The 57,671-nt window shown below is 58.8% G+C and carries 45 protein-coding genes and 1 pseudogene (1 of these 46 running past the window's edge); 21 read left to right on the top strand and 25 right to left on the bottom strand.

Annotated elements, in window-relative coordinates; genetic code table 11:
* From CKW17_RS05380 to CKW17_RS05370, 3 genes are all read left to right on the top strand, one after another.
* Nucleotides 1-248, top strand: the final stretch of a protein-coding gene (locus CKW17_RS05380; protein ID WP_095119073.1) for a beta-ketoacyl-ACP synthase III. Its footprint begins 874 nt before the window's first position; only the last 248 of its 1,122 coding nucleotides appear in the window; its start codon lies off the left edge, out of view; it ends in the stop codon at nucleotides 246-248.
* Between the two features lie 137 nt (nucleotides 249-385).
* Entirely contained in the window at nucleotides 386-997 is a 612-nt protein-coding gene (locus tag CKW17_RS05375) for an RNA polymerase sigma factor (protein WP_077571570.1), read from the top strand.
* Nucleotides 991-1,230 carry an anti-sigma factor gene (locus CKW17_RS05370; protein ID WP_095119072.1) on the top strand — a complete coding sequence of 80 codons (240 nt, stop codon included), beginning with the start codon at nucleotides 991-993 and terminating at the stop codon, nucleotides 1,228-1,230. The genes CKW17_RS05375 and CKW17_RS05370 overlap by 7 nt, the downstream gene beginning before the upstream one ends.
* A gap of 255 nt (nucleotides 1,231-1,485) precedes the next feature.
* Here the strand turns inward: CKW17_RS05370 and CKW17_RS05365 are convergent, their stop codons facing one another.
* Nucleotides 1,486-2,808 (bottom strand): putative porin, encoded by a 1,323-nt coding sequence (locus CKW17_RS05365; RefSeq protein ID WP_095119071.1) that lies wholly within the window; start codon nucleotides 2,806-2,808, stop codon nucleotides 1,486-1,488.
* Between the two features lie 283 nt (nucleotides 2,809-3,091).
* Between CKW17_RS05365 and CKW17_RS05360 the strand changes: the two genes are divergently transcribed.
* A complete protein-coding gene (locus CKW17_RS05360; protein ID WP_095119070.1) occupies nucleotides 3,092-4,216 on the top strand; it encodes a GNAT family N-acetyltransferase in 1,125 nt (374 codons plus the stop codon).
* A gap of 114 nt (nucleotides 4,217-4,330) precedes the next feature.
* Here the strand turns inward: CKW17_RS05360 and aqpZ are convergent, their stop codons facing one another.
* The 5 genes from aqpZ to CKW17_RS05335 all read right to left on the bottom strand — a co-directional run bounded on the left by aqpZ (nucleotide 4,331) and on the right by CKW17_RS05335 (nucleotide 9,530).
* Nucleotides 4,331-5,026, bottom strand: coding sequence for an aquaporin Z (gene aqpZ, locus CKW17_RS05355; RefSeq protein ID WP_064586473.1), 696 nt, complete (start codon nucleotides 5,024-5,026; stop codon nucleotides 4,331-4,333).
* Nucleotides 5,027-5,306: 280 nt separating this feature from the next.
* Nucleotides 5,307-7,139 carry an ABC transporter ATP-binding protein gene (locus CKW17_RS05350; RefSeq protein WP_095119069.1) on the bottom strand — a complete coding sequence of 611 codons (1,833 nt, stop codon included), beginning with the start codon at nucleotides 7,137-7,139 and terminating at the stop codon, nucleotides 5,307-5,309.
* A gap of 88 nt (nucleotides 7,140-7,227) precedes the next feature.
* The gene (locus CKW17_RS05345) at nucleotides 7,228-7,785 is read right to left on the bottom strand and encodes a peptidylprolyl isomerase (protein WP_095119068.1); all 558 of its coding nucleotides are present in this window, start codon (nucleotides 7,783-7,785) and stop codon (nucleotides 7,228-7,230) included.
* 3 nt (nucleotides 7,786-7,788) lie between these two features.
* On the bottom strand, nucleotides 7,789-8,592 hold the full coding sequence (locus tag CKW17_RS05340) for an alpha/beta fold hydrolase (protein WP_095119067.1): 804 nt from the start codon (nucleotides 8,590-8,592) through the stop codon (nucleotides 7,789-7,791).
* Between the two features lie 14 nt (nucleotides 8,593-8,606).
* Nucleotides 8,607-9,530: a LysR family transcriptional regulator gene (locus tag CKW17_RS05335; RefSeq protein ID WP_007914443.1), complete on the bottom strand. Its 924-nt coding sequence runs from the start codon at nucleotides 9,528-9,530 to the stop codon at nucleotides 8,607-8,609.
* 49 nt (nucleotides 9,531-9,579) lie between these two features.
* Between CKW17_RS05335 and CKW17_RS05330 the strand changes: the two genes are divergently transcribed.
* The 4 genes from CKW17_RS05330 to CKW17_RS05315 all read left to right on the top strand — a co-directional run bounded on the left by CKW17_RS05330 (nucleotide 9,580) and on the right by CKW17_RS05315 (nucleotide 12,390).
* Nucleotides 9,580-9,894: a 3-phosphoglycerate kinase gene (locus CKW17_RS05330; RefSeq protein ID WP_095119066.1), complete on the top strand. Its 315-nt coding sequence runs from the start codon at nucleotides 9,580-9,582 to the stop codon at nucleotides 9,892-9,894.
* A 229-nt stretch (nucleotides 9,895-10,123) separates the two neighbouring features.
* Nucleotides 10,124-10,723, top strand: coding sequence for an FMN-dependent NADH-azoreductase (locus CKW17_RS05325; protein WP_095119065.1), 600 nt, complete (start codon nucleotides 10,124-10,126; stop codon nucleotides 10,721-10,723).
* A gap of 270 nt (nucleotides 10,724-10,993) precedes the next feature.
* Nucleotides 10,994-11,416, top strand: coding sequence for a hypothetical protein (locus CKW17_RS05320; RefSeq protein ID WP_095119064.1), 423 nt, complete (start codon nucleotides 10,994-10,996; stop codon nucleotides 11,414-11,416).
* A 116-nt stretch (nucleotides 11,417-11,532) separates the two neighbouring features.
* Nucleotides 11,533-12,390, top strand: coding sequence for a carboxylate/amino acid/amine transporter (locus CKW17_RS05315; protein WP_095119063.1), 858 nt, complete (start codon nucleotides 11,533-11,535; stop codon nucleotides 12,388-12,390).
* Nucleotides 12,391-12,489: 99 nt separating this feature from the next.
* Here CKW17_RS05315 and CKW17_RS05310 read toward each other — a convergent pair whose 3' ends face one another.
* On the bottom strand, nucleotides 12,490-13,788 hold the full coding sequence (locus CKW17_RS05310) for a mechanosensitive ion channel family protein (RefSeq protein ID WP_038358493.1): 1,299 nt from the start codon (nucleotides 13,786-13,788) through the stop codon (nucleotides 12,490-12,492).
* Nucleotides 13,789-13,979: 191 nt separating this feature from the next.
* Here CKW17_RS05310 and CKW17_RS05305 point away from each other — a divergent pair, with 191 nt between their 5' ends.
* Entirely contained in the window at nucleotides 13,980-15,320 is a 1,341-nt protein-coding gene (locus tag CKW17_RS05305) for a DEAD/DEAH box helicase (protein ID WP_007914470.1), read from the top strand.
* A gap of 52 nt (nucleotides 15,321-15,372) precedes the next feature.
* Here CKW17_RS05305 and CKW17_RS05300 read toward each other — a convergent pair whose 3' ends face one another.
* The 4 genes and pseudogenes from CKW17_RS05300 to CKW17_RS05285 all read right to left on the bottom strand — a co-directional run bounded on the left by CKW17_RS05300 (nucleotide 15,373) and on the right by CKW17_RS05285 (nucleotide 17,915).
* The gene (locus tag CKW17_RS05300) at nucleotides 15,373-15,972 is read right to left on the bottom strand and encodes a hypothetical protein (protein ID WP_095119062.1); all 600 of its coding nucleotides are present in this window, start codon (nucleotides 15,970-15,972) and stop codon (nucleotides 15,373-15,375) included.
* A 12-nt stretch (nucleotides 15,973-15,984) separates the two neighbouring features.
* Complete coding sequence (locus CKW17_RS05295; protein ID WP_095119061.1) at nucleotides 15,985-16,569, bottom strand: papain-like cysteine protease family protein; 585 nt, start codon at nucleotides 16,567-16,569, stop codon at nucleotides 15,985-15,987.
* Between the two features lie 262 nt (nucleotides 16,570-16,831).
* Nucleotides 16,832-17,107 (bottom strand): hypothetical protein, encoded by a 276-nt coding sequence (locus CKW17_RS05290; RefSeq protein ID WP_016985949.1) that lies wholly within the window; start codon nucleotides 17,105-17,107, stop codon nucleotides 16,832-16,834.
* A gap of 73 nt (nucleotides 17,108-17,180) precedes the next feature.
* Nucleotides 17,181-17,915, bottom strand: a pseudogene (locus CKW17_RS05285) (DUF899 domain-containing protein).
* A gap of 176 nt (nucleotides 17,916-18,091) precedes the next feature.
* Between CKW17_RS05285 and CKW17_RS05280 the strand changes: the two are divergent.
* Nucleotides 18,092-18,484 (top strand): transcriptional regulator, encoded by a 393-nt coding sequence (locus CKW17_RS05280; protein ID WP_095119060.1) that lies wholly within the window; start codon nucleotides 18,092-18,094, stop codon nucleotides 18,482-18,484.
* Between the two features lie 122 nt (nucleotides 18,485-18,606).
* On the opposite strand, the gene CKW17_RS05275 is transcribed toward CKW17_RS05280, so the two are convergent.
* The 3 genes from CKW17_RS05275 to CKW17_RS05265 all read right to left on the bottom strand — a co-directional run bounded on the left by CKW17_RS05275 (nucleotide 18,607) and on the right by CKW17_RS05265 (nucleotide 20,668).
* Nucleotides 18,607-19,476: a DUF6279 family lipoprotein gene (locus CKW17_RS05275; RefSeq protein ID WP_095119059.1), complete on the bottom strand. Its 870-nt coding sequence runs from the start codon at nucleotides 19,474-19,476 to the stop codon at nucleotides 18,607-18,609.
* Nucleotides 19,477-19,554: 78 nt separating this feature from the next.
* Nucleotides 19,555-20,271: a TorF family putative porin gene (locus CKW17_RS05270; RefSeq protein WP_095119058.1), complete on the bottom strand. Its 717-nt coding sequence runs from the start codon at nucleotides 20,269-20,271 to the stop codon at nucleotides 19,555-19,557.
* 208 nt (nucleotides 20,272-20,479) lie between these two features.
* Nucleotides 20,480-20,668 carry a hypothetical protein gene (locus tag CKW17_RS05265; protein ID WP_016985943.1) on the bottom strand — a complete coding sequence of 63 codons (189 nt, stop codon included), beginning with the start codon at nucleotides 20,666-20,668 and terminating at the stop codon, nucleotides 20,480-20,482.
* Between the two features lie 340 nt (nucleotides 20,669-21,008).
* Between CKW17_RS05265 and CKW17_RS05260 the strand changes: the two genes are divergently transcribed.
* The 3 genes from CKW17_RS05260 (at nucleotide 21,009) to CKW17_RS05250 (ending at nucleotide 23,470) form a co-directional block, all read left to right on the top strand.
* The gene (locus CKW17_RS05260) at nucleotides 21,009-21,845 is read left to right on the top strand and encodes a S1 RNA-binding domain-containing protein (protein WP_095119057.1); all 837 of its coding nucleotides are present in this window, start codon (nucleotides 21,009-21,011) and stop codon (nucleotides 21,843-21,845) included.
* Nucleotides 21,846-21,891: 46 nt separating this feature from the next.
* Nucleotides 21,892-22,296, top strand: a complete 405-nt coding sequence (locus CKW17_RS05255; protein WP_095119056.1) for a DUF2177 family protein — start codon at nucleotides 21,892-21,894, stop codon at nucleotides 22,294-22,296.
* A gap of 241 nt (nucleotides 22,297-22,537) precedes the next feature.
* On the top strand, nucleotides 22,538-23,470 hold the full coding sequence (locus tag CKW17_RS05250; RefSeq protein ID WP_095119055.1) for a DMT family transporter: 933 nt from the start codon (nucleotides 22,538-22,540) through the stop codon (nucleotides 23,468-23,470).
* On the opposite strand, the gene CKW17_RS05245 is transcribed toward CKW17_RS05250, so the two are convergent.
* A complete protein-coding gene (locus CKW17_RS05245; RefSeq protein WP_095119054.1) occupies nucleotides 23,415-24,596 on the bottom strand; it encodes an MFS transporter in 1,182 nt (393 codons plus the stop codon). The genes CKW17_RS05250 and CKW17_RS05245 overlap by 56 nt on opposite strands.
* A gap of 104 nt (nucleotides 24,597-24,700) precedes the next feature.
* On the opposite strand from CKW17_RS05245, the gene CKW17_RS05240 reads away from it, so the two are divergent.
* The gene (locus CKW17_RS05240; protein WP_095119053.1) at nucleotides 24,701-25,594 is read left to right on the top strand and encodes a LysR family transcriptional regulator; all 894 of its coding nucleotides are present in this window, start codon (nucleotides 24,701-24,703) and stop codon (nucleotides 25,592-25,594) included.
* A gap of 142 nt (nucleotides 25,595-25,736) precedes the next feature.
* Entirely contained in the window at nucleotides 25,737-25,865 is a 129-nt protein-coding gene (locus tag CKW17_RS30530) for a PA1414 family protein (RefSeq protein WP_007914492.1), read from the top strand.
* Nucleotides 25,866-25,970: 105 nt separating this feature from the next.
* Here CKW17_RS30530 and CKW17_RS05235 read toward each other — a convergent pair whose 3' ends face one another.
* The 6 genes from CKW17_RS05235 to speB form a co-directional block, all read right to left on the bottom strand.
* Nucleotides 25,971-26,219: a phosphopantetheine-containing protein gene (locus CKW17_RS05235; RefSeq protein WP_034153223.1), complete on the bottom strand. Its 249-nt coding sequence runs from the start codon at nucleotides 26,217-26,219 to the stop codon at nucleotides 25,971-25,973.
* Between the two features lie 43 nt (nucleotides 26,220-26,262).
* The gene (locus CKW17_RS05230) at nucleotides 26,263-26,988 is read right to left on the bottom strand and encodes an MBL fold metallo-hydrolase (RefSeq protein ID WP_095119052.1); all 726 of its coding nucleotides are present in this window, start codon (nucleotides 26,986-26,988) and stop codon (nucleotides 26,263-26,265) included.
* A gap of 86 nt (nucleotides 26,989-27,074) precedes the next feature.
* Nucleotides 27,075-28,454: a sodium:solute symporter gene (locus CKW17_RS05225; RefSeq protein WP_095119051.1), complete on the bottom strand. Its 1,380-nt coding sequence runs from the start codon at nucleotides 28,452-28,454 to the stop codon at nucleotides 27,075-27,077.
* Nucleotides 28,455-28,607: 153 nt separating this feature from the next.
* Nucleotides 28,608-30,110, bottom strand: a complete 1,503-nt coding sequence (locus tag CKW17_RS05220) for a cytosine permease (RefSeq protein WP_095119050.1) — start codon at nucleotides 30,108-30,110, stop codon at nucleotides 28,608-28,610.
* A gap of 57 nt (nucleotides 30,111-30,167) precedes the next feature.
* Nucleotides 30,168-30,590, bottom strand: coding sequence for a nuclear transport factor 2 family protein (locus CKW17_RS05215; protein WP_095119049.1), 423 nt, complete (start codon nucleotides 30,588-30,590; stop codon nucleotides 30,168-30,170).
* 10 nt (nucleotides 30,591-30,600) lie between these two features.
* Nucleotides 30,601-31,551, bottom strand: coding sequence for an agmatinase (gene speB / locus CKW17_RS05210; RefSeq protein ID WP_003222717.1), 951 nt, complete (start codon nucleotides 31,549-31,551; stop codon nucleotides 30,601-30,603).
* Nucleotides 31,552-31,947: 396 nt separating this feature from the next.
* Between speB and CKW17_RS05205 the strand changes: the two genes are divergently transcribed.
* The gene (locus CKW17_RS05205) at nucleotides 31,948-32,841 is read left to right on the top strand and encodes a LysR family transcriptional regulator (RefSeq protein WP_007914510.1); all 894 of its coding nucleotides are present in this window, start codon (nucleotides 31,948-31,950) and stop codon (nucleotides 32,839-32,841) included.
* 18 nt (nucleotides 32,842-32,859) lie between these two features.
* Nucleotides 32,860-33,456, top strand: a complete 597-nt coding sequence (locus tag CKW17_RS05200; RefSeq protein ID WP_095119048.1) for a tRNA-uridine aminocarboxypropyltransferase — start codon at nucleotides 32,860-32,862, stop codon at nucleotides 33,454-33,456.
* Nucleotides 33,457-33,490: 34 nt separating this feature from the next.
* Here the strand turns inward: CKW17_RS05200 and CKW17_RS05195 are convergent, their stop codons facing one another.
* From CKW17_RS05195 to CKW17_RS05185, 3 genes are all read right to left on the bottom strand, one after another.
* Nucleotides 33,491-34,852, bottom strand: coding sequence for an HlyD family type I secretion periplasmic adaptor subunit (locus CKW17_RS05195; RefSeq protein WP_095119047.1), 1,362 nt, complete (start codon nucleotides 34,850-34,852; stop codon nucleotides 33,491-33,493).
* Nucleotides 34,853-34,862: 10 nt separating this feature from the next.
* The gene (locus CKW17_RS05190) at nucleotides 34,863-37,022 is read right to left on the bottom strand and encodes a type I secretion system permease/ATPase (RefSeq protein ID WP_095119046.1); all 2,160 of its coding nucleotides are present in this window, start codon (nucleotides 37,020-37,022) and stop codon (nucleotides 34,863-34,865) included.
* Between the two features lie 177 nt (nucleotides 37,023-37,199).
* Complete coding sequence (locus CKW17_RS05185; protein WP_095119045.1) at nucleotides 37,200-38,558, bottom strand: TolC family outer membrane protein; 1,359 nt, start codon at nucleotides 38,556-38,558, stop codon at nucleotides 37,200-37,202.
* A 532-nt stretch (nucleotides 38,559-39,090) separates the two neighbouring features.
* Between CKW17_RS05185 and CKW17_RS05180 the strand changes: the two genes are divergently transcribed.
* The 4 genes from CKW17_RS05180 (at nucleotide 39,091) to CKW17_RS05165 (ending at nucleotide 54,769) form a co-directional block, all read left to right on the top strand.
* Nucleotides 39,091-47,688 carry a retention module-containing protein gene (locus CKW17_RS05180; RefSeq protein ID WP_095119044.1) on the top strand — a complete coding sequence of 2,866 codons (8,598 nt, stop codon included), beginning with the start codon at nucleotides 39,091-39,093 and terminating at the stop codon, nucleotides 47,686-47,688.
* 465 nt (nucleotides 47,689-48,153) lie between these two features.
* The gene (locus CKW17_RS05175; RefSeq protein ID WP_256586194.1) at nucleotides 48,154-50,190 is read left to right on the top strand and encodes a hypothetical protein; all 2,037 of its coding nucleotides are present in this window, start codon (nucleotides 48,154-48,156) and stop codon (nucleotides 50,188-50,190) included.
* 130 nt (nucleotides 50,191-50,320) lie between these two features.
* Nucleotides 50,321-52,255 (top strand): hypothetical protein, encoded by a 1,935-nt coding sequence (locus tag CKW17_RS05170; protein ID WP_176470043.1) that lies wholly within the window; start codon nucleotides 50,321-50,323, stop codon nucleotides 52,253-52,255.
* A 225-nt stretch (nucleotides 52,256-52,480) separates the two neighbouring features.
* Nucleotides 52,481-54,769, top strand: coding sequence for an autotransporter outer membrane beta-barrel domain-containing protein (locus tag CKW17_RS05165; protein ID WP_095119043.1), 2,289 nt, complete (start codon nucleotides 52,481-52,483; stop codon nucleotides 54,767-54,769).
* A 65-nt stretch (nucleotides 54,770-54,834) separates the two neighbouring features.
* Here the strand turns inward: CKW17_RS05165 and CKW17_RS05160 are convergent.
* The coding region (locus tag CKW17_RS05160; protein ID WP_256586192.1) for an Ig-like domain-containing protein at nucleotides 54,835-57,671 on the bottom strand (2,837 nt) is incomplete at its 5' end.

The following is a 57,671-nucleotide window of genomic DNA, read 5'->3' as shown; positions in this document are numbered from 1 at the left end:
TGAAGCGCTTCTGGCTGCATCAGGCCAACCTGAGCATGAACCACCTGATCGTGCGCAAACTGCTCGGCCGTGAGGCCACCGAAGAAGAAGCGCCGGTGATTCTCGACACCTACGCCAACACCAGCTCCGCAGGTTCGGTGATTGCTTTCCACAAATATCAGGACGATCTGGCTGCCGGTTCGCTGGCGGTGTTGAGTTCGTTCGGTGCTGGCTATTCGATCGGCAGCGTGATTCTGCGCAAGCGTTGAAAAGAGGTTTAATTTCCTCTTAATCGCGCCGACTTTTCCTACATCCGAATCGGCTCAAACGCTGTAATTTTTCGGAAATGGCGGCAGGTGAAGACCTGCCGCCGTCATTTTCGGAATCGGCACAAGGAAATTTTTGGATGGCGGCTGACGACACCCAACTGCTTGCGCGCCTGCTGGCCGGTGAGCAACAGGCTTTCAAGGAACTGGTGACAACGTATCAGAGCGCCATGCGCGCGGTGGCGTATGCGATTGTCGGGCAGCGCCATGTCGAAGAAGTGGTGCAGGACGCCTGGCTTTCCGTGGTGCGCCACATTGCCAGCTTCGAGGGGCGTTCCAGTCTCAAGACCTGGCTGTTGACCATCACGGCCAACTCGGCGAAAAGTCGCTATAAACAGAATCGCCGCGAGGTGTTGATGGATGATTTGCCATCGCCCCATGGCACCATCGATGACGACCGCTTTTCTCCCGGTGACGGCCATTGGCTGGTCGCCCCGTTCGCCTGGCACCAGGACACCCCTGAAGCCCTGCTCACTGAAGACGAATTGCGCGAGTGCCTGGAGCATACGCTGCTGAGCCTGTCAGAACTGCAAAGCAGCGTTTTGCTGTTGCGCGAACGGCAGGGACTGGAGCTGGAGGAGATCTGTAATCTTCTGGAGATCTCGCTCTCCAATGTCCGTGTGCTGCTGCATCGTGCGCGGCTGAAAGTCTTCGCGACCGTGGAGCATTTTGAGGAGACCGGAGAATGCTGACCTGTAAGGAACAAGTGGCGCGCTCCAGCGACTATCTCGATGACCAATTGAGCTTTGGTGAAAAGTGGATGGTGCGTCATCACCTGATGTTTTGCCCGAACTGCCGGCGCTTCATTCGTCAGATGCGTTTGATGCAAGCCACCTTGAAGGCAATGCCGGAGAAACCGGAAGAAGGCGTCGATGCCTTGGCTGAACGCCTGGCCGAGCAACGACGAAAAGATAATCCCCTGTAGGAGCTGTCGAGTGAAACGAGGCTGCGATCTTTTGATCTTTTTCAAGATCAAGATCAAAAGATCGCAGCCTTCGGCAGCTCCTACAGGGGATTTTCGCATCCTGCAGAAATAGCCCGGCGCGAGCGAAACGAACGGATGATGGGGATCGTCCCGCCCGCACCGGGCTATAAGAGAGTCAGTTGCAAGCGCCAAGTCTCAAGCTGCAAGTAATGCTTTGACTTGCAGCTTGAGGCTCGAAGCTTGCAACTGCTGTTTTTAGAACTTGGCTTCCGCGTCCAGCTGCAGGGTGTTGGCGTCAGCGTCACGCTGGGTACGGCTGGCGAAGTCGGCCTTGGTCAAGAAGTACGTAGCGCCAATGGCGAAGTTCTTGTCGATGTCGTAACCGACCTTGAACTTGTGCCCACGGGAACCGGTGGTGCCGTTGGCGAAGTCGGAGTCGGTGAAGGCGCCAACCACGGCATTACGCTGCACGTCACGATAGTTGTAATCGAGGTTCAGACCGAAGACTTTCGACTTGGCACCGAGCAGCCACGCGGTGTCCTGATCGGTCACGGCATCGTTGTTCTTCACGTACTGACCGTAGAACGACAGTGGCATCGGCAGACCGCCGATGTCGACCTGGCTGAACCCTTCATACAGACGGAATTCGTTGTTGGCCGAGTTGCCATTGACTGCCAAGGCGCACGGTGTGGAAGTGCCGGTGCAGCGGCTGTCTTCGTCGTTCTGGTAGGCGTAGACGCTGCCGCCCAGGGTGACTTTCAGGTTGTCGCTGATGTTGAAGCGGCTACCCAACTGGCCAGCGGTCAGACGCAGGTCGTGACGGAATTGCACGCCATCACCGTCGACGTTGTCCTTGAGGTTGTAGTTACCCAGGCTGCCGAACAGTTCGGCGCTGCTGCCCAACGGGTATTTGTAGGTAACGGCCAGGCCTTCCGGGTTGATGTCGCTGTCCCAGATCACGTCACCCATGCTGACCCACGGCTGAAGCATCTTGCCGCCGATGATGTGCAGGTTCTTGATCTGATCCGGGTGGTAGTCGATGTAGCCCAGGTCGAGCCAGATTTGCTTTTTGTCGAAGTAGTTGTCCTGATCCTGGTTGGTCGAACGGGCATCGTCGCCGCCGCCGGTGGCGATACGGATGCCGGTGTCGACCTGTGGGTTGATCTCGGTGTAGGCGCCCAGACGGGCACGGATGCGCTGACGATCCTTGTCGCGGCCGCCGTTGTTCGGCTCGCCGTCGATCTTGATGGTTTCCTGGCGGATACGCACATCGCCCTTGAACTGGGTCTTGGCCGCCCAGGCCAGTTTCTGGTCGAAGACGCTTTGTTCGTTGGTTTTCTTCGCAACAGCAGCGACTTGTTCGTTGGTCTCTTGCTGCGCCTGCTGGGCGATTTGCTGAGCCTTCTGATCCTTGGCCAGTTCAGTTTGCAGTTCGATGTACTGCGCCTGGGAAATGGAACCGTTAGCCTTGAGCATGTCGAGCAGTTTGGCGTCGACTGCAGCACTGGCCGGAACACTCATGGCCAGCAACAAGCCACCGCACAGGGCCGCCGCAGTTTTCGTGGAAGCAAGACGCATAGCAATCTCCGAAGATGAGAGGGGATGGCACAGCCATCCGGGGCACAACCGACGATTCGAGCGTCGGAAAACAGTGTCCGGGTAGAACCCGGCGCTCTAAAAACAGGCGCCAGTATCGCGATGGTTTATGACAGAGCAGTGGCACAGTGATGGCAGGTTGATGACGATATCGATTCGCCCTGAACTATTGATCTAGAGCGCTGTCGGCCGATTGCGGGTGTGCAATGCCGCGCAATCGGCGATACTCGCCGGGCGCTGAAGTCCTGTTGTGGAGAGCTAGTTGATGCCGTTGCAACGCCTGCAAAACCTGTCGGAAATCGCCTCTGCAAGCTGGGATGCACTGGTGCCTGAAAGCCAGCCGTTTCTGCGCCACGCTTTTCTCAGTGCGCTGGAAGACAGCGGTAGCGTTGGCCCCCACACCGGCTGGCAACCGGAGCATTTGCTGCACGTCGAGGGCGATCGTCTGATCGCCGCGTTACCCAGTTATCGCAAGTGGCATTCCTACGGCGAGTACGTGTTCGATCACGGCTGGGCCGACGCCTGCGCCCGCGCCGGCATCGATTACTACCCGAAGCTTTTGACGGCTGTGCCATTCAGTCCGGTGAGCGGCCCGCGCTTGTTGGCGGCCAATGTCGAAGACGGTTTCGAACTGCTCAAGAGCCTGCCGGGCTATCTGGAGATCGAAGGGCTTTCCAGCGCACACATCAATTTCACCGACCCCTTCACCGACGCGGCGATGGCCGAACAACCGGGCTGGCTGCAGCGCATCGGCTGTCAGTATCACTGGCAGAATCGCGGGTATCGTGACTTCCAGGATTTCCTCGACGTGCTCAGTTCGCGCAAGCGCAAACAGATGCGCAAGGAGCGCGAGCAGGTGGCGGGGCAGGGCTTTGAGTTTGAATGGCTGGAGGGGCGCGAGCTGGACGAGGCGCAGTGGGATTTTGTCTACGCCTGTTACGCCAATACCTACGCGGTGCGGCGCCAGACGCCGTATCTGACGCGGGAGTTTTTCAGTCTGCTGGCCGAGCGCATGCCCGAGGCAATCCGCGTGGTGCTGGCCAAACAGGGCTCACGGCCGGTGGCGATGGCGTTCAGTCTGGTCGGTGGCAACAGTTTCTACGGGCGCTACTGGGGGTGTCTGGCCGAGTTTGATCGGCTGCACTTTGAAACCTGTTTTTATCAGGGGATGGATTATGCGATCGCGCAGGGTTATCAGCGTTTCGATGCTGGTGCTCAGGGCGAGCACAAGCTGATTCGCGGGTTTGAACCGGTGATTACCCACTCGTGGCACTACTTGCTGCATCCGGGGCTGAAAGCGGCGGTGAAGGATTTCCTGCAACAGGAGCGTGCCGGCATCCTCGCCTACGCCGAAGAAGCAAAAACCGCCTTGCCTTATCGCCAGACATAGATCCTTTGTAGGAGTGAGCCTGCTCGCGATAGCGATCTGTCAGAGCCATTGATGTTGACTGACACACCGCTATCGCGAGCAGGCTCACTCCTACAAGGGGATCTCAGGCACCCCTCAGGTTTCTTCCTTGCCCAACCAGCGATAGATCCCGCCACCGACCACCGCGCCAATCAGCGGCGCGACCCAGAACATCCACAACTGCGCGATCGCCCAGCCGCCGACCATCAGCGCCGGCCCCGTGCTGCGCGCCGGATTGACCGAAGTATTGGTGACCGGAATCGAGATCAGGTGAATCAGCGTCAGGCCCAGGCCGATGGCGATCGGTGCCAGTCCCGGCGGTGCGCGTCTATCGGTGGCGCCGAGGATAATGATCACAAACATTGCGGTCATCACGAGCTCAGTGACAAACCCTGCCGCCATCGAATACTTGCCCGGCGAGTGTTCGCCATAACCGTTGGACGCCAGGCCTGCGGCGATGTCGAAACCCTCCTTGCCGCTGGCGATGTGGGCGATCAGCGCCGCCGCGAGAATCGCGCCGAGCACTTGGGCAATGATGTAGGCGGGCAACTCCTTGGCCGGAAACCGACCGCCAACGAACAGACCGACCGAGACGGCCGGGTTGAGATGACAGCCGCTGATGTGGCCGATGGCAAACGCCATGGTCAGCACCGTCAGACCAAACGCCAGGGCCACCCCCAACACCCCGATTCCCAGCGGTGAAGACGCGGCGATCACCGCGCTGCCGCAACCACCCAATACCAACCAGAACGTACCCAACAACTCAGTGACTGAACGTTTGAACAGAGACATGAGAGGCGTCCTTGATAGCCCTGCTATCGAGACTGCATCGAGTTGTGCATCCTTGCAGACTTACGACAGGCTCCGTTCTGGAACCTTGGCTGAGTACAGCAGGCTTTTTGCCGATTTCCAGCAAGCACAAAAAAACCGCCAGCACCCGTGGTTGGCGGGCTGTGGCGGTGATCGTTCCCACGCTCTGCGTGGGAACGCCTCAAGGGACGCTCTGCGTCCAGTGACGCGGAGCGTCACGGGCTGCATTCCCACGCAGAGCGTGGGAACGATCTTGGAGGGGTCAGTCGATGCCGACAAACCCTCCGGTCTGATGCGCCCACAACCGTGCATACAAGCCACGGTGAGCGAGCAATTCAGCATGGGTGCCGCTCTCGGCAATCTTGCCGTTCTCCAGCACCACCAGCCGATCCATCCGCGCAATCGTCGAGAGACGGTGCGCAATCGCGATCACGGTTTTGCCCTGCATCAGGGTTTCCAGGCTTTCCTGAATCGCCGCTTCGACTTCCGAGTCCAGTGCCGAGGTCGCTTCGTCCATGATCAGGATCGGCGCGTCCTTGAGCAGTACCCGCGCAATCGCAATGCGCTGACGTTGGCCACCGGACAATTTCACTCCACGCTCACCGACATGCGCATCGAAACCGGTGCGGCCCTCAGCGTCCGACAACAGCGGAATGAACTCATCGGCGCGCGCCTTGTGCACCGCGTCCCACAACTCGGCATCAGTCGCATCGGGTTTGCCGTACAGCAAGTTGTCGCGGATCGAGCGGTGCAGCAGCGAGGTGTCCTGTGTGATCATGCCGATCCGCGCGCGCAGGCTTTCCTGGCCGACTTCGGCGATGTTCTGGCCGTCGATCATAATCCGTCCGCCTTCGACGTCGTACAGGCGCAGCAGCAGGTTGACCAGCGTCGATTTGCCGGCACCTGATGGCCCGATCAAACCGATTTTTTCGCCAGGTTTGATGTTCAGATTGAGGTCGCCGATGATCCCGCGCTTCTTGCCGTAGTGAAAATCCACGTGCTCGAAACGCACTTCGCCACGGGCCACGTCCAGCGGTTTGGCTTGCTCGTGATCGGTGACGCTGACCGGTTGCGAAATGGTGCGCAGCCCGTCCTGAACCATGCCGATGTTTTCGAAAATGCCGGTGACCACCCACATGATCCAGCCGGACATGTTGACGATGCGGATCACCAGGCCAGTGGCCAAGGCAATTGCGCCAACGGTGATCAGCGACTGCGTCCACAACCATAGGGCCAAGGCCGTGGTGCCGACGATCAGCAAGCCGTTCATGGCGGTAATCACCACGTCCATGCTGGTGACGACGCGGCCGGCCATTTGCGCTTTGACGGTCTGTTCTTCGATGGCTTCCTTGGCGTAGTGCTGCTCGAAGTTGGTGTGGGCAAACAGCTTCAGCGTGGCGATATTGGTGTAGCCGTCGACGATGCGGCCCATCAGTTTCGAGCGTGCGTCGGAAGCTTCCACCGAACGATCCTTCACGCGCGGTACGAAGTAATACAGTGCGCCGATGTAGGCGACGATCCACGTCAACAGCGGGATCATCAGGCGCCAGTCGGCTTCGGCGAACAACACCAGCGAACTGATCGCATAGATCACCACGTGCCACAGCGCATCGACCGCTTGCACCGCCGAGTCACGCAGCGAGTTGCCGGTCTGCATGATGCGCTGGGCGATGCGCCCGGCAAAGTCGTTCTGGAAGAAATTCAGGCTCTGTTTGAGCACGTAGCTGTGGTTCTGCCAGCGGATCATGCTGGTCATGCCGGGACTTAACGTCTGGTGCACCAGCAAGTCATGCAGGCCGAAGAAGATCGGCCGCAGCACCAGGGCAACCACCAGCATCCACGTCAGTTCGAGGGCGTGGTCGCTGAAGAAATTCGGGTTGGGTGTGCCTTGGGCCAGGTCGATGATGCGGCTCAGGTAACTGAACAGCGCCACTTCGATCAGCGCGGCGAACAGGCCAACGACGAGCAGGGCGGCAAAACTCGGCCAGACCTGCTTGAGGTAATAGGTGTAGAAGGGGAGAACGCGGTCCGGCGGAGACGCCGTCGGGGCTTCACGGAATATGTCGATCAGTTGTTCGAAACGGCGATAGAGCATCAGATAACCGCCCGGAGTACGGGCTCTCCTTTTATCGGTGTGAGCGGCGTGGGGTTAATCCAGCGCCGCTCGATACGCCCTGTACAGCTTAGTCGATGACTTTGGCCGACTTGATGAATACAGGGTCGGCAGGTACGTCTTTCATGCCGCTTTTGGTGGTGGTCGGCGAGTTGACGATGATGTCGACCACGTCCATGCCTTTGACCACTTTGCCGAATACAGCGTAGCCGTCGCCTTGGTCGAGGAAGTCGTTGTCCTTGACGTTGATGAAGAACTGGCTGGTCGCCGAATCAGGTACGGAAGTGCGAGCCATGGACAAGGTGCCACGAACGTTAGCCAGACCGTTTTTGTGTTCGTTCTTGATAGGGGCCTTGGTTTCTTTTTGCTGCATCTGTTGAGTGAAACCGCCGCCCTGAACCATAAAGCCCGGGATCACGCGGTGGAAAATCGTGTTGTTGTAGAAGCCGCTGTTGACGTAATCGAGAAAGTTCTTGGTGCTGATCGGCGCCTTGACCGGGTCCAGTTCGATTTCGATCTGGCCGTTGGTGGTGTCCAGCAGCACGTGCGGTGCTTTGACCGGCGTGGCTGCCATCAGGTTGGCGGCAAACAGCACAGTACCAGCGGCGAGGGCGAGTTTTTTCAGCATGGGTCAGTGATCCTGAGATTGAGTATCGGCTGCGGCGAGGAACTCCAGCAGCGTTTGATTGAAGCGTTCGGGTTGATCGAGCGGGGTGGCGTGGCGCGAATCGGCGATCACCACCAGCCGCGCACTCGGCAGCAGTTTTACATAGGTTTCTTTCAGTGCCACCGGTGTGTAATCACGGTCGGCGCTGATGACGAGCGTTGGACAGGTCACCCGGGAAAGTCGTTCCTGAACGCCCCAGCCAACAATCGCATCGAAGCTGGCGAGATAAGCACGTTTGTCGTTTTTTGCCCAGCGCTCAGCCATTTTCTGCCGCAGATCGGCCTGTTCCGGTTTCGGAAAAATTTTGCCGCCGAGGGCTTTGCCGATGCTGGCGAGGCTGAGCACGCGCATCAGACTCCAGCGCTTGAACCACTGCCAGTAGTCATCGCGGCTACGCAGTTTGACTTCGGGCGCGCTGTTGACGATGGTCAGGCTCTTGAGCATTTGCGGATGATCGACGCCGAGCTGGAAGCCGATCATACCGCCCATCGACAGCCCGACGTAATGCACCGGGCCGAGACGCAAGTGCTCGATCAGCGCAACCAGGTCGGCGCTGAAACCGGCGATGCTGTAGCGCTCACGGGGTTTGTCCGAGCGCCCGTGGCCGCGAATATCCGGGACGATCACCCGATAGTGCGCGGCGAGCGCCGGGATCTGCATCTCCCAGTCGAGCGTGCTCGAACCGAGCCCGTGAACCAGTAGCAACGGCGTACCGTGGCCATATTCCTCGTAGTGCAGGTTGCAACCTTCGTGCTCGAAATACGCCATCGGTGAACTCCGTGTCAGGCTTGTTCAGGGGCGGCGAACGGTGCGTCCAGCGGCAAGGTGTCGAAGGTACGCAGCAGTTCGATGAGGATTTGCGTGGCCGGGCCCAAGGGTTTGTCCTTGTTCGAATACAGATAGAAGCTGGAATTGCGGTTGCCGCCCCTGTCCAACGGTAGCAGCTTGAGCGAGCCATCTTTCAGTTCTCGTTCGATCATATGTCGTGGCAGCCAGGCAAAACCGAGGCCGCTGCTGACGAACGTGGCGGCCGTGGCGAGGCTGCCGACGGTCCAGCGCTGTTCGGCGCCGAGCCAGCCGACATCCCGAGGCTGCTGGCGGCCGGAGTCGCGGATGACCACTTGCATCTGGGTCTCCAGATCCTGAAAGCTCAATTCGCGATTGAGCCGATGCAGCGGGTGATCGGGGTGGGCGACGGCGACGAACTCGACATCACTTAGCTCTGCACCTAGGTAACCGGGAATGCTCAGGCCGGTGATGGCCAGATCGGCCACGCCTTCGAGCAGCACTTCTTCGACACCCGACAACACTTCCTCGCGCAGACGCACGCGGCAACCGCGACTCTGCGGCATGAACGCGGTCAATGCGCGGACGATGCGTGCGCTCGGGTAGGCCGCATCGACCACCAGCCGCACCTCGGCTTCCCAACCTTGCTCCATATGGTGGGCAAGATCTTCCAGTTGGCTGGCCTGTTTCACCAGTTGCCGCGAACGTCGCAGCAATACGCCGCCGGCCTCGGTGAGCACGGCTTTACGCCCATCGATGCGCAGCAACGGCACGCCGAGCTGGTCCTGCATGCGGGCGACGGTGTAACTCACCGACGATTGCGAACGGTGCAAGGCCTCGGCGGCCTGGGCGAATCCGCCGTGGTCGACCACGGCCTGCAATGTTCGCCATTGATCAAGGGTCACGCGGGGCGCTTTCATCAATAGCTCCTCTTGTCCTAAGCTGGCCGTCCCTCATGGAGACTGCCGAATGAAAAAAATCTGTTGTGTGCTGCTGGCGCTGCTACCGCTGACTGCTTTTGCGTACCCGATCGATGTGCAGAAAGAACTCAGCGGCATGAAGATCGACTACGAGACCTTCGACACCGATAACGACATCGGCTCGATTCGGGTGGCGAACTACGGTGATGTCGACGCGACGTGCAAAGCGGTGTTCAGCAATGGTCCGGAAGCGCCGCGCACCCGCACAATCGATGTACCGGCGGGCAAACATAAAAACGCCACGGCCAAGTTCACCCGCGAGATCATCAAGCTGCGCATCAAACTGACCTGCGTCCCGAAATAACACCGATCCCTGTAGGAGTGAGCCTGCTCGCGATAGCGGTCTATCAGATGAATTGATGTTGGCTGACACGCCGCTATCGCGAGCAGGCTCACTCCTACAGGAGCATGGCTCAGCATCTAAACGAATTATTCGATACTTTGCAGCAATTATTTGCGCTTTTTCATCGATTCAACTCTGTTTAACCTTCACTCCATCGACTTACAACATTCTCGGATGGAGGCTACACACCATGTCCCGCGTTCTGATCATCGAAAGCAGCGCCCGCCAGCAAGACTCGGTATCCCGTCAACTGACCCAGACCTTCATCAGTCAGTGGAAAGCAGCGCATCCCAACGATCAGATCACCGTACGTGACCTCGCCGTGAACCCGGTTCCTCATCTGGACAGCAACCTGCTGGGCGGCTGGATGAAACCTGCCGAGCAGCGCAACGCCAACGAGCAATCGTCGCTGGATCGCTCCAACGAATTGACCGATGAGTTGCTCGCCGCCGACGTGCTGGTGATGGCCGCACCGATGTACAACTTTGCGATCCCGAGCACCCTCAAGGCCTGGCTCGACCACGTGCTGCGTGCCGGTGTGACCTTCAAGTACACCGAAACCGGCCCGCAAGGCCTGCTCAGCGGCAAACGTGCCTACGTGCTCACCGCTCGCGGCGGCATCTACGCCGGCGGTCCGGCCGACCATCAGGAACCGTACCTGCGCCAGGTCATGGGTTTCATCGGCATCAACGACGTGACCTTCATTCATGCAGAGGGCATGAACCTCGGTGGCGACTTCCAGGAAAAAGGTCTGAATCAGGCCAACGCCAAGCTGTCCCAGGTCGCTTGATATGTTAATCGCCAGATAATCGCCGATTGTTTAAGTGACCTGGCGCAACCCCTTCAAGGCTCTACGCGCATCGAACCTCCCTTTGCACTTGTTGCTCCTGAGTGCTGTAGCCCGATTGAACGCATTAGCGAGATCGGGCTTTTTTTTGCCTGCCGTTTCATCAAAAACACAAAAACAGAATTTTCCTACGTGATTCTCAGGTTGTCTGTCGGAAGGGGCATCCCTAGGCTTTGGCCTTGTCTGAACAGTCAGCGATCAAGGGAGATCACGATGCTCAAAAAAGTCATTGCCGCTATCGCATTCATTTCGGCACCCGCTTGGGCGAGCCCGCCCCCGTTCACCGGCACCGATTACAGCGGGGTTTATGAATGCAAAGGCATGGACAGCCACATTGGCGAATTCAAAGGCACGGTCGACATGCAACTCAATGCCAGGCAAAGCACTGGGCATTACGGCGCTTACACCTTCAGGCTGACCCTGGCGGATAAATCCGTGTACGACGGTTTTGCCGCTGCCAACGCAGACTCATTGGCGATTTACTTTGCTCACACAGACGCGGCCCTGAAAGATTTCGGTGTCGGTATCGCGCGGATGACCGCGGGCTCTGACGGCAAACTCGCTTTCAGCAAATACTATTACGGCCCTGAATACGAAGGCGGCGGTCACGGCATGGAAAACTGCGTCAAGGGCTGACTCCCCTGATTCCGTGGGGACGGCCAAGGGCGTTCCCACGCATGCTGTCTTTGCGCAGGGTTCGCGATCAGCCGTAAAACCCGCTATCGTCGCCGCCATTCGATTTCGAGGCGAGCATGGGCTATCTACTTTTTGTCACGCTGATTCAGGCGTTTTCCTTCAGCCTGATCGGCGAATACCTGGCCGGTCATGTCGACAGTTACTTTGCGGTGCTGGTACGTGTGGTGCTGGCTGGTCTGGTGTTCATTCCGTTGACCCGCTGGCGGTCGGTGGAACCTTCGTTCATGCGCGGCATGCTGGTGATCGGCGCCTTGCAGTTTGGCGTGACTTACGTCTGTCTGTATTTGAGCTTCCGCGTGCTGACGGTGCCGGAAGTATTGCTGTTCACTATCCTTACGCCGCTGCACGTGACGTTGATCGAAGACGCCCTGAACCGGCGCTTCAATCCGTGGGCGCTGATTGCGGCGCTGGTGGCGGTGGGCGGGGCGGCGGTGATTCGCTTTGACAGCATCAATCCGGACTTCTTCATGGGTTTTCTGCTGCTGCAACTGGCCAACTTCACCTACGCCGCAGGGCAGGTGATGTACAAGCATCTGGTGGCGAAACACCCGAGCGACCTGCCGCATTACCGGCGTTTCGGCTTCTTCTACCTCGGCGCGCTGGCGGTGGTGCTGCCTGCATTCCTGATGTTCGGCAAAGCCAACTTCCTCCCGGAAGCTCCACTGCAATGGGCCGTGTTGCTGTTTCTCGGTCTGGTCTCGACCGCGCTGGGCATGTACTGGTGGAACAAGGGCGCATGCATGGTCAACGGCGGCACGCTGGCGGTGATGAACAACCTGCATGTGCCGGTGGGGTTGCTGCTGAATCTGCTGATCTGGAATCAGCATGAGGAACTGGGGCGGTTGTTTCTCGGCGGCAGCGTCATCCTCGCCGCCGTATGGATCAGCCGACTGGGCATCCGCCGCACCGCATGATCCGGTGTAGGAGCTGCCGAAGGCTGCGATCTTTTGATCTTTTGATCTTTAAAGTCTAAAGATCGCAGCCTTCGGCAGCTCCTACAGGGGAATTGTGTTTTACAGGAGGTGCTTCTGCGGTTCGGGAATGCTGGCCGCGCCGAGTACCGCCGGCAGCAACCCGGAACGCAAATCCCCACCACTCGGCTGCTGATACAGGCTCAGCCCAAACTCCGGCAGCACTGCCAGCAGATAATCAAAAATATCCCCCTGAATCCGCTCGTAATCGGCCCACACCGTGGTGCGGGTGAAGCAATAGATCTCCAGCGGAATGCCCTGCGCGGTGGTCTGCATCTGCCGCACCATGCAGGTCATGTTCGGCTGAATCTCCGGATGACTCTTCAGATACGCCAGCGCATACGCGCGGAAAGTGCCGATATTGGTCATGCGCCGGCGGTTCGCCGACATCGCCGCGACATTGCCCTGTGCCTCGTTCCACGCCTTGAGTTCGGCTTTCTTGCGGCTCATGTAGTCGGTCAGCAAGTGCACCTGGGAGAGTTTTTCTTCCTCGTCATCGCGGATGAAACGCACGCCGCTGGCATCGATGAACAGGCTGCGCTTGATCCGTCGCCCGCCCGATTGCTGCATGCCGCGCCAGTTCTTGAACGACTCGGACATCAGCCGCCAGGTCGGAATGGAAACGATGGTCTTGTCGAAGTTCTGCACTTTGACCGTGTGCAGGGTGATGTCGACCACGTCGCCATCGGCGCCGACTTGTGGCATCTCGATCCAGTCGCCTACGCGCAACATGTCGTTGCTGGTCAACTGCACGCTGGCAACGAACGACAGCAGCGTGTCCTTGTAGACCAACAGAATCACCGCCGACATCGCACCCAGACCGGACAGTAGCAACAGCGGCGAGCGGTCAATCAACGTGGCGACAATGATGATCGCGCCAAACACGTACAAGACCATTTTCGCCAGTTGCACGTAGCCTTTGATCGAGCGCGTGCGGGCGTGCTCGGTGCGTGCATAGATGTCGAGCAGGGCATTGAGCAGGGCGCTGACCGACAGCAGCAGGAACAGAATGGTGAACGACAGTGCCACGTTACCGAGAAAGGTCATGGCGGTTTTACTCAGTTCCGGCACCAGATGCAGGCCGAACTGGATCACCAGCGACGGCGTCATCTGCGCCAGGCGCTGAAATACCTTGTTGTGGCGAAAGTCATTGATCCAGTGCAGCGACGGCTGGCGGCCGAGCATGCGGCTGGCGTGCAGGATCAGGTAACGCGCCACTCGTCCGAGCACCAGCGCGATCACCAATAACAAGGTCAGCGCGAGGCCGGCCTGCAACAGTGGATGCTGTTCGAGGGTGCCCCAGAGGTCTTGGGCGTTGAGCCAGAGCTGTTTGAAATCCATATGAGCAACGATTCTTCTGTAAGACGCGATGGGTGATTAGAGCATTTAAGCCGCCGTGTATTACCGTTGGAGACAAATCGAGCAACAAAAAAGCCACTGATTACGTCCGTTTGTATAAAGAAACTCGGCCTGAGCGCTCGAAACCGGTAACCTATGCAGCTGTTTTTTTGCATATCTTCGAGGTAGCACCCGTGTTTTCCCAATTCGCCCTGCACGAACGCCTGCTTAAAGCTGTGGCCGAGCTGAAATTTGTCGAGCCAACGCCTGTGCAAGCCGCGGCCATTCCGCTGGCGCTCCAAGGGCGTGATCTGCGGGTGACGGCGCAAACCGGTAGCGGCAAAACCGCCGCTTTCGTTCTGCCAATCCTCAATCGCCTGATCGGCCCGGCCAAGGTTCGCGTCAGCATCAAGACGCTGATCCTGCTGCCGACCCGTGAACTGGCCCAGCAGACGCTGAAGGAAGTTGAACGTTTTTCGCAGTTCACTTTCATCAAGTCCGGCCTGATCACCGGCGGTGAAGACTTCAAGGTCCAGGCCGCGATGCTGCGCAAAGTGCCGGACATCCTCATCGGCACCCCGGGCCGGATGATCGAGCAACTCAACGCCGGCAACCTCGACCTCAAAGAAGTCGAAGTGCTGGTGCTCGACGAAGCCGACCGCATGCTCGACATGGGTTTCGCCGAAGACGTGCAGCGTCTGGTCGACGAATGCCCGAACCGTCAGCAGACCATGCTGTTCTCCGCCACCACCGGCGGTTCCGGCCTGCGCGACATGATCGGCAAGGTGCTGAACAACCCTGAGCACTTGCAGCTCAACGCGGTCAGCCAACTGAACTCGACCACCCGTCAGCAGATCATCACCGCCGACCACAATCAGCACAAAGAGCAGATTGTGAACTGGCTGCTGGCCAACGAGACCTACCAGAAGGCTATCGTCTTCACCAACACCCGCGCCATGGCCGACCGCATCTACGGCCGCCTCGTGGCTCAGGAATACAAAGCGTTCGTGCTGCACGGCGAGAAAGACCAGAAGGATCGCAAACTGGCGATCGACCGTCTGAAGCAGGGCGGCGTGAAGATTCTGGTCGCGACCGACGTCGCGGCCCGTGGTCTGGACGTCGATGGTCTGGATCTGGTGATCAACTTCGACATGCCACGCAGCGGCGACGAATATGTGCACCGTATCGGTCGTACTGGCCGTGCCGGTAACGACGGTCTGGCGATCTCGCTGATCTGCCACGGCGACTGGAACCTGATGTCGAGCATCGAGCGCTACCTGAAGCAGAGCTTCGAGCGCCGTACGATCAAGGAAGTCAAAGGCACCTACGGCGGACCGAAAAAGGTCAAGGCTTCGGGCAAAGCCGTTGGCGTGAAGAAGAAAAAGACTGACGCCAAGGGCGACAAGAAAAAAACTGCCGCCAAGACGCCGACCAAGCGCAAGAGCGCCAACCGTCCGAAGCCGGACTCGTTGGTAAGCAGCGACGGCATGGCACCGCTGAAGCGCCGCAAGCCGGCCGAGCCTGCGGCTGAGTAAGTTTCAGGCGCGCATAAAAAACCCGGACAATGTCCGGGTTTTTTTTCGTCCATCAGTTGCCGAGTTGGCCACTGGTGTCGGCGTCAAAGCGCCGCTTGGCTTGATCCGCCGCCGGTTTCAATGCGGCGAGCAAGGCCGATTCGCTGTACAGCCGCGTGACCGCCAGATCCTTCGGCGTTGGCTCAATCGGGATCAATACGTCCTCACCGTCGGCATGCAGCCATATCGCCACAACATGCAGCGCCGAGACAAACAGCACGCGCAACTCAACGGTCTTGCCCTGGAGTTGCGGTGCTTGTTCCGCCAGTTTCAGCGCATTCACCGTCGCGGCGGCGTGATCGCCGTGGTTCAACGAAGCAAACTCGACATGCCCGCGCACCTCGGCCAGTTGTGCATCGGCAATCGTCACGCCGTCGGCAAACACCAGGTAATGCCAGTCGCCGATTCGCGTGTCTTGCAGACCTTTGCCTTGGCTCAGGTCCTCCAGGTTCAACGAGTAGCCGCGATAGGCCTCACTGAGGCTGATCTTCGCAGGTGCTGCGTTGGCGAATTGGCGATTAGCGCCAAAGCCCTGGGTTTGCAGTGCGGCTTGCAGCGCCGGGCGCAAAGTCTGAACGCCGTTGGAAGGCGCCTTTGGATAAGTCAGTTGCATGATGTCGCCCTCCTAGTTTTTCATAGTGAAGTAAGTGTGGGTCCAATTGCCGCCGCCGTTGTAGGCGCGGGGGAAGGCGTTTAGTGCGCGGGTCGAATAGCCGTAGATCGAGTCCGCGACCAACAGGTAATCGCCGTTGGTGCCATAAATCGTCAGGAAATGCGCACCGCCACCGTACCAGGCGCAGCGCAAGCCGACCGGGCGGCCCATGCTGATCTGGTTCTGGATGGCCGACATCTGCAGCGAACCCTGATTCATGCCGTTGTAGCTACGGGTGGTTTGCAGCGCCGAATCCAGATAGCCGTAAACGTTGCACGGCCCTGGCTGATTGCAGCAGTTGCGATCGAGCTGGGTGCTGGCCACGCCGCACTGCGTCCAGTTGCCGGTGCCGTAATAGTTGCCGACCGAGGCGGACACGGCGGCCCAGCACCAGTTGGTCTGGGTCTGTTTCTGCATGTTGAAGTTGAGGCTGCCGGCGGCGAGTGCGCTGAGCTGTTCAGCGGCTTCGACTTCGGCGAGTTGCGGGTCGAGCAGGTGACCGGCCAGGCACCTTGGCAGTGATTCGCCGGTGAATTGTGTTGCTGCTGTGGTTAACATTTTTCAATCCTCCATGAGTGAAAACAAGCATCCAGCTTGTGTGGGTGTTGCGGTATTGCTGAGCGATCGGCGCTTAACGGTTGCCATCTTCTGTGGCCGGTTCCGGTCTCCTTGCTCGAGGTAACCCTAGTCAGAGTTATGCGTTAATGCAAATAAATAAATGCACCAATGCATTTTTAAGCGCAAAAAATCGCAGTCTGCAACAGCTCTTACAGGATTTTGTGTAAGAGCTGCCGCAGGCTGCGATTTTTTGATCTTGCTGTTAGCCCTCGGTCTTCTTCTCGGCAGAATTCAGTTCTTTCAACCGCTGATCAATCAACTGGCACTTGTCCGGCAGATCCTTGCTGGCCGTGCCCAGGTCCATTTTTTGCAATTCAGCATTGATCTCCTTGGCCTTGGCCGGATTCTGCTCGGTCAGCTTCGAGACTTCCTTGGCTAATTGTTCGCGTTTGGCGGTGGCTTCTTCCGGCGTGCAGGCCCAGACGGGCAGGGCGCAGGCCAGGGTGGCGGCGAGGGTGAGCTTGATCAGGGTTTTCATCGGGGCAGGCCTCAGTTCCGGTTAAGGCGGTTAATCGGTTGAGGCCTTGAGCGGGAGAAAAGTTCATTGCTCATCACTCAGAGTGGCAGCAGCTCGACCTGGAATCGCCTTCATAACGATCATGATGCCGCACCCATTCCATGATCTCGTCCTCATTCCTGCCCTTGGGCGTGAGGTCTAGATAGTTGTAGGCACCGACCAGCATGTCGAGACCGCGAGCGTAAGTTGAGTAGGTGTGGAAGATGTCGCCCTTTGCATCACGATAAAACACGCTCAACCCCGGCATTTCCTATTCGGCGCTGTCAGTCTTTTCGTAGTTGTACGTAGCCTTTCCCGCCGCGACATCCTCAGCCCGTGCGCAAACGCCGAAGTCATAGTTGAAGTCGCAACCCTCTGACGACACCCAGTCAAACTTCCAGCCCATGCGCCGTTTAAAGTCCTGAAACTCGTTGAAGGGGGCGTGAGAAACAGCCACTACGGCGATGTCGTGATGCGCCAGATGCAGGTTGGCGCCATCGATGTGGTCACTGAGAAACGAGCAACCCTGGCAGCCTTCCTCCCAGTCTTTGGCAAACATGAAGTGGTAAACCACCAATTGGCTGTGTTTGCCGAACAGGTCAGCGAGTTTCAGCTCACCGTTGGGGCCTTGGAAGTGGTAATCCTTATCGACTTTTACCCATGGCAACGCACGACGCTCGGCGCTGAGCCGGTCGCGCTCTTTGGTGAAAGCTTTTTCGTCGGCGAGATGTTGCTTACGGGCGGCGAGCCATTCTTCGCGCGATACCACCGGATGATTCTCAACGTTCATGATGATTTCTCCTGCGGGGGTTGAAACCGTCTGTTTCAGACTAGTCGTTTAACCCTGCGGGAAATCGACAGACCGTCGGTCGGTCGGCTCGGCAAATGCGGCTGAACGGCTGCGAGCCACTCCGGTCACAACCTATGAACGCGCCATAAATCACGCGCACCGGAGGTTGTATCAGGATGACGACTTATAACTGGGATTTGATTGAACGCTTGCTGCACGAAGTGCAGAACAGTGCCGGCCACAGCTTTGCCCCACGGGCTTATGCCGAAGACTATGCGGCGGAGCAAGCCAGCGCGGGCGAGCCGATCGAGAACCTTGATCACCTGAAAACGCTGGCTTGCGACTATGAAAGACTGCTGCTCCTGCGCGGCTATATCGCACCGCGCCCGGATGAGGAGGGCAGCACCGGAAACAACTTTGTGCTGACCCCGCGCGGTTCCAGCCTGCTGAGCCTGATCGACAGCAGCATTCCCGGTAACGATCATCCGCGTCAGGTGCTGGATGAGCAGGAAGATGCGCTGGCCGAGGCCACGTTCGACGAAGTGGCTTCAAAAGCCCAGATCGCCTGAGTTCACGCGGATCCCCCTGTAGGAGTGAGCCTGCTCGCGATTGCGGTCTTTCAGTCAACATTGATGTCACTGGAAGTCCGCTATCGCGAGCAGGCTCACTCCTACATTGGATTCGGGTATGTTCAGGTTTTTTGCGCAGCCTTCAGGCATTTGAGGTCGTTGAAGTCTTTACGCACACCCTCGATCTTCTTCAACAACCGCTGACGCTGTTGCGGCGTACTTTCGGCCATCAAATCCACCGCCAGCGAGCGTCCCTGCGCTTCAGTATCGGCGAAGGCCTTGCGGTAATCCGCTGTCCATAAACTCTCGCGATTGACCAGAAGCGTCTCGATTCTCTGTGGGAATTCGGGACTTTTGCGTTGTGCGACGGCGGCACTGAATTGCTTCTGCCAATGGGCGCGGTTGGCGATCCATTGGGTGTACTGATCGCCCAGGGCGGTTGACCAGGCCATGACCCGCTGTTCCTGGGTGGCGCTCAAGGGGCCGAGCCAGTCATTCAGGCGTTTAACCATTCGCGCGCCACGCTCGGCAATTTGCTGATCGAGCGGTGGTTTGAGGTATTCCTGCTGACGCTTGCGCAGATCCTTGGCAAACGCGTCATTCATCTCGGCAACCTGTTTGTCATCCAGCCCTTGCAGCAACTCGATCGCCGACGGGGTGATCTCTCGAGCGGTTTCGGCAATGGCCTGCTTGGCTTCCGTAGTGCGCGCCTGTAACGCAGCATCGGTGACCTGATTGGTTTCGATCATGGTCTGCAGGCGATCAAGCCAGTCCAGATAACCCGGCAATTGCGTGGTGCAATGCCAGCTCAGGTGGTCCTTGAGGCGTTCGTTGAACCAGTCTTTCTGCTCGCCGTTCATGTCCAGGTAATCGCCGAGCGTCCACGGAATAATGACGTCGAGATTGCGGTACGCCAGGCCGACACGGCTGCAGGCGCCGAGGGCGAGGGTAAAGATCAGTAACGCGGCGATGTGTTTGAACCAGCGAGACATGGGCGAATCCTTGCGTGAGCCTGGCTTCGAGGGACTGATTCCTATGTGAACGCAGAATGAACCCGGCAGTTCAGCCAATCAATAGAACGCGCGCGCAGCCTTGAGGGTGACGAGGCCGTCGCACTCGCTGTTGTGCCCGGAGTAGGCCGAACAATCGCTGCCGCTGAGACTGGAGTTGCTGTAGATCAGATCGAGATCGACGCCCATGAACGGTCGGGACAATTTCACCGACCAGTCGGTAAAACTGCTGACATAACCACCGTCGACGGCGACGGGCGTGTTCAGTTGGTGGGTGGTGTATTTCATGCTGACGCCGATGCCGAATGGCTGGTTGCCGCCAAGATCGGCAAACAAGGTGTTGTTCTGTTTATCCGGATCGTTGCTGAAGGCCACACCGAAACGGCTGCCGAGCAAGGTCAGACCACCGAACAGCTCTTGGCTGTCGAGGGTATCTACCTTGGGATAGCTGTAGTGGATCATCCCGACTTCGTAGCCGAGGGTCTGATCGAAAGGCTGTTTAAAACCGACGTAGGAATCGATTTCGAGGTTCTTGCCTGGGGAGATGCCCATACTCGGTGCGTACTGGCCGACATAGAGGCCGCTGTCGTGGCTCAGGTCGAGGCCGCCGTGAAAAGAACCGACTGCCGCTGGTTTGACCAGGCCCTGAGCCATGCTACGTGTGGGCGTGGTGCCGAGCTTTAGGTCGAAGTCGCCGAGTTCACGGCGGAAAATCTGCGCGTGCGCGGTCGCACTGGCCAAAAGGCCTACGAGTAATAAACAGGATGTTCTGCGCATGCGTCACTCCATGAACAGCGAGGGCAGGTCGGCGGGCCTGCTGAAACGCTTGATCTAGACGCGTGCAAGAATACCGGCGAATGCTCGGCATTGAAGGCCGTTCGTCGATTTACAAGGATTTTTGTTTAAAACGGGGGGGGATGTTGCGCGGTGCCAGTCCAGACGCTTCGAAGCTCAAAGCGCCTCTGGACGGGTGTAAAACCGGGTATTACTTCTTGCCCAGGCTGATCTGCTTGGACGGGCCGAATGTCTGGCCACTGACGCCTTTGGCAATTTGCTGAATCTCGCCGCCAGACTTGAGGAACGCTGCGATCTGATCGTTGATCGATTCGCTGGTTTCAACGGCTGGAGCTGGCTTTGCTTTGCTGGTGGATGCTTTTACACGCATGGCGGCCATTAACCTGTAGAAAAGTAACTCGGCCAGGCATCGTACAGGAATAACTTGACAATTGCTTGGTAAATATCCCCCGGAATAACCCAGCGCAGTGCTGCATTATTCTCGATTGAATATTCGATATATCCGCCTAACCTGCTGTTTTAAATAAGAACATTTGGGCTGGGCGGCATTCAAATACTCAGCCGCGAGCGGTGCTGCCTGCCAGACGAGCGGCACCTCAACCCAGCCGCACACAAGGAAAATCAAGGCGTTGCGCAGAATTCCGACGCGTGCGGATCTGCCGCCCGACGGCCAGCACAAAAACGGGTAGAATGCCGCCCACGCAATGAGGGTTCTGGAAATGGCTTTAGTCGGGCGTTACAACAGTTTGCAAGTGGTTAAACACACTAACTTCGGTTTATATCTGGACGGCGGTGCTGACGGCGAGATTCTTTTGCCTAATCGTTATATCCCGAAAGATATTCCTACCGAAGATGAAGATTGGCTCAACGTATTTGTTTATCTGGACAGCGAAGACAAACTTCTCGCTACCACGGAAAAACCGAAAGTTCAGGTCGGTGAATTTGCCAGTCTGAAAGTCGTTGAGGTCAACAGCATCGGTGTGTTCCTCGATTGGGGGCTGCCGAAGGATCTGTTGCTGCCGTATTCCGAAGAAAAACGCCAGATGACCGCTGGCGAATACTGCGTGGTGCATGTCTACCTCGACAAGCACACCCGCCGCATCACCGCCACTGCGCGTCTGGATCGCTACCTCGACAAGACCCCGGCCAACTACAGCCCTGGCCAGGAAGTTGATCTGCTGGTTGCCGAAGCCACCGACATGGGCTTCAAGGCGATCATCAACAACAAGCACTGGGGTTTGATCCACAAGAACGAAATCTTCAAGTTCATGCGCGCCGGCATGATCGAGAAGGGCTACATCAAGGAAGTCCGTGCCGACGGCAAGATCGCCCTGAGCCTGCAGCCGGTTGGTCAGGAAGCGGCGAGCAGCCTGAACTCGAAGATCCTCGCCAAGTTGCGCGATAACAGCGGCACGCTGCCGGTCAGCGACAAGAGCGATCCGGCGTTGATCAGCAGCCTGTTCGGCGTCAGCAAAGGCAACTTCAAGAAGGCCATCGGTGCGCTGTACAAGGAAGGCAAGATCGTCATTCATGCCGATCGCATTGAACTAACCTGAGCCTTGGGTGGCCCATGTTGCATGGGGCACACACGAGGTCGGGTCGATGAACAAAGCGCTGATTGCCTACGTTGCCACGCTGGTGACGTTTCTGTTGCTCGACGGTATCTGGCTCGGCCTGTTGATGGCGCCGACCTATCGCGAACTGCTCGGTTCGCTGATGCTCGAAAAACCGCTGCTGGTTCCGGCAGCGGTTTTTTATTGCCTGTATGTTTTTGGCTGCGTGGTGTTTGTGGTGACGCCGGCCGTGACATGGCAATGGGCGGCGAAGCGGGGCGCGTTGTTAGGGCTGATAGCTTACGGCACCTATGACCTGACCAATTGGGCGACATTGCGCGGCTGGTCGGTGCAGGTGACGTTGATGGATTGGGCGTGGGGGACGTTTGCTACTGCTGTGGCTTGTAGCGTTGGGTTTTTGCTGGCGAGGCGGTTTGGCAAGACTGCTCGGTAATGTGTGTTGGCAGTGCCGGCCCCTTCGCGAGCAGGCTCGCTCCCACAGGGGAACGCACTCCAAAGTGGGAGCGAGCCTGCTCGCGAATGGCGGCGTAGCCGACAGCCATTCACCCCTGACGCCACTGAAGCACAAAATGTCTTTTCCAGACGGCTTTTTCCCTCTGACTGATTGATAATCCCCGGCACTATTTTCTGACCATTGGATGGCCTGCCATGTTTTGTGTGTTCGAGGTGCTGCGGTGATTGTCGAGCGGCGCAGTGCCGACAGTTTTGCCCTGCAAGTGATGATCGGCCTCTGCCTGATCTGGGGCGTGCAGCAGGTGATGATCAAGTGGGCCGCAGCGGACATCGCGCCGGTGATGCAGGCGGCGGGACGCTCAGGGATTTCAGCGTTGCTGGTCGGCTTGCTGATCTGCTGGAAGGGCGGTTGGGATCAGGTCGGCAACACCTGGCGCGGTGGCTTGCTGGCCGGTGCGCTGTTCGGTCTGGAGTTCTTCTTCATCGCCGAAGGCTTGCAACTGACCACCGCCGCACATATGTCGGTGTTCCTCTACACCGCACCGATCTTCACCGCGTTGGGCGTGCATTTTCTGCTGGCCAGTGAGCGCCTGCGACCGTTGCAATGGCTGGGCATTTTGCTCGCGTTCATCGGCATTGCAATTGCTTTCGCCGGCGGCGTGTCATGGGACAACCTTGACCGGCGCATGCTGCTCGGCGATGCCTTTGGCGTGCTGGCCGGTGCCTGTTGGGGCGCGACCACCGTGGTGGTGCGCGCCTCGCGTCTGTCGGAAGCACCGGTGACGCTGACCCTGTTCTATCAGTTGATCGTCGGCTTCCTCGGCCTGCTCTTGATCGCGCTGTTCAGCGGCCAGATCACCCACGTCAGCCTGACCACTGTGGCGGTGGCTAGTGTGCTGTTCCAGGGCCTGGTGGTGTCGTTCTTCAGTTACCTGATCTGGTTCTGGCTGCTGCGTCGGTATCTGGCAGCCAACCTTGCGGTGTTTTCGTTCATGACGCCGTTGTTCGGCGTGACCTTCGGCGTGCTGCTGCTCGGCGAACAATTGAGCGTGAACTTCGTCATCGGCGCCGTGCTGGTGCTGTTCGGCATCACTTTTGTCAGCGCCGAGCAGTGGCTGCGTCGGCGTTTGCGCAGGGCGCTGGGCCAGCGCTAGTCGACTGCATCGCCAGGCCGCCAGCGATCAGCAAGCCGCTGCCGGCGATTACCAGTGCCGGATGCAGGCCGCCGCTGAAATGGCTGCTCAGCGCCGCCAGCAACGGGCCGCTGAGTTGGCCGACGGCAAAGCAGGCGGTCAGCATCCCGGCGTTGCGCTGGGTGGCGTGCGGCGCCAATTCCCGCGAGCGCTGCATGACCAGTTGCATGCAGGCGAGGAATGGCGTGCCGCACAGGATCACCCCCAGCGCGAGGCCAATGCCGCTGCCCAGCAGGCAAGCGAACACACCGGCCGCTTGCAGGCACAAAGTCGCCATCAACCAGTGCCGTGTAGTTTCAGGATCATGCCGACGCAAGCTCACCAGCACCACACCGATCGCTGCACCCAAACCAAAGCACGGCCAGAACAAATCGGCCTGCCACTGCCCGTGGAACTGCGCATTGGCCATTTGCGACAGGAAGGTCGCCGGAATGATGTACCCAACGCCGTAAAGCGCATAAATCAAGGCCAGCCGGCCAATGCCCCGATTCGATGGACTGACCGGCGCTGCAACCACCGTCGCCGTTGCGACAGGCGTTGGCAGCAGTCGCCAGACCCCCAGCATCATCACCAACGCAGCCGCTGCATAAATCAGCCACAACGTTGCGGACGTCTGATTCAGCAGATGTGAGACCAGCGCCAACAACCCTGTCAGAAAAATCCCCAAACCCGGTCCGGCAAATACCAGAGCGCCCAATCTCGGACGACCTGCTGCCGCCGCCAATGGTTGACTCAACGAAGTGATCATCACCAGCACCCAGGCACTTGCTACCCCGGTGCCGAAGCGCAGCAGCAAGTGCGACCAGAAGCCATTGGCCCAGAACGACGCCAGTGTCAGCAGCACGCACAACCACAGGCCGCCGTGCAGGCGCCGCTGAACTTGCTGCGGGCGATGCGCAAACATCGCGTCGACCGCACCGAGCAAGTAGCCGAGGTAGTTGGCCGCAGCGATCAGACCGGCGGCCGTCAGGTCGATCTGGCCTTCGCTGAGCAGGTGCGGCATTTGCGGGGTGAGGGCGAAACGCCCGATGCCCATGGCCATCATCAGGGCAACGAAGCAAGCGGATAAGCGAATCAGGGGCGACATGGTCGGGATTCCTTGGAAGGATCAATGACCGTCAGGCTAGGACTGATTGACTTTCTTTAAAATTGAATAATAGTGAGTAACTTGTTCTGTTCTGGAGAAAGGTTGTGGAGTTCAGCCAATTGCGGATCTTTCAGGCCGTCGCCGAAGAAGGGTCAATCACCCGCGCAGCCGAACGCTTGCACCGAGTGCCGTCGAACCTGTCGACGCGGCTCAAACAGCTGGAAGAGCAACTCGGTGTCGAGCTTTTCGTTCGTGAGCGTCAGCGTTTGCAACTGTCGCCTGCGGGAAAAGTCCTGCTGGACTACACCGGCAAACTGTTCGCCTTGCGCGATCAGGCCAGTGCGGCGGTGATGGGCGGCAAACCGGCTGGCGATTTTGCGTTGGGCACTATGTACAGCACGGCGGCGATTCATCTGCCGGCGCTGCTGGCGCGTTATCACAAACAGTATCCAGCGGTGAATCTGCAGGTGCAGTCGGCGCCCAGTGGAGAGTTACTGGAAGGCTTGCTCACCGGTCGTCTTGATGCCGCGTTGGTCGATGGTCCGCTGGAGCTGGCCGGGCTCGACGGCGTACCGTTGTGCGAAGAGCGGCTGGTGCTGATCACTGAAATCGATCACCCGCCGGTCAGCAGCGCCCGAGATGTCGAAGGACGCTCGGTGTTTACCTTTCGCCAGGGCTGCTCCTATCGCATGCGTCTGGAAGCCTGGTTTTCGCACTACCACGCGACCATGGGCCGGGCGATGGAGATCGAGTCGTATCAAGGCATGCTCGCCTGCGTGATTGCCGGCAGTGGCGTGGCGCTGATGTCGGAGTCGATGCTGGCCAGTCTGCCGGGGCGCGATAGCGTCGCGGTGCATCCGTTGGCCGAGCCATTCGCGGCTGCGACAACATGGCTCATGTGGCGCAAGGGCATGCTCGGCGCCAACCTCAATGCCTGGATCGAGGTTCAGCAGGCCGTCTATCCTGCGGGTCAGATCGAAACCCGGGAAACAGCCTGAACCAATGGCGGCATATTCTGTTCAATTCAGTAACAGATCATTGCGGATTTGGCCGAGCATTACGTAGGACTTCGGACTATTATCAGTGCGAAGCGACCTCAGAATTCCGGCCGCTCAGCACCACCCTGAAGGGGGCATGACGATGAAAGAGAAAATTCAAAACTGGCTGCACGATTTGGGTGTTGCCCTCGGTTTGATCGAACCGCCTCTGCAACCTGTACCGATCCGCACCGATGACGAGCAGCGCCGCCGTCAACAACGGCGCCGGTAACGCCCCCGATCCGAGATCAAGGATTCAAGATCAAGAGATCGCAGCCTGCAGCAGTTCCTGCATTAATCCGTGTAGGAGCTGCCGCAGGCTGCGATCTTTTGCTTTTCAATGCCGCCCGATTTCCAGCAAAAAACGGCTCAAGTCATTCGCGGTCTTGGCGGTCTTGAGCATGCGGTCTTCCTCGGCGGTGAACGCCGTCAGTCCGAATTCATCTTCCAGGTGAAAGATCAGATCCTCGATATCGGCTTTCTCCAGGCCCAGTTGTACCAGGCTGGTGTTGTCGTTGAATTCGCGGGTTTCCAGCAGACGCCGGATATATCGATGCACGGCGGCACGCACGGCAGCTCTTCTCATGGCAGATATTTCTGATTGTTGTTGTGCTTGAGTGAAGCAGGCCTCAGGCGCGGCCGCGCAACCACTCGTCAATCATCGAGCGCAAATGCTCCCCGGAAAAGCTGCCGAAGTGCCCGCCATGCACCGTGCGGATCGGCAACGCCTGCACACGCCGCAGACTGCTGGCGTAATCCTCAAGATTGGAGTGGTAGGCGTCTTCGATCAGCGGCCCGTCGTAGATGATGTCGCCGCTGAAAAGGGTTTCAGTCGCCGCTTCATACAGGCTGATCCCGCCCGGCGAATGCCCCGGTGTGTGCAGCACTTGCAGCGTGCGATTGCCCAGATCGAGCACATCGCCGTCCTCGACAAATCCGGTGGCCGGCGCGGCTTTGACCCGGTATTCGGCGTAGCACAACGGGCAGTCCGGATGCGCTTCAAACATGTCGTCGCCGACGAAGGCGCGGCTCAGATCGTTCTCGCCATCCGGCGCTGCAAGGATGTCCGCTTCGGCGCGATGCACCAGCCGTTCAGCAAATTCGTGATGCCCGGCGATATGGTCGAAATGGCAATGACTGGCCACCGCCACCAGCGGTCGCTCGGTGATCCACGGCAATTGTTCGCGCAGGCTGACCAGCCCTGAACCGCTATCCAGCAACAAGTCTTTGTCACGGCCCTGAATGTGCCAGAGGTTGCAGCGGTAAAACGGCTGAATATACGGCTCGTGAATAAGCCGGATGCCATCGCTCAGGTGCTGCACCTCGAACCACTGATCACGAGAAACGATCTTCATCAGTACTTTTCTCTCGGCGTAAAAAAACGAGTGTGGCAACCGACGCCACACTCGTCGAAGAAAGTATCAAGTCGTTATGTTTCAGCTTAGATCGCGCGGGCCACCGAGACAGGACGGCGCGAGGCGAGGCTGACCACCACGAAACTCACCAGACCCACAGCCAGGCTGTAGTAGATCGGCGTGTTCGCATCCAGACCGTCCTTGAACATGAACAGCAGCGCCGTGGCAAAACCCAGGCCCATGCTGGCTATGGCGCCGGCGGTGGTCGCGCGTTTCCAGAAGATTGCCCCCATCAGCGGGATCAGCATGCCGCCCACCAACAGGTTGTAAGCGAGAGTCAGCGCACTTATCACGTCGTTGACCACCAGCGCGATACCCAGCACGACAATACCGGTGAGCAAGGTGAACAGGCGGTTGACGCCCAGGCTCGACTGTTTGCCGCCACGCAGCTTCGGCAGCAAGTCTTCAGTCAGGGTGGTGGCTGCGGCGAGCAGGCCGGCGCTGGCGGTGGACATCATCGCCGCCAGTGCAGCCGCGATCACCAGACCCCGGATGCCGTCCGGCAGCGACAGTTTGACGATGGCGGCGAAGGCGTTGTTGACGTTGTCCAGATCCGGGATCAGCACGTGCGCCGCCATGCCGATCAGCGCGCAAGCCAGGCCGTAGAGGATGCAGTAGATACCCGCAATGCTGCCGGCGTATTGCGCGACTTTGGCGGTCTTGACGGTGAACACCCGTTGCCAGATGTCCTGACCGATCAGGATGCCGAAGAAGTAGATCATGAAGTAGGTGATGATCGTGTCCCAGCCGATGGTGGTGAAGCTGAAGGCGGTCGCCGGCAGTTTCAGCACCAGTTCGTCCCAACCGCCGACGCGGTACAGGCAGATCGGCAACAGAATGAACATCAGGCCCACGGTCTTGATGATGAACTGGACGATGTCGGTCAGGGTCAGCGACCACATGCCGCCGATCGCCGAGTAGATCACCACCACGCCACCACCGACGAGTACCGAAACCCAGAATGGCAGGTCAAACAGCACTTGCAGGACGGTGCCGATCGCCAGGATCGAGGTCACGCCGATCATCAGCGCGTAGGCCAGCATGATTGCCGCGCTCGCCGAGCGGGCCATCGGGTTGTAGCGTTTTTCCAGGACCTGGGTAACGGTGTAGATCTTCAGTTTCAGCAGCGGTTTGGCGAGGAACAGGTTCAGCGCAACGATGCCGCAACCGAGTGCCGCGCACAGCCAGAAACCGGAGATGCCGTGCACGTAACCGAGACGCACGGTGCCGACGGTGGACGCGCCACCGAGCACGGTTGCGGCCATGGTGCCCATGTACAGGCTCGGGCCGAGGTTACGCCCGGCGACGAGAAAGTCCTCGTTGGTCTTGGCCTTGCGCATGCCGAAGTAGCCGAGCAAGAGCATGCCGGCGGCGTAGATGAGGACGACGAATAAATCCAAAGCCATGATGGCGTGTCTCCGATTGTCTTTTTTATGTTGAGGCTGAATTCGAATCTCACTGTGGGAGCGAGCCTGCTCGCGAAGGCGGTCTGTCAGTCACATCAATGTTGAATGAGCTGAAGTCTTCGCGAGCAGGCTCGCTCCCACAGGGGATCTGCGTCAGGCGGCCTGGCGCAGTTGAGGTTTTACTGCGGCTTCACGCCGGGCATCCTTCGGGCCGAACACTTCGCGCGGTTCCGGGAACAGGCTCAGCAGCGTCAGGTACACCACCGAAGCCAGGCCCAGGGTCACCGGCAAACTGATGTCGATACCGCCGGCCATTTCACCCAGCGGGCCGACGAACTGCCCCGGCAAATTGACGAAGCACAGGCCAACCGCCGCGCTCGGGATCCACGCCCCCAGACCGCGCCAGTTCCAGCCGTGGCTGAACCAGTAGCGCCCGCCCTGTTCGCCACGGGTGAACACTTGCAGGTCATCCGGGCAGTAGAAGCCGCGACGCACCACCAGGCCGATGATCATGATCACCATCCACGGCGTGGTGCAGGTGATGATCAGCACGGCGAAAGTCGACACGCTCTGCACCAGGTTCGCGGCAAAGCGGCCGATGAAGATGAAGGCAATCGACAGCACGCCGATCAGCAGCGTCGCTTTCACTCGTGACAGCACTCGGGGGAACACGCTGGACATGTCCAGCCCGGTGCCATACAGCGAGGTGGTGCCGGTGGACATACCGCCGATCACCGCAATCAGGCACACCGGCAGGAAGAACCAGCTCGGCGACACCGCCAGCAAACCACCGACATAGTTGTTCGCCGCGATGTAGTCCGGCGCCTTGATCGCGACGATGGTCGCGGTGCTCAGGCCGAACAGGAACGGGATGAACGTGGCGATCTGCGACAGCACAACCGCCGCCATGATCCGTTGCTTGGAGGTGTCACGCGGGATGTAGCGCGACCAGTCGCCGAGGAACGCGCCGAAGGAAATCGGGTTGCTCATCGCCACCAGCGCAGCGCCGATGAACGCGGCCCAGAAGCCCGGCTGACCGAGGCTCACAGTGCCCGTGTAATGCGCGTCGAAAGGACCGGCGAAGGCGAAGATGCCCAGCAGGAACAACAGGCTGGCGCTCCACACCGCGATCTTGTTCACCCACAGCAGAAAGCGGAAGCCGTAGATGCACACGGTCAGCACCAGAATCGCGAACAGACCGTAGGCCAGGCCCAGAGTCAGGTCGGTTTCCGGCAGACCGATCAGGCGTTTTGCACCACCAATCAGCGCATCCCCCGAACTCCACACCGAGAGCGAGAAAAACGCGATAGCGGTCAACAGCGACAGGAACGAACCGACGATCCGCCCGTGTACGCCGAAGTGCGCACCGGACGACACGGCATTGTTGGTGCCGTTGAGCGGGCCGAACAGGCCCATCGGTGCGAGGATCAGCGAGCCAAGCAGCACGCCCAGCACAATCGCCCAGACGCCGGCCTGAAAAGACAGACCGAACAGCACCGGGAAACTGCCGAGCACGGCGGTGGCAAAGGTATTCGAACCACCGAAGATCATCCGGAACAAGTCCGTCGGGCCTGCGCTGCGTTCGTGGTCCGGGATCTGTTCGACCCCGTGGGTTTCAATCTGCGTAAGGCTTTGGTCGTTGTTGTTGTTATTCATGATCTGCTCCGATCATAAAGGCGCGCCTCATCGTGTGTGAGGCGTCACCTGTTTTGGCTAAGGGGATGGCAGCCCTTCCGGCATTGCGGACAAATGTTCGTGACAGGCCAGCCAATGGCCTTGTTGTTCTAGGCTCGACGCGTGTTTCTTGAAAACAATCGTCTCGCGCTCCTGGCTGAAGTGTTGCTCCCCTTGCATGCGCAGCTCGGTGGCCACGTCATGGATGAAAATCGCCACGTCACCCTGCAGGCTGACGAAGGCGTTGCTCGAAGTGCACGAGAGCACTTCGAAGCCATCCTCGGCGCGCCAGCTGTCCCACAAGGCCTGATAGGCATCGCGCGACAGCAGCGGCTGTTCAAGGGTGTAGAAAACGAAACTTGCATCGGCGCTGAACGCGCCGAAATAAGCTTCGCGATCGTTACGGGCGAAGGCAGCCACCAGTTCGGCGGCCGCTTGCAAAACCTGATCACGTTCGTTCATGACCCGACCCTCAGCGATGGACCACGCCAGGCAGTACGCAGAGCATTTCGTACAGCAGGTTGGCGGCCAGCAGCGAGGTGTTGCCGGTGGTGTCATAAGCGGGCGAGACTTCTACCAGATCGCAACCGATCAGGTCGAGGCCTTGGCAGCCGCGAACGATTTCAATCGCCTGAATGGTCGTCAGACCACCGATTTCCGGGGTGCCGGTGCCAGGTGCCCAGGCCGGGTCGATGCCGTCGATGTCGAAGCTCAGGTATACCGGGCCGCCGCCGACTTTTTCGCGTACTTCGGCCATCAGCGGCGCCAGCGACTTGTGCCAGCACTCTTCGGCCTGCACCACGCGGAAACCCTGATCGCGGCTCCAGTTGAAGTCATCAGCGGTGTAACCCTGGGCGCGCAGACCGATCTGCACCACGCGATCGCAGTCCAGCAGACCCTCTTCGACGGCGCGACGGAAGGTGGTGCCGTGAGCGATCTTCTCGCCGAACATGTGATCGTTGACGTCAGCGTGGGCATCGATGTGCACCAGACCGACCTTGCCGTGCTTTTTATGAATCGCGCGCAGGATCGGCAGGGTGATGGTGTGGTCGCCACCCAGGGTCATCGGGATCACGTTGTGCTCGAGAATGTTGTCGTAGGCTTCTTCGATGATGCGCACGGCGTCGAGCAGGTTGAAGGTGTTGATCGCCACGTCACCGATATCGGCCACCGACAACGAGTCGAACGGCGCCGCGCCGGTGGCCATGTTGTACGGGCGGATCATTACTGATTCGGTACGGATGTCGCGTGGCCCGAAGCGGGTACCGGGGCGCAGCGAAGTACCGATGTCCAGTGGCACGCCAACAAAGGCAGCGTCCAGGCCGGCAGCGGTCGGTACATGGGGAAGTCGGAGCATGGTGGCGATGCCGCCGAAGCGCGGCATTTCGTTGCCGCCCAGTGGTTGGTGAAGAATCTTGTCCACGGGTAAGGCCTCATCGTCTTTGTTTTATTTATGTCGGCGCGCCGTTGAGCACAGGTTCGGACGCCGCTGTGGGGCTGATGATGCGAAATGTAGTGGGGGGAAAGAATCGCTACGGGCAAAAACTTAGTTCAGATTTTTCTAAACTAATGGCGAGGCTGGGATTAGACTTTGGCGGGTTCGAATGGTGTGTTCGGCTGGGGATTGTTGCCCTCACCCCAGCCCTCTCCCAGAGGTAGAGGGGGCCGACCGAGTTGTTGGCGGAATCTGCATCGACCTGAAAAATCGAGTCGCACTCAGGATTTGAAAGCCATGGAGATCAGCTCCCTCTCCCTCGGGGAGAGGGCTGGGGTGAGGGGCTTTTCCCACAGACACACAGTTGCAAAGCCCGGAGCAGACATGGCCAACGCTTTACCCGACCTGAAACTGTTACGCATCTTCGTCAGCGTCGTGCGCCATCAGGGTTTCGCCAACGCGCAACAGGAACTCAACCTGTCGACCTCGGCGATCAGCACTTACATGAGCCAGCTCGAAGCCGCGCTCGGCCTGGTGCTGTGCCATCGCGGGCGTGGTGGGTTCAGCCTGACCAGCAAGGGTGAGCTGTTCCATCAGGAAACCCTGCGCCTGCTCGCCGAGCTCGAAGGTTTCGAGCAATACGCTGCAGCGCTCAAGGGCGAACTGCGCGGCACGCTCAACCTCGGCGTGATCGACTCCACCGTCAGTGACAAGGCCTTGCCGTTCGCCGAAGCCATCGGCGCCTACAGTCAGGAACACCCGGCGGTGCATTTGCATCTGTCGGTGATGAGCCCCTACGAATTGCAACTCGGCGTGCAGGACAACCGTCTCGATCTGGCCATCGGTGCGTTTTCCACACGCATGAGCGGCCTGATCTACATGCCGCTGTATCGCGAGCAACACTGGTTGTACTGCAGCAGCCGGCACCCGTTGTTTAACGAGCGGCGCATTCCCGAGCAAGTCATCACCCAGCAACGCATGGTCGGACGTGGTTACTGGAGTCAGGCCGAACTGGCGCGCCACGGCTTCAAACACAGCGCGGCGACGGTGGAAAGTATGGAGGCGCAGCTGATTCTGGTGCTGTCCGGCGCCTACATCGGTTACTTGCCGGAGCACTATGCTCAGGCGTGGGCCGACAAGGGCGATTTGCGCGTGCTGCTGCCGGCGACCTTCGGTTATCAGGCGCCGTTTTCGATGATCATGCGCCGGGGCCGCAGCCGCGAGCCGCTGATCCAGACCTTCCGCGATTTGCTCAAAGCACAGCTCAATCAGGCTTAGCTTGTAGGGAAAAGAAGTATGTCCAGACCTCAATGCCCGCGCTGCCTGCGCCCCCAGACCCATTGCCTGTGCCCGCTGATCCCGAGCCTCGACAGCCGCACGCGGGTGTTGCTGTTGCAGCATCCGAGCGAGGTCAATCATGCGTTGAATACTGCTCGATTGGCGGCACTCGGTTTGACCAATGCCGAGCTGATTGTCGGTGAAGTATTCGAAGATTTGCCGGCGCTGTTGAACCTGCCGGGGTATCGGGCGCGGTTGTTGTTTCCCGCCGATGATGCGCAGCCGATGCAGGCTTATGGCGAGTCCGATGAACCACTGTTGCTGGTCGTTCCGGATGGCACCTGGCGCAAGGCGCGCAAGATGTTGCACCTCAATCCGCTGCTGGCGGCGTTGCCACGGGTGACGCTGGCCGAAGGTGGCGTGTCGCGCTATCGCTTGCGCAAGGCACCGGGGCCGAGGGCGTTGTCGACCATCGAGGCGATTGTGCAGGCGTTGCAGACGCTGGAACCGTCGGCGTCATTCGAGCCGTTGCTCAAGCCGTTCGAGGCGTTGATCGAGGGGCAGATTGCGGCGATGGGGGAGGAGACTTTCCAGCGTAACCATGGCGACAAATGATCGTTCCCACGCGGAGCGTGGGAACGATCATTGGCTAGCGCTCGCGCATCGCCTCGGTCCGCGCTTTCAGCACGGGTTTGAGCAGATAATCCAAGACGCTTTTCTCCCCGGTAATAATGTCCACCGTCGCCACCATCCCCGGAATGATCAGCAACGGTTTCACATCCCCGCCCAAATGGTTTTTATCGGTACGCACCTGAATCAGATAGAAACTGTTGCCCTTGTCATCGGTAATCGTGTCGGCGCCGATCAACTCAAGCTTGGCGCTCAGCCCGCCGTAAATCGTATAGTCATAGGCACTAAACTTGACCATGGCTTTCTGGCCCGGATGCAGGAACGCAACATCCTGTGGCCGCACTTTGGCCTCGATCAACAGGTTGTCTTCCAACGGCACGATTTCGACCATGTCGCTGCCCGGTTGAACCACGCCGCCGATGGTATTGACCTTCAATTGCTTGATCACCCCGTGTACCGGTGAGGTCACGGTGGTGCGGGTGACGCGGTCGTCGATGGCGATGCTGGTGGCAGTGATTTTCGACAGGTCGGTGCGTTTCTCATTCAGTTCTTTCGCCGCCTCGGAGCGGAAGGTTTGCTCGGACTCGTCGATCTTGCTGCGGATCTCGGCAATCGCCGATTCGGCGCGGGGGATGGCCAGCGTCGTGGCGTTCAATGAACCGCGGATTTCCACTGCGCTGCGCTTGAGGCGAAGGATTTCCACGGGTGACACCGCACCGGTTTTCACCAGCGGTTCGGACATGTTCATTTCTTGCTGCAGCAGCGCCAGACTCGAGCTGAACTGACCCTGCTTGGAGCGAAACTCGGCGAGTTCCTGAGTCTTCTGCCGCAGTTGTTCGCTCAACGTGCGCTGCTCGCTGGCCAGCCGGCGCTGACGTTGTTCGTACAGCGAACGCTCGTCTTCGGCGACTTGCGGCGCTTTGGCGATGACTTCATCGGAGAGCTTGAACGGCCGGCCCTCGGCCTCCGCCGACAGCCGTTCGACCTGCGCCGTCAACGCATAACGATCCGCCTCACTCTCACCCTTGTTCGAGCGAAAGCGCGTGTCATCCAGCCGCAGCAGGGTGTCGCCCTTGTTCACCATCTGCCCTTCACGAAAGAAAATCTCGGTGACGATGCCGCCCTCAAGGTTCTGGATCACCTGAATCTTGCTCGACGGAATCGCCTTGCCTTCGCCCATGGTCACTTCTTCGAGCACGGCGAATTTGGCCCAGACCACCGCGCTGATCAGCAGCGCCGCCGCCAGCCACACGGTGATCCGCGACCAGCGCGGCGAATCCTGCAAGGAAGCGCCGGCGGTTTCCGGCATGAATTCGGCTTCGGCGCTTTTGCCGAAACTGTCGAAGTAGCCGCGCTCTTTGCTATCGGAGGAAGCAGACATGGGGTAACTCCTAGACCGCTGCCGAGCCGACACGGCCCTTGCGCAGTGCATCGATGACCGCTTCTTTCGGACCGTCGGCGACGACCCGGCCGTTGTCCAGCACCAGCAACCGGTCCACCAGGCTCAGCATCGAGGTGCGATGGGTGACCAGCAGCAGCGTCTTGCCTTGCACCCAGCCGTGCAGCTTCTGCCGCAGCAAGTCCTCGCTGCTGTTGTCCATGGCGCTGGTGGGTTCGTCGAGCAGCATGATCGGCGGGTCGAGCAGCAGCGATCGCGCCAGCAGAACGGCCTGACGTTGGCCGCCAGAGAGCAATTGTCCGCGCTCGCCCACCGGCCGATCGAAGCCTTGCGGATGCTGGCGAGCGAGTTCGGTAACGCCGGTCAGTTCGGCCACTTCGAGCATGCGTGAATCGCTGATGTAGCGCGCGCCGAGGGTGAGGTTGTCGCGCAAACTGCCGGCCAGCAGCGGCAGATCGTGGGCGACGTAACCGATCTGTTGGCGCAGGTCGGCGACGTCGAGTTGGCGCAGGTCGAGGCCATCGAGCAGCAGTTGGCCCTCCTCAGGTTCATAGAAGCCCATGACCAAACGCGCCAGGGTACTTTTGCCCGAACCGCTGCGGCCGATGATGCCGACCCGCTCACCGGGTTTCAGGCTGAAGCTGACATTGCTCAGCGCCGGCGCATTCTGGCCGTTGTAATGAAAGGTCACGCCGCTGACGTCGAGCGCACCCTGCAATTGCGTGCGCTCCAGCGGCCGCTGTTTGCCGTCGCGTTCTTGCGGCAGAGCCATCAGTGCATCGGTGCTTTTCATGGTCAGTTGCGCTTGCTGATAGCGGGTGATCAGCCCGGCAATCTGTCCCAGCGGCGCGAGTACACGGCTGCCGAGCATGTAACTGGCGACCAGCGCACCGACGCTGAGGTTACCGGCGATGATGCTGTAGACCCCGGCGACAATCGTCGCCATTCCCGAGAACTGTTGAATGAACAACGTGCCGTTGGTGGCCAGCGCCGACAGATTGCGCGCGTGGCTGTCGAGACGGGTGAGGGCGCCGTGGGTGCTTTCCCATTTGTGCTGGCGCTCGCTTTCGGCGCTGCAGGCCTTGAGGGTCTCCAGGCCGCCGAGGGTTTCGATCAGCACCGCTTGGCGTTCAGCGCCGAGGCTCAGGCTCTTTTGCACGGTGTCACGCAGACGTACCTGAATGATCATCGCGAAGATGATGGTGATCGGAAACGCCAGCAGCGGAATCACCACCAGCCAACCGCCGAGCAGGCCGATCACCACCAGCATCAGCACCACGAAGGGCAGGTCGATCAGGCTGGTCAGCGTCACTGCCGTGAGAAATTCACGCAGGCCCTGAAAGTCATGAATGCTCTGGGCGAAACCGCCGATGGTCGCCGGCCGTGCCTTCATCGACATGCCGGTGATGCGTTCAAATAAAGTCGCGGAAAGGATCACATCGGTTTTCTTGCCGGCAGTGTCGAGCAGGTGCGCACGCACCACCCGCAGCACCAGTTCGAAGCCGGTACCGATCAGCAAGCCGATCGACAGCACCCACAGGGTAGAGGTGGCCTGATTCGGCACCACGCGGTCATAGGTTTGCATGACGAACAGCGGCACCATCAGGCCTAGCAAATTGATCAGGAAACTGGCGAGGATCGCATCGCTGTAGAGCCATTTCGACAGCTTCAGGGTGTCGCGAAACCACGCATGCACCCGTGGCACTAGCGGTGAACGGAGGTCTTCGAGTTCATGGCGCGGACGGGCGAACAAGGCCTGGCCGCTGTAGTGCTCGCTGAGCTCTTCGCGGCTGATCCATTGCTCGCCGCCGTCGGCTTCGCTGGGCAGGATCAGCGCTTTGCCGTCGTCGCCGAAGCGCCGTAAAACAGCAGTGCGACCGTCGTTGAGCAGCAGCAGAATCGGCAGGTTGAGCGGCGAGATGTCTTTCAGCTCGCGGCGCAGAATCCGTGCCTGCAACCCGGCCCGGGCGGCAGCGCGGGGCAGCAGGTCGAGGCTCAGTCGTTGTTTGTTGAGGGGCAGCCCGGCACTCAGGCTGGCGCGACTGACCGTCGCGCCATGCAGTTTGCAGAGGATCAACAGACCGTCGAGTAACGGATCATCGAAGCTCAGCCGCGGATCGATCCCGGTGTGGCCGGGTTCCATGCTGGTCATATTGATCGCCTCTGTTGAACGGACTCAGGTTGATCGTTCCCACGCTCTACGGTCGATGCGTGATCGTTCCCACGCTCCGCGTGGGAATGCAGCCCGGGACGCTCCGCGTCCCAAAGCGGACGCAGAGCGTCCATTGAGGCATTCCCACGCAGAGCGTGGGAACGATCAACAGGGGACTTATTTCAGCTCGGGCAGGCGCGCTTCGTTTTTCACTTCGGTCGCGGCGATCGCATCGGCCGGCAGCACCACCCGTTGTTTGCTCAGCAACTGGCCCATGTTCGCCAGCACGCGGTACATCGAATATTCCTCGGTGTAGCGGATTTCGGTGTAGCGACGGTTGGCGTTGTACAGCTCGTTTTCACTGTCGAGCAAATCGAGCAAAGTCCGTTGGCCGAGGCCGAACTGGTCCTGATACGCGGCACGTACACGCTTGGTGGTTTCCGCGTATTCGCGGGCGGTCGGGGTCTGTTTCTTCGCGTTTTCCATGGCGTTCCACGCTAGGCGGATGTTCTCGTTGAGCTGGCGCAGGGCGTTGTTGCGGATGTCCATCGCCTGATTGATGTCGTGGGCATTGGCGGCCAGTCGGGCCTTGTCGCTGCCGCCACGGAACAGGTTGTAGTTCATCACCACACCCACGCGCCATTCGTTGTCGTGGCCTTCATCGCCTTGCACGTTGTTGTTCGCGCCGACGGCGGCTTCAGCATCGAAACGTGGATAGAACGGCGACTTGGCGACTTCGTACTGGCTCTCGGCCGATTGCACGTCAGCCTGGGCGGACTTCAGATACGGGTTGTTGTCGACCATGCTCTGTTGGGCTTCACGCAATTCGGTCGGCAGTTCGCCACGGGTCGAAGCCGGGGTTTCCAGCTCATCGGGCATGCGCCCGACCACGCTGTAGAAGTTAGATTCGGCATCGGCCAGGTCGACTTCGGCGGTGTCGAGGTTGTTCTGCGCCAAGGCCTTACGCGCGACCGATTGATCCGAGTCAGCGGTACTGCCGACGCCACGCTCGGTGCGCAGGCCGATCTGATCGTTGACGCGCAAATGCGCCTGCAGGTTGTTCTTGGCCAGGGTCACCAGCTCGCGACGCTTGAGCACTTCGAGGTAGACCTCGATGGTGCGCAGGGCCAGATCCTGGGCGGTACCTTGCGCGTAATACGCACGCGAATTGGACACGCCTTTGGTGCGCTCGACTTCATTGGCGGTGTTGAAACCGTCGAACAGCATCTGCCGCAGACGCAGCTCGGACTGGGTGTAATTGAGGATTTCGGTGTGGTGATTGCCGAAGGCCCGAGTGTTGGTGTTGTCGCTGTAGCCACGGCCATACGCGGCGTTCAAATCGACGGACGGATAAAAGCCGCCCTTGGCCACTTTGACTTGTTCATCAGCCGACAGGCGGGCGTCCACGCGCGAGGCCAGTTCCGGGTGAGTGGCGATGGTGCTTTGAATCGCCTCGGTGAGGTTCATGGCCTGGGCTTGAGAAGTGCAAGCCATGGCCAGCAAAACCGCGCTGCAGAGGGGGGTTAGAACGCGCATGGGTGCATCTCCCTGAGTCCTGATGGTGTGTTACTGTCGCCAAATATTTGACGATATTTTTAGGTGCAAGCGTTTCACTCTTGTAACAACAGAGCTAAGAACATCCTGAAGCGTAGCTAAGAAAAAATTTTCATAAGGCTTATGCCGAAAAAAACTTATGCGCTTTGCAAAAACCGGCACATTGTTCAGCATGAAAGCCTTTGTTTTATGCGCTTTAGGGAGCGCAGGAAGGCTTGAGGAAAGTTCCACTCACTTTGCGACATACGGCGAAGTACTGCTGAAGGGGAGGGACGCGTAGCGGCTGATGGGTGACAGATTTTTGTCACTCGAGTGATTCATCAGCGTTACGTAGCGTTAGTGGGCGTATGGCTTTGATCAGGATGTTGAAGTGCTTGATAGCACTGATGTTTCCGAAAGAGGCCGCCTGCGAAACGAACTGTTGAAGGTGCGAGCGTCGCCTCCAACAACCCGGTTGAGCCATGGGCTGCTTCGCTTACCAGTGCCGACGGTGGTCGGCAGCGGAGGATTTCACATGGCAACGCTCATCGGCACAGTCACTAAAGTCATTGGCCAGGTTTTCGCCCAGTCAGCCGACGGTAATAAACGCGTACTGGTTGAGGGGGATCGCCTGGTCGCAGGTGATCAACTGATTACTGGCGCGGAAGGCGCGGTGGCGGTGAAGCTGCAAAACGGCCAGGAACTGACCCTCGGACGCGGCAGCAGCATGACCATGACCGGTGAACTGCTGGCGGGTCAGGCGGCGCATGTCAATGCCGCGGAGGCCGTGACCCCGAGCGACGCGCAATTGACCGACGTCGAGCAGATCCAGAAAGCCATCGCCGCCGGTGACGACCCGAGCAAAACCGCTGAAGCCACCGCGGCCGGTCCGAATGCCCCGGGCGGCGCACCGGGAGAGGCGGGTGGCGGCCACAGTTTTGTCCTGCTGACCGAAGTCGGTGGACGCGTCGATCCGATCATCGGTTTCCCCACCGCCGGGTTCGGCGGTATTCCTGAATTCCCTGAAGAACGCCGCAACGCGGTGATCGACAACGGTGATGACACCCCGGCTGTGGTGGTGCCGCCACCGGTGAACAATCCAGTGACCCTCACCGGTCTGAATGTGGCGGGCGGCGAACTCAACGTCAGTGAAGCCAATCTGCCTGACGGTTCGTCGGCCAACCCCGGTGCACTGACGCAAAGCGGCAGTTTCACCGTGTCGGCACCGGACGGTCTGACCAGCCTGAGCATCGGCGGCATCAACGTTATCGTTGGCGGTGTGCCGATCGGCTTCCCGCAATCGATCACCTCGCAGCTGGGCAACACCCTGACCATCACCGGTTACAACCCGGCGACTGGCGTTGTCAGCTACAGCTACACCCTCAACGGCAACGAAACTCATGCGGCCGGTGACGGCGTGAACAATCTCAGCGAACAGTTCACCGTGATTGCCGGCGACAGCAATGGCGACACCGCGACCGGCACGCTCGACGTCAACATCACCGACGATGTGCCAAAAGCCTTTGATGACAACAATGGCACGGCGTCTGAAACGCAGCTGACACTGACCGGCAATGTGTTGACCAACGATGTGCAAGGGGCTGATCGCGTGCCCACCGGGCCCGTCACCCCAGGCACTTTCACCGGCACTTACGGCACTTTGGTGCTGAACGCCAACGGCACTTACACCTATACGCTGAACACCAACGATGCCGACTTCAAAAACCTGCACGGTGGCGGTAACGGCACGGAAACCTTCGCCTACACCATCACCGATTCCGATGGCGATACCAGCACTGCCAACCTCGTCCTGCAGATCCACAACAATGACGATCCGGTGGTCATCAACGGCTTGAACGTCGAAGGCGGGGAGCTGACGGTCTACGAGAAAAATCTCGGCGACGGCAGCGCACCGGATTCCACCGCGCTGACGCAGAACGGTACGTTCACCATCACTGCACTCGATGGTGTAACGACGCTGACTGTCGGCGGCATCGCCGTTGTCACCAATGGCGTGGCCGCAGGCTTCCCGCAATCGATCACAACCCCGTTGGGCAGCACGCTGACCATCACCGGTTTCAACGCCACCACCGGCGTGGTTAGTTACAGCTACACCCTGGTCGACAACGAAGCGCATCCCACCGCCAACGGCGCGAACAATCTGCCAGAGCAGTTTGCCGTCACCGTGGTCGATGACAACGGCACCACTGCCAACGGCACGCTCGACGTGAACATCACCGACGACGTACCCAAAGCCTTTGATGACAGCAATGGCACGGCGTCTGAAACGCAACTGACACTGACCGGCAACGTGCTGACCAACGACGTGCAAGGTGCCGATCGCGTACCGACAGGACCCGTTACGGCCGGCACCTTCACCGGGACTTACGGCACCTTGGTGCTCAACGCCAACGGCACCTACACCTACACGCTGAACACCAATGACGCGGACTTCAAAAACCTGCACGGCGGCGGTAATGGCACAGAAACCTTCGCCTACACCATCACCGATTCCGACGGTGATACCAGCACCGCCAACCTTGTCCTGCAGATCCACAACAACGACGATCCGGTGATCATCGCCGGCCTCGACGTGAATGGCGGCGAACTCACTGTTAACGAAAAAAACCTCAGCGACGGCAGTGCGCCGGATTCCACTGCGCTGACGCAAAGCGGCACGTTCACCATCACTGCACTCGATGGCGTCACCACGCTGACTGTCGGTGGCATTGCCGTCGTCACCAACGGTGTGGCCGCAGGTTTCCCACAATCGGTCACCACTCCGCTGGGCAGCACACTGACCATCACCGGTTTCAACGCCACCACCGGCGTGGTCAGCTACAGCTACACCCTGGTCGACAACGAAGCGCATCCAACCGCCAACGGCGCGAACAATCTGCCTGAGCAGTTTGCCGTCACCGTGGTCGATGATAATGGCAGCACTGCCAACGGCACGCTCGACGTGAACATCACCGACGACGTGCCGAAAGCCTTTGATGACAGCAATGGCACGGCGTCTGAAACGCAACTGACACTGACCGGCAACGTGCTGACCAACGACGTGCAAGGTGCCGATCGCGTACCAACAGGACCCGTTACGGCCGGCACCTTCACCGGGACTTACGGCACCTTGATGCTCAACGCCAACGGCACGTATACCTACACGCTGAACACCAATGACGCGGACTTCAAAAACCTCCACGGCGGCGGTAACGGCACAGAAACCTTCGCCTACACCATCACCGATTCCGACGGTGATACCAGTACCGCCAACCTTGTCCTGCAGATCCACAACAACGACGATCCGGTGATCATCAACGGCCTCGACGTCAACGGCGGCGAACTCAGCGTTTACGAGAAAAATCTCAGCGACGGCAGTGCGCCGGATTCCACCGCGCTGACCCAGAGCGGCACCTTCACCATCACTGCACTCGATGGCGTGACGACCCTGACTGTCGGTGGCATCGCCGTGGTCACCAACGGTGTGGCCGCAGGTTTCCCACAATCAGTCACCACACCGCTGGGCGGCACGCTGACCATCACCGGTTTCAACGCCGCCACCGGGGTGGTCAGCTACAGCTACACCCTGGTCGATAACGAAGCGCATCCCACCGCCAACGGCGCGAACAATCTGCCAGAGCAGTTCGCCGTTACCGTGGTCGATGACAACGGCACCACCGCCAATGGCTCGCTGGACGTCAACATCGTCGACGACCTGCCGAAGGCCAACGATGACAGCAACGGAACAGCGTCAGAAAGCCAACTGACCCTGACCGGCAACGTGTTGACTAACGATGTGCAAGGTGCTGACCGTGTACCCACCGGCCCGGTTACGCCCGGCACGTTCACCGGCACTTACGGCACCTTGGTCCTCAACGCCAATGGCACGTATACCTACACGCTGAACACTAATGACGCCGACTTCAAAAACCTCCACGGCGGCGGCAACGGCACGGAAACGTTCGCCTACACCATCACCGATTCCGATGGCGATACCAGCACCGCGAATCTGGTGCTGAACATCCACAACAATGACGATCAGGTCTACCTCAACGGCCTCGACGTCAATGGCGGCGAACTCACCGTCTACGAGAAAAACCTCAGCGACGGCACCAGCCCCAACACTCCGGCGCTGACCCAGAGCGGCACCTTCACCGTCACCGCCCTCGACGGCCTGCAAACCCTGACCGTGGGCGGTATCAACGTGGTCACCGGTGGCGTGGCCGCAGGCTTCCCGCAATCGATCGTCACGCCGCTCGGCAGCACGTTGACCATCACCGGCTATAACCCTGCTACCGGTGTTGTGAGCTACAGCTACACCCTGGTCGACAACGAAACCCATCCGAACGCCAACGGCGCCAACAGCATCACCGAAAACTTCAACGTGGTGGCGACGGACACCGATGGCAGCACGGCCAACGGCCAGATCAACGTCAACATCGTCGATGATTTGCCCAGCGCCCATCCTGACGCCGCATCGGTGGCGGAGGGCGGCACGGTCAGTGGCAATGTCCTGAACAATGACATCGGCGGCGCCGACGGCCCGGCCGTAACCGGTGCGGTGGTCGGCGTGCGCGCCGGCGCCGACACTTCGACCTCGGCCATCGGCGGCCTCAACAGCAACATCAACGGCACCTACGGCTACCTGACCCTGGACGCCAACGGCAACGCCGTCTACCACAGCAATCCCAACGTCGTGAACGGCCCGGGCGCGGTGGATGTGTTCACCTACACCGTGCGCGATGCCGATGGTGATGAAAGCACCACCACCATCACCATCGATGTCGCCAACAGCAAGCTGTGCGCGACCAGCGACACCGACGTCACCGTTTACGAAAAAGCCCTCGACCTGACCAAGGACGGCGCGGATCTGGCTCCCGGTACAGTCACTGGCAGCGCCCCGACCAACACCGGCGAAACCGCGTCCGGCACCTTGGTCGGTTCGGTCGCTGGTGCGGTCGGTGCAATCAGTTATGCCTTGGTCGGCAGCGCCACCGGCAACTACGGGCAGATCGTTCTCAACCCCAACGGCACGTACACCTACACGCTGACCTCGCCGGCGAGCACCACGCCGCATGCCGACGATGGCGCCAACAGCCTGAGCGAAACCTTCACCTATCAGGCCACCGATTCACTGGGCAACATCGTTACCAGCACCATCGTTGTGAGCATCGTCGATGACGTGCCAAAAGCTGTGCATGACAACAACGCCAACAGCGCCTCGGAAACGCAACTGACCCTGACCGGCAACGTGCTGACCAACGATGTGCAAGGCGCCGACGTGGTCGCGACCGGACCGAATGCCGGGCCGATCACCGCCGGCACGTTCACCGGCACTTACGGCACGCTGGTGCTCAACGCCAACGGCACGTACACCTACACGCTGAACCCCAACGATGCCGACTTCAAAAACCTGCACGGCGGCGGTAACGGCAGCGAGACGTTCACCTACACCCTGACCGATGCCGACGGCGACACCAGTACCGCCAACCTGGTGCTGAACATCCACAACAACGACGATCCGGTGCTGCTCAACGGCCTTGACGTAAATGGCGGCGAACTCACCGTTTACGAGAAAAACCTCAGCGACGGCACCAGCCCCGACACCCCGGCACTGACCCAGAGCGGCACCTTTACCGTCACCGCGCTCGATGGCTTGCAAACCCTCACCGTTGGGGGCATTGCCGTGGTCACCAATGGTGTCGCCGCAGGCTTCCCGCAATCCGTCGTCTCGCCGCTGGGCAGCACCTTCACCGTCACCGGTTACAACCCAGCGACCGGTGTTGTGAGTTACAGCTACACCCTGGTCGACAACGAAACCCACCCGAATGCCAACGGTGCCAACAGCCTCACCGAGAACTTCAACGTGGTGGCGACGGACACCGATGGCAGCACTGCCAATGGTCAGATCAACGTCAATATCATCGATGATCTGCCGACCGCCAAACCCGACACCGGCTCGGTGGCCGAGGGCGGAACGGTCAATGTCAGTGTGCTCGGCAATGACATCAGCGGTGCCGATGGCGCCGCCACTGTGGTCGGCGTGCGCGCCGGCAGCAACACCGGCACTTCGGCCATCGGCGGCCTCAACAGCAACATCAATGGCAACTTCGGTTACCTGACCCTCGATGCGGCGGGCAACGCCGTCTATCACAGCAACCCGAACTCGGTGAGTCCACCGGGCGCCACCGACACCTTCACCTACACCGTCCGCGACAGCGACGGCGATGAAAGCACCACGACCATCACCATCAACGTCGCCGACAGCAAACTGGTGGCCTCGGTCGATCAGGACGTCACGGTCTATGAGAAAGCTCTCGATCTGAGCAAGGACGGCGCGGATCTGGCCCCCGGTACGGTCACCGGCAGCGACCCGAGCAACACCGGTGAAACCACCACCGGCACGCTGGTCGGCGCAGTCACTGGCGGCACCGGCGCGATCACCTACACCCTGGTCGGCAGCGCAACCGGCAGCTACGGGCAGATCCAGCTCAACGCCGACGGCACTTACACCTACACGCTGACATCGGCGCCGAAAACCTCGCCGAGCGCCAACGACGGGGCGAACACTCTCAGCGAAAGCTTCACCTACAAAGCCACCGATGCACTGGGCAACAGCACCACCAGCACCCTTGTGGTGAACATCGTCGATGACGTACCAAAAGCCGTGGCCTCGGATCGTTCGGTGGCGGCAGTGGAGATCGATTCGAACCTGCTCATCGTTCTCGACATCTCCGGCAGTATGGCTGACGCCTCCGGTGTGCCGGGCCTGTCGCGACTGGCGCTGGCCAAGCAGGCAATCAGTGCCTTGCTCGACAAGTACGACGACCTCGGCGACGTCAAAGTCCAGCTCGTCACCTTCAGCAGCAACGCCACCGACCGAACCTCGGTATGGGTCGATGTGGCGACCGCGAAGACGATTCTCGCCGGCCTGACGGCGGGTGGCGGCACCAACTACGACGCCGCGGTGGCGGTCATGCAAACCGCGTTCAATACCTCGGGCAAACTCACCGGGGCACAGAACGTCGGTTACTTCTTCTCCGACGGCAAACCCAACGAAGGCGACATCAACGCCGCTGACGAAGCCGCGCTGAAAAACTTCCTCGATGCCAACAACATCAAGAACTACGCGATCGGCCTCGGCAGCGGCGTGAGCAACGCCAACCTCGACCCGCTGGCCTATGACGGCATCAGTCACACCAACACCAATGCGGTGGTGGTCACCGATCTCAACCAGCTCAATTCGGTACTGTCGGGCACCGTACAGGGCGCGCCGGTCACCGGTTCGTTACTGGGCGAGGGCGGCACCTTCGGCGCCGATGGCGGCTTCATCAAATCCATCGTGGTTGACGGCACCACTTACACCTACGATCCGAAAGCTCTCAGCGGCCAAGGCTCGCTGACGCCAAGCGGCGGCACCAATCACGGGACGTTCAACACCGTGAACAACACGCTGAGCATCGCCACCAATAACGGCGGCACACTGCTGATCAACCTCGATACCGGCGACTACACCTACACCTCGCAGAAAACCACCGCTGTGGTCATCACCGAGAACATCGGCTTTACCGTCAGCGACAACGACGGCGATCTCGCCAGTTCGACGCTGACCGTGAAAGTCATCCCCAACGCGCCGCCGGTGGCGGTGGACGACCACGTCATCACCAACGTGCTGTCGGGCAACATTGTGGTGCCGGGCGAACTGCTGCTGGCCAATGACACCGATCCGAACGGCGATACGCTCAATGCCACGCCTACCAGTTTCAACACCGGCTGGATCTCGAAAGCGGCGGACTTCACCGGCACCGGGGCGATCAACTTCACCGGCACCAACGTCAACACCGCCGCCAACCAGAACCTGGCCAACGTGCGTAATTCGTTCAGTGCCAACGCCGCGACCATGACTGCCGTACTGGTGGTCAGTGGCTATCTCGGTGCGGTGACCAACAGCAACGCCAACGATGAAGACCGCATCACCGTCAACCTGCGCCAGGGCGAAACCCTCAACCTCGATCACAACCTGGCGGCCGGTCACGTCACCATGGAGTACTCGATCAACGGTGGCGCCTACACAACCCTGGCGGACGGGCAAACCCTCACCGCGTCGGCCGATGGCGTCTATCAGATCCACATCACCAACATCGCCAATCCCAGCGGCGGCGGTAACCCCAACACGGCGGAAAACTATCAGCTGACCATGACCCTCAACTACGCCGGGGCGCATGACATCACCCCGGACTTCCACGGCAGCTACACCGCCAACGACAACCATGGCGGCAGCGACACCGCCAACGTCAGCATCAGCTATCAGGACGGCCACACCCTCACCGGCACCTCGGGGGATGACGTGCTGGTGGCTGGCAGCGGCGACAACATCATCAACGCCGGCGACGGCAACGATGTGCTCACCGCAGGCTCAGGCAACAACGAGCTGCACGGCGGTGCCGGCAACGACTTGCTCTACAGCGGCCCGGGCAACGATTTGCTCGACGGCGGTACTGGCAGCGACACCGCCAGCTACGCCCACGCCACGGCCGGGGTCACGGTCAACCTCGGCCTGCTCGGTGCGCAAAACACCCTTGGCGCCGGCACCGATACGTTGACCGGCATCGAAAACCTCGTCGGCTCGAACTTCAATGACACCCTCACCGGCGATAACAATAACAACGTGATCAACGGTGGCCTCGGCAACGACATCCTCAACGGTGGCGGTGGCGACGACCTGCTGATTGGCGGCATGGGCAACAACACCATGACCGGTGGCTCAGGGGCCGATACCTTCCAGTGGCTCAAGGGCAACAGCGGCCACGACCTGATCACCGACTTCACCCCCGGCACCGACAAGCTCGACCTGTCGCAACTGCTGCAGGGCGAAAACGGCACCACAGCCTCGCTGGATGACTACCTGCACTTCACTGTCAGTGGCAGCGGCGCCTCGGTGCTCACCAGCATCGATGTCAGCGCCATGGCCGGCGCCACGCCGAACCAGACGATTGATCTGGCCGGCGTCAATCTGGCCAGCCATTACGGCGTAACGCCGGGTGCGGGTGGGGTAGTGGCTGGCGGGCATGACACGGCGACGATCATCAGCGGGATGCTGAATGATCATTCGTTGAAGGTGGATACGGTGTAAGCGACGCCTGAAACGACAAAACCCGCCGTCCCGTTCAACCGGGGCGGCGGGTTTTTTCTGCCTGGAGGCAGGGCGTTGTTCTTTCGTCAGTCTTCGCGAGCAGGCTCGCTCCCATATTGGAGCGCGTTTAACTGTGGCAGCGAGCCTGTTCGCGAAAGCGCCAGATCTGACTCCGAAAAACCCAGCGGTTGATCACACCTGCATCAACCCGGCGGATTCTGGCGTAGCTGTAAGCGATGACGCGAGGTCGTGTAGCTCGATTTGTTGCCTGCACGTTTCTGATAAGCGCACATGTTCAAGCCCCCTGTGCATGAGCATTGATTCCGACGAACGGTAGCAATACCTGTAATTTCTGACAGTAGGCAGCACCCGCCATTGCGCATTAAATCGAACCCATGCAGCGGCGGTATCACCCTGTTGATACCCGCACACCAACGATTGGCTAATTGTCGCGGAGCGTCTTACATGCAGCCCCCGGAACACACACAAGACCCGCACAGTGCAAATCCGCAACCATCGGAAGTCACCGCTTTGCCGCTTCCGCGAGTGCCGGTCATTCTCAAAGACGAACTCGGTGAAGAAAGCCCCGACGGACTGTTGCCGCGTACGGAGTTGAACCGTGATCTGCAGTTGATTGTTCCTGAGTGGAACTTCACGACCGATCCTCTTCTCGGGCCCGATGTTATCAAAGTGGGATTCCGCCTGTTTGGGAATGACTTTCGCGAAGTCAATGAATTTAAGTTTCCTATTCCCATCGCACCTGGGGACAAATACGTGTCAGTCCCCAGGGACTATATGGACAGTGGCATCTACGACCTGTCTTACATCCTGATCCAGGGGGGCAACCCTGCTGAGTCCGCAAAAAAACGTATTACCGTGGACACGGTGGCCCCGAACTATGGTCAGGAGCCCGTCTTGCTGGAAATGCTGGATGTCGTCGGCAGTATCACCGACGACTACTTGAAGGAGCATGGGCAGGTTCGTTTTAAAGTTTGCAGTTATCCGGGAATTAAAGCCCGGGACAGAGCGATTTATTTCTGGACCGATACGGATACACCTTCCGGCTCGGAAACAGATATTGGCGAACAGGAATTCAGTCAGGCAGACATTGACCGTGATGAACTGTTTATCACCGTGCGCGAACAGGATATTCGTGACCGGGGTGAGGGGCCCCGTTATATCTATTACCGTCTACGAGACTGGGCGGGTAATAAAGGCCCCATATCAGAACTGTTGGGGTTGTTTGTCGATCTGCTCCCGGCGCCCGGAAATCTCAAGCCGCCTCGCGTGCCGTTGTCGGACCGAGGGTTGATTGACCGCCAGCATGCCCGTGAAGGTGCGGTGGCTCAGGGAGCCGTGACGGTAGAAATCGATCGTTATGACAATCCTGGTAGTGACAACGACATTCTGCTCGACTGGAATGGCACACCGCTGGCGCCGGTGCCGGTTGATCCTTCCCGCTTTCCCGTGGTCGTGCCAGTGCCTTGGTCAGCCCTGACAGCTAAGGGGCTGGGGCCCTTGACGGCGTCGGTGACTTACAAAGTGCGGCGTCCTTCAGGCACCACGCCATCCTCTCTGGAAACCAGGGTCCCGGTAGATTTGACCCTCGCCGGACAGGACCATGCCAATGCCCCGGCATTACTCAACCCGACTCTGGCAAAAGTAGAAATATACGGCGTCAATTCGAAAGTCCTCAACACGTTGACGTCTGATGATTTTGGCGAGCCTGCCGAGGGGGTTCTCGCGCTGTTTGATGCGCCACTCGCCGGGCAGACCATCAGCCTGTTTTGGGGGGCGATCACCACACCTGCAGCGCAATATATCGTTCAGCACGGTGATGTAGCCGGTAAGCGCGTGCCGTTCACCATTCCCTGGTCGATCATTGACCAGGATCGGGAGAACCCTGCATTACCGGTCTATTACACGACCAGCAACAACGTCAACCTGCAACAGGCTCTGACAACCTCAGTCAATGTATCGATTGTGGTGATCGAAAACCTGAAGGAGCCATCCTTTCCGCATGCGAACAGGGACGGTGTTCTTGACTGTTGTGCATGCCCGCGACTCTGGAAAGGGGTCTGGGTAAAAATCGATGGGAATACCGCCTTCGACAAAGATGATGTTGTGACTCTGCATTGGCAAGGATGTGAAGGACTGAATGGCTCTGAACCTATTCCCGGAGTGACAGACAAGTTCCCCACGATATTGAGCGACGCGCAAGCGCGTGAAGGTTTTGAAGTGCATGTCGCGGACTTTGAACGTCTGATTGCCCCTATGGTGAATAATGGCTCTGCACTGTGTCATTACACACTTAAGAAAACCAAGGGCGGAGTGGGTAGTTCAAAAGAGGAGTTCGTCATTATCAATAGAACCCTGCCCAGCACTATTGTCTGTTCCGATAAGGAGGGTGAGGATCACTGCGGTTCGCCCTGCGAGCATTCCGGGTGGGGTGAAAAGTTTGCAGAGTATTCGTCTGCGAAGTTGCAAGGCTTATTGAAATAAGCAGTTCTTGAATTCCACGTTTCTCGTGTCTGACTTGAGTAGTGTCTGTTAATTGCAAGAAGTTTAACCAGTGCCAAACGTATGCCTGCGTTGTTGCGTATGCGTGGGCGTCTTCTCCAGGAGCGATAAAATGACCGTTTATAAAAAACTCACCCCCGCACAGCAAAGTCGACTGGATTACCAGAAGATCCGCTTGGCAGCCCCGAAGATGGATGCATTTCCGCCTGAAATTCACCCCGATAATCCCTTGCTGCCTGATCAACCGGGTGATGGCAAGAATCAGGTTCATCGCTCAATACAGGGCTTGCCACTGAAAATAAATATTCCTCGGTTTTCAGAAGCAGGTGCTACGCCCCCGGTGGACGGATTTATTGAATTGACGTGGAATGGCAAGAGGTTGCCGGAAACGCGTTTTACCTACACCACGCCAATTGACCCTGCCATTCTCCTAATCGAGATGACGCTGCCGGCCAACCTGACCGACAAAGAGGGAGAACATGAACTGAGCTATTTCCTCAATCAAGGTGGGAACGTCGCTACGGTGACACCCGTGCCGATTAATGTTGACAGCACCCCGCCACTGACGGAAACGGAGGTAATTGTTCCAGCTGAAGTAGACCGTGACGGTATCACTAAAAAATATCTGGACGATATTGGTCATGTGCTGATAAGGGTTCAGGAATATCAACTGCACATGCTGAATGATAAGGTTGAATGTTTTATCGGTCGTTCCTCCGCTTTGGCGACGTTGATTGGAACAGTTGATCGCACGGATCTGACCCTGCCTTTGGAATTTAAACTGACCGCCGCAATGCTGGACGGTGAAGAGGGTGTAAGGGCTATTTATTGGAAAGTGACGGATCGCAAGGGAAATGTAAGCCTTGAGTCACCTTATAAACGATTGAACGTCACGCTGACCGACCCTCCTGCAGATTTGCAGCCGCTGGATATTCCCCTGTATAGCGACAACCTGATTGATCTGGCGGATGCTCAGGAGCCGGTAGGCGTCGGAATTAAAGATGAATATACCCACTTCCTTCCGGGTGATCAGTTGGAAGTCACCTGGGATGGCCTGTTACAGCCGGCGGTCACGATTCCCGGTTTTCCTTTTTATGTCGATGTCCCCTTCCGCAATGTCTTCAACAACAATGCCGGCCTGAAGACTGTTACAGCCAGTTATCAGATAAAACGCGGGGGTGCTGCCCATCCTCTTAATCCGGTCGAGCTGAAAGATATCAGCGTGGATTTGCGCAAGCCAGGCACGCCAATAGATCCCGACAAGCCAGGCAACCCTAACCCCGATCTGCCAGAACTGTCAGTGCAGGGAGCCTCTGGAGGTACTCCCGATCAGTTGAGGGAGGGGGACAACGTGGGTCCGGTAGTTGTAACGGCTACGCTCTATACCGGGGCCAAGGAGAATGACCAGATACAGCTTTACTGGAAAGGTGAGCCGGTAAGCGAGGAAGACGGCGGGGTTGTAAAAATCGGTACTACGCTTCCAGCCGACTTGCGATTTACTGTTCGATGGAGCGTTTTCGACTACGCAGGCAATGGTAATCCGATCAAGACCCATTATGTAATCAGCCACCTTGTAAACGATAACGTAGATGTTTCGCTCGCGACGGATGTTGATGTACTCATTCGTCCAGGTGTCGTCCCAGTGGTGAGGTTCCAACACCTCGATGAAGACTTCGGCTTGCTGAATTGCCGTTCTTTGCGACCGGATACCGTTGCCGGCACAGTAGTCGAAGTGTTGGTCTTGGGGGGCGAGCCACAATTGGAAGATCAGGAATTGACGTTCACTTATCAAGGTTACGTTGACAACGGAAGCACAATTAAACCCGGTACTGAAGCCAAAGTTACATACAAACCAACTAGTCAGGAAGCAGCTGCCGGGTTCATTGTAAGGATTCCCTATGATCCGGCGGTACTGGCTACGGAAAACGCTTGGGGAGGCATAATTTACTCGGCTCTAATTGACGGGCGCGACACACCCTCCGTAGAACATGTGGTGAGGGTTTATATGAAAGATCCGGGGACGGGTGGCACATGCCCGCTGCCTTGAGTAGGCGCTGAAGTTGCCAGGGAAGGTACTGTACGTACCTTCCCTTTTAAATGTTTAACAAGTAGCCAGTGAGAAGTTGTTACGAATTATTTTACGGACTTTTACCCTGCAAAAGTCAGAAAAATCCTACGTTGGTTGGGGTGTGGCAATCGGTATCGTACGACGCTGAATTATCTGGCGGGTAAACAAATTTGCCGGAGTTAATTAAACGAAGGATAGTCAATCATGAAACCCGAAGTCTTTTCATTCTGCAGAGTCGCTTCCACCGGAAGCTTTCGAATGCTGGTAGCGATACCGGCATTTTTTATGTTGGGTTCTCCCGCGTTGGCGGTCATCGTCGATAACAGCACGCTGGATGTAGATTCGACAGTGCCGGCCACTGATTATCTGGTGCGCAATAACGGGGTACTGAATCTGACCCGGGCCAGTACTCAAAACCTCAACGTGGTTTCCGGATCGACATTGAACATCAATGGCGCCACGGTGAATGCAGAACCTGGTATTGAGGGGATTTCCATCTCGGACAGTCGAGGCACTCTTGTGCAGGCCAATGTCACCAGCGACTGGATAGGAATGATGGTCAATCGGTCTTTCTCCTCGACGCAGGGGTCGACTGTCACCGCGACTGACAGTCAATTCAGGGGGGGCGAAGCCGGGATACAGATAACCGCGTTGAGCCACCTGACACTGATCGGCAGTGAAGTCACGGGGCAGGCCGCGGGCAGTGTCGGCCTGAATATGATCGGCGGTGAGGTGCACGCTACTGACGGTACTCGTATCAGCGGCGACCGGGCGGGGGTACGGATGGTCAACGACTCGTCCGTTTCAGGCAGTAGCAATACGCTGGTACTGGACGGTGCCAGTGTTGAGGGGCGCAACGGGCCGGCCATAGAAGTTGCCCGTGGCGCAAACGTCAGCATCGAGGTGCTGAACAACTCCACTCTGCAGGGTAGCGCAGATCAATTACTGGTGGTTCAAGAGGCTTCGACCGCCGCTGTAACGGTTGGCAGCAGTACGGTGAATGGCAACTTTGCAGTGACGGGTTCCAGCACGGCTGATTTCATCTTCGACCGAGGCCATATGACCGGAGACGTGCTGGTTGAGGACGGCTCGACGGCCAGCGTCACCCTGCAGAACCAGTCGCAATTCACCGGCAGCCTGGACAAGGTCGCCGGCGTCAACATCAACGACAATTCAAACTGGACCCTGACCGGCGATGACTCTGTTGGCGCAATGCGCATGGAAGGAGGACGAGTTACTTTCGGCGCGGCGCAAGAGCCCGCGACCTACTATCGACTGACGATCGGTTCGCTCGCCGGTACCGGTACGTTTGAGATGAAAGGTGATTTTGCCAGTGGTGAGAGTGATTTCCTCCATGTTCTTGGTCAGTCAGAGGGGCAGTTCGATCTCGCTGTGAAGGCTTCGGGGCTGGATGCGTTGTCGCCGCAGCAATTGACGCTAGTGCGTACCGGCACCACCGACGGTGCGAATTTTGCGCTGGCCGGCGATCAGCGGGTGGATGTCGGGACCTGGTCTTATGGGTTGGCCAGTCGGGAAATAGAGGGGGGAGCGAAGGAGTGGTTTCTCGACCCGACCACCGAAGTCATCAGCCCCGGCGCGCGCTCGGTACTGGCCTTGTTCAACACCGCGCCGACCGTGTGGTACGGCGAGTTGTCGTCGTTGCGCAGCCGCATGGGAGAGCTGCGTTTCAATGGCGGACAGTCCGATGGCTGGATCCGCACGTACGGCAACAAATACAACGTGGCCGACGGTTCGGGCGTGGGCTACCAGCAGACGCAGCAGGGCCTGTCCCTTGGCGCTGACGCCCGAGTGGGTGAAAGCCAGGTACTGGTGGGCGTGCTGGCGGGCACCAGCGAGTCCGATCTGGACTTGAACCGTGGCACCTCGGGCACGGTGAAAAGTTACTACGTCGGCCCCTACGTGACCTGGCTCGACAGCGATAGCGGTTATTACTTCGACGGCGTGCTCAAGTTCAACCGCTTTCGCAACGAGTCCAAGGTCCGCCTGAGTGACGGCAGCCGCACCAGAGGCGATTACGACAACTGGGGTATGGGTGGTTCGGCGGAATTCGGTCGTCATATAAAACTGGCAGACGGCTACTTCGTCGAGCCTTTCACGCAACTGTCGGCGGTACAGATCCAGGGTAAACGCTACACGCTGAACAACGACATGCAGGCCGATGGCGATCGCATGCGCTCTCTGCTGGGCAAGGCCGGTGCGACGTTCGGGCGCAACTTCGGTTTCGGTAACGGCGCTGTCGCGCAGCCTTACGTGCGCGCGGCGATCGCTCATGAGTTCGCCTCGAACAACGAAGTGAAGGTCAACAACAACGTGTTCAACAATGACTTGTCGGGTTCCCGGGCGGAGTTTGGTGCGGGGGTGGCGGTGGCCATGTCGGAGAAGTGGCAGGTGCATATGGACCTGGACTATGCCAATGGGGAGCATATCGAACAGCCTTACGGTGTGAATGTCGGGGTGAGGTATAGCTGGTAGTCGATAAGTTGAACCTGAAAATGCCTCGCTTTTGCGAGGCATTTTTACATTCGATGTACGCTGCCCTATCTGATTCCCACCCCAAGCGCAGTGCCGTAATACTGCACGTGGGCTTCTGCGCCAGTGACCAGATTTTTCATGTAATAGCGGACGATTGGCCAAGAGGATTGTCGGTCAGTTGACCAGTACCAAAAGTTACCCATCGGCCAACGCCCGCCCCATTGACTATGGATTTCTCTGAGCTCACCCATGCTTGGCAATCGCGTTCCTTTTGCCGCAGCCCGGCCGTTAATGGTATTCCAGCTTCCTCCATCCAGGCCGTAGCAATGCACGACTCCCGATACATGCACCAAGTAGGATTGGGATTGACCTACACTGTCACTGGCTGTGATTCGCGCTTGTCCATTGCCCCTGACTGTCACCAGACCCGTGCCGTCAACTACGGCAACATCCGTATTACTGGACGCGTAATGATAGTTCGGATTCGGTACCCCCCCGCTTGCCCTATGGTGCACCGAGGTACCTGGCCCAAAATTCGGATAGGCCGCCCAACTGGCAATGAGAAAGGCCCTTCCAGTCAACCGCACCTCGGTCGTATTGAACTGCAACGGCGGAATCGGCGAAATGACCGAAAAACGGCGAGACGCCGTATCCTGTCCGGTACTGACGGCCTTGGCTTTGACTTCATGTTGGCCAAGGCCTACCGGCAATGTCGTACTCCAAATGTTGCCGACCGCGCGCACTGTGTGCTTCGGGTTGTTGTTATCGTAAATCTGGACCTGACGGTTGGGTGTGACGGTGCCTCGCAGGGTCACCGAAGTACTTTTGGTCTGCCCACCCGGTTGAACCTCACTGATGCCGTCATGGACCGATGTCAGTGTGGGGGCGATGTGGGCGGCGACGGAAAAGTTCCTTGGTTCACTGTCCACCGGAACAGCACCATACAATGCTCTGGCAATAATGCTGTGGGAGGTGATCGCCAGACTGGTGACCTGCGCCGTCCACGTTTTGTTGGCCGTGACGTTGATCGGTGAGCCAACGGGCACGCCGTTGTTGTAGAGCTGTATCTGTTCTCTCGGAGTGGCTCCACCGCTTAAGGTGACCGTACTGTCATAGGTGATTGCGCCTTGCGCAACCGTGCCGACGGAGTCGACAGCAGCCGTGATCGTCGGAGAAATAAAGGCCGCCACGGTAAACACCCGGGGCGGGGCTGACTCCGGATTACTGCCGTATTCGGCCCTCGCGATCAGACGGTAGATATTCAAGGTCAGATTGTTCAAGACATAATCCCAATCGCCACTGGGCTTGACGTCCACGGTGGTGATTGGCTTATTGACGTCGAGCAGGGTGATTTTCTCGTTGGGGCTGGCTTTGCCGGTCAGAGTAACGGTTCGGTAATAAGTGGTGCCATCCATGGGGACGTCACTGCGGATATCGCTCACCCGTGAAATCGTCGGTGTCACGGCCTGAGCCACCACGAAGGTTCTGGGGCTGCCCACCGGCGGATCAATATCGTATAGCGCCTCGGCGGTGAGGCTATAAGTCTTGATCTTCAGATTGTTAAGGCGGTGACTCCATTTGCCCTGCTCGTCGACATCCAGGGTAATGGCCGGCGCATCGGCGCCGAGCAAGCGCACTTGCAGGTTGGGGGTCGCGCTGCCTTCCACGAAGACACTGTTGTCATAAGTGGTGGCACCCGGTTGGACGGGGCCTCGCGAGTCGGTGATGGCGAGGACTTCGGGTGTTTCTGCAAATTTGACGGTAAAGGTTCTGGGCGTGCTGGATACAGGATCAGCGTCATAAAGAGCCTTGGCGGTGATGCTGTAGTTTCTCTCCGTCAAGATGCCGATCTTGCGGCTCCAGATGCTGTCCGTTCCGACTTTTGCAGTTCCCATTGAAGTGGAAATTGCATCGAACAACTCAATGGTTTCCTCTCGGGTGGCAGTGCCGGTGATGGTGACTTCATTATCGCGGGTTTTACCACCTTCTTCGATGTCACTGCGTGAATCCGACACTCGGGTAATGACCGGAGTGATGTAGTCATAGCGGGTTCTGATAGTCAGTGGCAACCGGGGAAAAACATAAGCGCGATCTTCCACACCGTCACCATCGAATGCCACTTTGCAAACGACGGTGGCCGGGGTGGAGTGACCCAGTTTCATCAGTTCGCTTTTGAGCAGTGTTTCATTGAGGCCGTTGCTTATTTGCGTCGGTGTTATTTCCTTGCCGTCAATGATCTTGATGATGTGCCGGGTACCGGATGCGGTTTCTCCCTCAAGTAACAACCAGATGACTTGTTTCGGTGCAATGTAATACCACGTTGGGACTAAAACTTTCGCATCGCCGCTGAATGTCATCAGATCCAGAACGTTATTCGCTGCTTGGGGGACTTGCGGGCGAGGCAACTGATTTTCCGGGTCGGAAAACCCTGAAATGTAAAGATCCAGTGTTTGCGAAGGTGTCGTGATGGTATAGCGCGTTACCTCATATTGAACCGTGACGCGTCTGTCGATGTTTGCACCCACCACTGTAGCTGGCAGGTGGAATCGAACAGTGCCGCTCGAGTGCCCTGGCAGCTCAAGATCCTCGGATGTGCCCGCTCCCGGCGAGCCCAGCCACTTCAATCCGATCATGTCCTGCTCGGACTTCATGCTCGGGTAACCGACGCTCACATCGACGCCCGTCAACCCACTCATCGGGTCCAGTGTTCCGTCAGGCGCCTGAATAACATCGGGCGGCGGCAAATCCCCCACCAACTCACCAATGAGCAGATCCAGCGTGGCCGAATATTCATGTCGTCCGTTCGAGGCGCGCAACACCGAATAACGCACTTTCACGTACTGCCCGATGTTCGACGTGACATATTCCTTGTCGACTCTGAAGCGCACAGGCTGGCCTTCAC

Source organism: Pseudomonas sp. Irchel s3f10, from assembly GCF_900187515.1.
Taxonomy (GTDB): domain Bacteria; phylum Pseudomonadota; class Gammaproteobacteria; order Pseudomonadales; family Pseudomonadaceae; genus Aquipseudomonas; species Aquipseudomonas tensinigenes.
The sequence above is the reverse complement of the archived record's forward strand: the minus strand, read 5'-3'. Positions and strand labels throughout refer to the sequence as shown.

Bases quoted from the DNA above. Each gene is read 5' to 3' on its own strand.
- CKW17_RS05375 (WP_077571570.1), top strand. From the start codon at position 386: ATGGCGGCTGACGACACCCAACTGCTTGCGCGCCTGCTGGCCGGTGAG.
- CKW17_RS05370 (WP_095119072.1), top strand. From the start codon at position 991: ATGCTGACCTGTAAGGAACAAGTGGCGCGCTCCAGCGACTATCTCGAT.
- CKW17_RS05365 (WP_095119071.1), bottom strand. From the start codon at position 2,808: ATGCGTCTTGCTTCCACGAAAACTGCGGCGGCCCTGTGCGGTGGCTTG.
- CKW17_RS05360 (WP_095119070.1), top strand. From the start codon at position 3,092: ATGCCGTTGCAACGCCTGCAAAACCTGTCGGAAATCGCCTCTGCAAGC.
- aqpZ (WP_064586473.1), bottom strand. From the start codon at position 5,026: ATGTCTCTGTTCAAACGTTCAGTCACTGAGTTGTTGGGTACGTTCTGG.
- CKW17_RS05350 (WP_095119069.1), bottom strand. From the start codon at position 7,139: ATGCTCTATCGCCGTTTCGAACAACTGATCGACATATTCCGTGAAGCC.
- CKW17_RS05345 (WP_095119068.1), bottom strand. From the start codon at position 7,785: ATGCTGAAAAAACTCGCCCTCGCCGCTGGTACTGTGCTGTTTGCCGCC.
- CKW17_RS05340 (WP_095119067.1), bottom strand. From the start codon at position 8,592: ATGGCGTATTTCGAGCACGAAGGTTGCAACCTGCACTACGAGGAATAT.
- CKW17_RS05335 (WP_007914443.1), bottom strand. From the start codon at position 9,530: ATGAAAGCGCCCCGCGTGACCCTTGATCAATGGCGAACATTGCAGGCC.
- CKW17_RS05330 (WP_095119066.1), top strand. From the start codon at position 9,580: ATGAAAAAAATCTGTTGTGTGCTGCTGGCGCTGCTACCGCTGACTGCT.
- CKW17_RS05325 (WP_095119065.1), top strand. From the start codon at position 10,124: ATGTCCCGCGTTCTGATCATCGAAAGCAGCGCCCGCCAGCAAGACTCG.
- CKW17_RS05320 (WP_095119064.1), top strand. From the start codon at position 10,994: ATGCTCAAAAAAGTCATTGCCGCTATCGCATTCATTTCGGCACCCGCT.
- CKW17_RS05315 (WP_095119063.1), top strand. From the start codon at position 11,533: ATGGGCTATCTACTTTTTGTCACGCTGATTCAGGCGTTTTCCTTCAGC.
- CKW17_RS05310 (WP_038358493.1), bottom strand. From the start codon at position 13,788: ATGGATTTCAAACAGCTCTGGCTCAACGCCCAAGACCTCTGGGGCACC.
- CKW17_RS05300 (WP_095119062.1), bottom strand. From the start codon at position 15,972: ATGCAACTGACTTATCCAAAGGCGCCTTCCAACGGCGTTCAGACTTTG.
- CKW17_RS05295 (WP_095119061.1), bottom strand. From the start codon at position 16,569: ATGTTAACCACAGCAGCAACACAATTCACCGGCGAATCACTGCCAAGG.
- CKW17_RS05290 (WP_016985949.1), bottom strand. From the start codon at position 17,107: ATGAAAACCCTGATCAAGCTCACCCTCGCCGCCACCCTGGCCTGCGCC.
- CKW17_RS05280 (WP_095119060.1), top strand. From the start codon at position 18,092: ATGACGACTTATAACTGGGATTTGATTGAACGCTTGCTGCACGAAGTG.
- CKW17_RS05275 (WP_095119059.1), bottom strand. From the start codon at position 19,476: ATGTCTCGCTGGTTCAAACACATCGCCGCGTTACTGATCTTTACCCTC.
- CKW17_RS05270 (WP_095119058.1), bottom strand. From the start codon at position 20,271: ATGCGCAGAACATCCTGTTTATTACTCGTAGGCCTTTTGGCCAGTGCG.
- CKW17_RS05265 (WP_016985943.1), bottom strand. From the start codon at position 20,668: ATGGCCGCCATGCGTGTAAAAGCATCCACCAGCAAAGCAAAGCCAGCT.
- CKW17_RS05260 (WP_095119057.1), top strand. From the start codon at position 21,009: ATGGCTTTAGTCGGGCGTTACAACAGTTTGCAAGTGGTTAAACACACT.
- CKW17_RS05255 (WP_095119056.1), top strand. From the start codon at position 21,892: ATGAACAAAGCGCTGATTGCCTACGTTGCCACGCTGGTGACGTTTCTG.
- CKW17_RS05245 (WP_095119054.1), bottom strand. From the start codon at position 24,596: ATGTCGCCCCTGATTCGCTTATCCGCTTGCTTCGTTGCCCTGATGATG.
- CKW17_RS30530 (WP_007914492.1), top strand. From the start codon at position 25,737: ATGAAAGAGAAAATTCAAAACTGGCTGCACGATTTGGGTGTTGCCCTC.
- CKW17_RS05235 (WP_034153223.1), bottom strand. From the start codon at position 26,219: ATGAGAAGAGCTGCCGTGCGTGCCGCCGTGCATCGATATATCCGGCGT.
- CKW17_RS05230 (WP_095119052.1), bottom strand. From the start codon at position 26,988: ATGAAGATCGTTTCTCGTGATCAGTGGTTCGAGGTGCAGCACCTGAGC.
- CKW17_RS05225 (WP_095119051.1), bottom strand. From the start codon at position 28,454: ATGGCTTTGGATTTATTCGTCGTCCTCATCTACGCCGCCGGCATGCTC.
- CKW17_RS05220 (WP_095119050.1), bottom strand. From the start codon at position 30,110: ATGAATAACAACAACAACGACCAAAGCCTTACGCAGATTGAAACCCAC.
- CKW17_RS05215 (WP_095119049.1), bottom strand. From the start codon at position 30,590: ATGAACGAACGTGATCAGGTTTTGCAAGCGGCCGCCGAACTGGTGGCT.
- CKW17_RS05205 (WP_007914510.1), top strand. From the start codon at position 31,948: ATGGCCAACGCTTTACCCGACCTGAAACTGTTACGCATCTTCGTCAGC.
- CKW17_RS05200 (WP_095119048.1), top strand. From the start codon at position 32,860: ATGTCCAGACCTCAATGCCCGCGCTGCCTGCGCCCCCAGACCCATTGC.
- CKW17_RS05195 (WP_095119047.1), bottom strand. From the start codon at position 34,852: ATGTCTGCTTCCTCCGATAGCAAAGAGCGCGGCTACTTCGACAGTTTC.
- CKW17_RS05190 (WP_095119046.1), bottom strand. From the start codon at position 37,022: ATGACCAGCATGGAACCCGGCCACACCGGGATCGATCCGCGGCTGAGC.
- CKW17_RS05185 (WP_095119045.1), bottom strand. From the start codon at position 38,558: ATGCGCGTTCTAACCCCCCTCTGCAGCGCGGTTTTGCTGGCCATGGCT.
- CKW17_RS05180 (WP_095119044.1), top strand. From the start codon at position 39,091: ATGGCAACGCTCATCGGCACAGTCACTAAAGTCATTGGCCAGGTTTTC.
- CKW17_RS05175 (WP_256586194.1), top strand. From the start codon at position 48,154: ATGCAGCCCCCGGAACACACACAAGACCCGCACAGTGCAAATCCGCAA.
- CKW17_RS05170 (WP_176470043.1), top strand. From the start codon at position 50,321: ATGACCGTTTATAAAAAACTCACCCCCGCACAGCAAAGTCGACTGGAT.
- CKW17_RS05165 (WP_095119043.1), top strand. From the start codon at position 52,481: ATGAAACCCGAAGTCTTTTCATTCTGCAGAGTCGCTTCCACCGGAAGC.